This window comes from Kitasatospora sp. NPDC052896, from assembly GCF_044547075.1.
In the GTDB taxonomy this organism is placed as follows: domain Bacteria; phylum Actinomycetota; class Actinomycetes; order Streptomycetales; family Streptomycetaceae; genus Kitasatospora.
The window spans coordinates 814,535-855,406 of the sequence record NZ_JBITZU010000001.1 but is presented as its reverse complement, the minus strand read 5'-3'; the positions used below and the strand labels follow the sequence as shown (position 1 = coordinate 855,406).

The following is a 40,872-nucleotide window of genomic DNA, read 5'->3' as shown; positions in this document are numbered from 1 at the left end:
TTGGCCACCCCGTTTTTGTTGGTTTGTGGGGGCGCGTCGCTGTTTTCCCCGGGGCCGGCCCCCGCGGGGGCGCGGGCCCCCCCCCCCCCCCCCCCCCCCCCCCCCGGCCCCGCCCGGCCGCTCGCCGTCCGCTCCTGTCTTCGCCCCGCTCCCGGCGGCGGCCGGCGGGCCCGCGGATGCAGGCCAGAGCAAGACCCCACCGGGGCCGGGGCGAGCGGCTCCACGGTTTTACCCACCTGCCCGGACCGGGACCCGCACCGAGCACGACCGGGGGGCCACTCGGCCAAATTGCGGTCAGGTCCAAAAGCCCTGACCGAGTCGCAACAGCTTACGACCCCCCGATCATGCTCGGACCCAGACCAGACAGGACACCGGCCAAAACCGCTCCACCGCCCACGTGCACACGTGCCCCAGCGGTGCCCACGGGTCGGCACGGTCCCTGCGACTCTCCCGGCTATGCTCGCGCGGGAGCGTCCCACGGCGCGTGGCTGCGCCGCGCCTCGTGGGGTTTAGTCGACCGTCAGCCCGTCGTATTTACCGCCCCAGCATTTGACGGTGTTGTGCAGATAGGGCTGTCCGCCGCCCGCCCTGCACTGAGAGGGGGTGGTGACGGGTTCCTGTGTGGTGGCGGCGGTGGCGGTGGCGGCGCCTGTGAGGCCGAGCCCGGCGAGGGCTGCCGTGGCGGTGGCGGCGGCGAGTATTCGTCGAATGCGCATTTGGTTCCCCTTTCACGGATTGCCTCGATTGGGGCACTAATCAGCTTGATATTCATCCATATGGGCGGCAAGCCATATTGCGCCATTCGGGTGACGGTGCTGTCGGGTGCGGGGTCGGTGACGCGACCCGTCGGACAGGCGATATGTAGGGCGTTTTGTCAAGCGGTGCAGGGGTGACCCGCCCCCGGCGTGGTGGGCCGCGGGCAAGGGGCCGGGTGGGGTGCGTGTCCTGGTGACGACACGCTGTCAGCCTGATATGCGCGGGCTGGTCACCGCGTGACCGGTTGTGCGTCGGGAGCACGCCGCTCGTCTAGCTAGCTGTCGGGCGTGGTCTATCCCGAACCAGATGCGCACCAGATCGGGCGGACAACGCCGGTAATCTGCGGTCAGATGAAGTCAATTCAGAGCAGCGAGATGGCGACGTTTTCGCAGCTCAGGGCCCGAATTTACGGCCCAGGAGCACTGATTCCCAAGCTTATGGCGCGAGTTCGATTCTCGTCGCCCGCTCAGAAGGAAAGCCCCAGGTCAGCGGCCTGGGGCTTTCTTGTTGTCTAGGTCAATGCTGGCTTGTGGTGGCAGATTCGCGCCAGATGGTCGCGGTGAGGGATGCCGGCTGGCAGGTCGCCGGCCGGCGCGGGCCTCCACGGCTCGGGTGTCTCCGCCGTCGATCGAGGCGGCCAACCAGCCAGCCGGACGAACGGGTCGGGGTCGGGCAACGCGATTTCTGGGACCGGAAGTTCTTGGATCCGGCGGAGGAGCGGCGCGACGTCGGCGGCGCCAGGCCGGGTGGCCTCCTGGTCTCGGGGTGACACGGGGTCCTGGGCCTTCCGGGCCCGCGAGGCCTGCGGCGTCCGGCGGGTGGCGGCCGGTTGTCCGTGGTTGTCACGCAAGACGCTGACGTCGGGTCGGCCCGCTGCACTAGCCTCGAGGCAGAGGCGCGGTGCGATGCGGTGGAGGGACTGGCGGTGGCCGAGCAGGAGCACGGGTTACGGCGACGGGGCGATGGCCACGAGGGCGATACCGTGGTGCCGGGAGCCGATTCGGGGGGCGGGCCGTTCGCACCCCACCTGCACGAACGCGGGTCGGAGATCCGTTCGGCGGCCGATGCGCTGCGGTCCCTCTCCCGGGTGACCGGCGCCGACGGCGCGGAGATCGGGGAGCTGCTGCTCTACGTCGGACCGGCGGGTCTCGGCAAGACCGCCGTGCTCACCGAGGTGCGCCGGCTGGCGAAGCGGGAGGGCTGCACGGTGCTCTTCGCCCGTGGCGGCGAGCAGCAGCGCAACGAGCCCTTCCACGTGGTGCGGCAACTGCTCCAGCCGATCACCGCGGCGCTGGCCGAGGCGGAGCAGCGGCAGGTCTTCGGGCACTGGTACGACATCGTCGGGCCCGCCGTGGGACTGCTCCCGCCGGCTGGACTGCTCGACCCGCAGGGCGTCCGGGACGGCCTCGACTTCGTGCTCACCCAACTCGTCCTGCGCCGGGCGCCGCTGGCCGTGATCGTCGACGACCTGCACTGGGCCGACCTCGAGTCGCTGCGCTGGCTGGCGGCCTTCGCGGTCCGTGCGCGGGAGTTGCCCGTGCTGATGGTCTTCGCGCGCCGTGACGAGGTCCCCGACGATGCCCTGGCCCTCCACCAGGGCATCGCCGCCCGGGCCGGCCGACGGCACGAGCTGCGCCCGCTTCAGCCGGACTCGGTCGCGAGTCTGGTCCGCGCCTCGCTGGGGGACGGGGCCGAGGACGCCTTCTGTCGCCACGTGTGGGCGGTGACCGGGGGCAACCCGTACGAGACCACCGCCCTGCTGGGCGAGGTCCGCGAGCAGCAGCTGGACCCGGTCGAGGAGAACTCCGGGCAGTTGCGCGAACTCGCCTCCGAGGCAAGGGGGATGACCTTCAAGCACTGGCTGGACAAGCTGGGACCGAGCACCCTGCGATTCGCCTGGGCAGCGTCGATGCTCGGCACCGACATCCATCCCGAGCTCGCGGCCGCCATCTGCGCGCAGGGCCCGGGTGCGGCCGCCGAGTCCATCAGGGAGTTGCGCAAGTTCCGCGTCCTGAGCAGTAGTTCGGACGGCCGGCTGGAGTTCGTCCACCCGTTGGTCGCCACCTCGGTCTACCAGTCGATGCCGGCCGGCACCCGCACCGCCATGCACGGCGTGGCCGCCGTCCAGGTCGAGAACGCGGGCCTGGGCCTGCTGGCCGCCTCCCGGCACCTGCTCGAGACCTTCCCGGAGGGCGACGGCGAGATGGTGCGGAAGCTGCGGAAGGCGGCTGCCGAGCACCTGGCCATCGGCGCGCCCGAAGCGGCCCAGCGGTGCCTGCGACGTGCGATGAGCGAGCCGCCGGACGAGGAGGACCGGGCCCAGGTGCTCTACGAGTTGGGCTGCTCGGCCCTGTTGACCAATCCGGCCACCACGGTGAACCAGCTGCGCCTCGCCCTGGACGAGGAGGACGGACTGAGCCCGGACCTCCGGGTGGACGCGACCTTCAGGCTCGCCCAGGCGCTGGCCCACAGCAACCAGCTGGGCGAGGCCGCCAGGGTGTGTGCCGAGGAGGCCACCCGCACCGCTCCGGGCCCCGGCCGGCTGCGCCTGGAGGTCGCGCACTTCATGTTCGCGGTCTTCCAGGGGGAGGACGACGACGGCCCGGGCCGCTCCCGCCGGCTGGAGGAGTTCGGCCGGCGGCTCACCGGGGACAGCAGCCCGAGCAGCGCCGTGTCGGTGTTGCGCTGCTGGGACCTCACCCTGCGCGGAGTGGACTTCACCGAGGCGATCGCCTTGGCGGAGTCCGCCCTGGAGGGAGGCGGGCTCCCGGCGGACCTTGGTTGGACGAACACCATGTGGGGCTTCGAGCTGCCCGGCATCCTCGGCATCTCCTACCTGTACGCCGACCGGATCGAGCGCGCGGAGGCGCTGTTCGGGGAGGCGATCCGGGCCTACGAGCTGGCCGGGTGGAGCGGTGGCCACCTGGGCTTCGCGCACTTCCTGATGGGACTCCTCCGGTTCCGGTGCGGCGACCTCGGCGGGGCGGAGGACTTCCTGCGCCGCGCCCTGCGGATAGCGGAGCGGATCGCCCCGGGCATCCCGTTGCAGTGGGACGCCGTGGGAGTGCTGGCCGACACCCTGCTCGCACGCGGTAAGGCCGACGAGGCCTGGGAACTCGCGGAACGGTACTCGTTCGGCCCGCCGTACCCGTCGGTCATGGTGCTGCCGGACGCCCCGACGCTCCACGGCAGGCTGCTGCTGGCCCGGGGCGACACCGAGGCCGCCGCCGCAGCCCTGGCCGCGGCCGGCGCCACCCTGGACGCGCGGGGCTGGCGCAACACGGTGTGGGCGCCCTGGACCGGGCACCTGGCGCTCGCGGTGGCCGACCGGGAGCCGGACCGGGCCCGGGAGCTCGCCGCGGACGCCGTGCGCCGCGCCGAGGAGTACGGCGCGGACTCCGCGGTCGGCGGCGCCCTGCGACTCTGCGCGGCGGTCCATGACGGACCGCGCGCCGTGACGATGCTCGAGGAGGCCGTACGGCGTCTGGAGCGCTCCCCGGCCGGCTACGAGCACGCCCGCGCCCTGGTCGACCTCGGGGTGGCGCTCGCCGGGACCGACCGGTCGCCCGACGCGGGCGCGTTCCTCCGGCGGGGCCTGGAACTGGCCGCCCGCTGCGGGGCCGACGGCCTGGCGGCCCGGGCGAGTACGGCCCTCTCCGCGCTCCTGTCACCCGGAACGCCCGTGTAGGCGGTGACCTGGGCAGACCCCGCGGGTGCCGGGGCCGGCGGTGGCCGGCTTCCGGGGCGTGAAGGCCCGCCACGTGAGTGACGCACCATCACGTTGCCGGGCGGGAGTGAGCCTTCACGTCGTCATAGGACTCGGCCCGGCGTGACCGCTGGCGGGCACCTGGCCGCGCGGATCACGCCACGACCGCTGCGCCGCAAGCCGGTCTCCACACTCGGGGATCCGGACGCCACGCCGCGCTGCCGCACCGTGGCCTACCGCCCGCCGGCCCGGTAGGTCTTCCTCCAGCGGGCGAGGTGGCGCGCGTCGCCCTGGCCGGAGCCGCTGAGCTGGACCAGTGGCTCCAGGGCGGCGCCGTTGTGCCAGCTGCCGAAGTGGTCGCGGTGGATGGCGATGATGCCGTTCTCCCGGGCGAAGGACTCGGCGGGCCGGGTGAAGCGGGTGGTGGTGACGAAGATCGCGACATCGGCCCCGAAGTGTTGCTTGGCGCCCAGCAGGTCGCGCACCTCGCGGCTGGGGATGGCGGCGGTGGGTGCGTAGCGCTTGCACTGGACCACCATCGTGCGGCCGTCCGGCAGGCGCCCGCGCACGTCGGCCCCGTTGTCGCCGGCGCCGCCCACGCGTCGGACCTCGGAGCAGCCGTCGCGACGGCACAGGGCGGCGACGAGCTCCTCGAACTCGGTGCCGGTCATCCTGTCCACGTCGGCGAGCGTCCGGCGGCCGGCCCGCACCAACTCCTCGGCCCGCCAACTCCGGTCCCGGTCACGCAGGGTCCGGTCGATGCGTCGCAGTCGCCAGCCCAGTAGTCCGACGCCGCCGATCCCGACCGCGGCGAGCAGGTAGGGCCAGATCAGCGACCACACCGCGATGAGCAGGAGCAGAAGCAGGGCGCCGCCGGCCAGGGTCGCCTCCCGCCGCCTGTTCCGCCGCCCGCGTGCGGACGAGCGCCCGCGTGCGGACGAGCGCCCGCGTGCGGACGAGCGGCGTCCACCTCGCTTGGCCATGTGGTCCCCCTCCGGTGTTCCCGGACAGCAGTGTTGGGCATGACGGTGATCCGCGGAAGACCGCCATCGGCCGGGTCGTTGGGGTGGGAACGGGGTCTGGACCGGGAGCGAGCGATAAGATACCTTCGCGAAGGTATCTTATGCCCCCTCAGTGGAGAGGAACGACACCGATGCCCCTTCTGGTCGAGCCCGAGATCGCCGTTCAGCGGCCTCCGTACCTCGTCTTCAGCGACGTCGACGAGACCCTGATCGCCTGCAAGAGCATGTTCGACTTCCTTCGCTTCCAACTCACCAGCAGACACGGGGAGTCGGGAGAGGACCGGTACCTGGAGATGGTCGGGGAGCTGCGCGCCATGGCGGCCGCCGGGGCGCCCCGGGAGGAGGTCAACCGGAGTTACTACCGGCTCTACGCCGGCGAGGAGGTGGCGGAGATCGCCGAGCTCGGGCGGCGGTGGTTCGCCGAGCGGAGCGCTACGCCGGGGTTCTTCATCGGGTCCACGGTCGCCGCGCTGCGCGAGCACCGCGCGGCCGGGGCGGAACTCGTCCTGGTCTCGGGCTCGTTCGACGCCTGCGTGGCGCCGATCGCCGGTCATGTCGGGGCGTCCTACGTGCTGGCCACCGCGCCGGAGGCGGTGGACGGGAGATACACCGGCGAGGTGGTCGAGCCGATGATCGGCTACGGCAAGCGGGCCGGCGTGATGCGGTTGCTGGCCGACCACGCGGCCGTCGACCCGCGGGACTGCTTCGCCTACGGCGACCACCTGTCGGATCTCCCGATGCTGGAGTGCGTGGGGCATCCGCGGGTCGTGGGCGGGGATCCCGAGCTGATCCGGCGCTTGGACCGTCGGGCGGGGGTCGAGCCCGGCTGCGCGGTGGCCTGCTGGTCGATGGGCGCCGGGCAACCGGGTGTGGAGCCGTGCCCGCGGGAGTGCGTCCTGTGAGCGGACCGCCCCGAGTGACCCGCCGATGACCGAATGGCAGGGGTTGGATGATCCAACCCCTGCCATTCGGTGTTCAGTTGATGCCTCGGAAGATGTGTGGTTCGTGGTCGTCGTCCTCCTCACCGGCGAGTCGGGGAGCGGGGCGGTCGCGATCGGTGTTCGTCATGGTTCAGCCCGCCACCGCGAGTTCGCGCTCGAGGGCCCGTAGTCTGGCCGGTCGGGCGTGCCGGGTGGGCGCCCACCTCAGCAGGGCCGAGCCGACCGACATGCCGCCGCCGAATCCCGACATCAGCACGACGTCGTCCTCGGTGAAGGCGCCCTGACGATGGCTCAGGTCGAGCGTGATCGGGATCGAGGCCGAGCCGGTGTTGCCGTAGAGCTCCAGCGCCAGGTGGCAGTCGGCGGAGCCGAGCCCGAGCTCGGGCCAGACCTCGCCGAGCATCACCCCGTTGGCCTGGTGGGGCACGAAGTGGTCCACCTGGTGGCGGAGCAGGCCGGCCTTGCGGAGCAGGGAGTGGACCGCGGCGGGCAGGTTCTCCTGGACGAAGTCGCGCACGCCGCGCCCGTCCATCCGGAAGAAGTGCCCGCCGTCCTCCAGGGTGCCGGCGGAGGCGGGGTGGCGGCTGCCGCCGGCCGGGACGCTGATCAGCCGGTGCTGGTCGCCCCGGGTGATCAGGCTGGTGGCCAGCGTGCCCTGGCCGTTCGGGACCCGGCCGAGGACGACCGCGCCGGCGCCGTCGCCGAAGAGGATGGCGGTCTTGCGGTCGGTGTAGTCCAGGATCCGGGAGTAGACGTCGGCGCCGATGACCAGGGCGTAGGAGTCCTCGGGCTCGCCGCGCAGGATGCGCTCGGCCGCGGTGAGCGCGTAGACGAATCCACTGCACACGGCGTTGACGTCGAACGCGGCCGCGTTGGTCGCGCCGATCAGCGACTGGACGATGCTGGCGGTGGCCGGCTGCGGGTGGTCGGGGGTCGAGGTCGCCAGCACGATGTAGCTGATCCGGTCCGCCGTCAGCCCGGCCTGTTCCAGGGCTCTCTCGGCGGCGGCCGCCGCGAGGTCGGAGGTGGCCTCGTGGGGGGCGGCTCGGCGGCGCTGCCGGATGCCGGTCTTGCGTTCGATCCACTCGGCGGTCACTCCGGCCCGCTGTCCGATCTCGTCGTTGTGCACGACGGTGCTGGGGAGGTAGGAGCCGGTGCTGATGACGCCGATCGAGTACGGGCGGTGCATGGTGGTGCCTCCTTCGAAGGGACGTGTGGGACGCGTGGGAGGTGGGAGAGGGCTTGGGGAGGCGGGTGGAGACGGCTGGGGTGGCGGAGGCCCGGCCGGGTCAGGCGTAGGTGGTGAACTCCTGGAAGCTCGGACCCTGCAGCTTGAGCTGGGCGTGGATGTCCCCGCCGAGCCCGAAGTGGCCGATCGCGCCGCCGTAGTTCTGCTGGTAGCTCATCCACAGCACGATCACGTTGATCACCCGGTTGGCGCCGGGGGAGCCGGCCTCGGGGAACGGGTTGGGCAGCGTCGCGCTGTAGTGCGCCATGCCGTGCTGGTCGGTCATGAAGGCGTTGGGGATGCCCAGCGGTCCGGGCCGGGTGGGGCCGGCGGGGTCGAGGTCGTGCTCGCGCAGCGACATCACGGTGTAGAGGCTGTCGGGGATCAGTCCGGTGAAGGCGAACGAGAAGCCGGCGCTGTGCCGGTCGGGGGAGAGGGAGACCTCCAGCTGGCCGCGGGCCTTCATCCACTGGCTGAGCCGGATCGGCTCGCGCACCTTCAGGCCGTCCTCGAACCTCGCGTCCGCGATCGGGGCCTGGTGCAGGGGGTAGCTCGGACGCTCGACGTTGTGTGCGTCCGGGCGCTGCTCGGGGGCGAAGAGCATGTGGTAGTTGTTGCACGGCAGCGGCAGCGGCAGGGTGTAGAGCGGCATCGCCGCGTCCTCGGGCGGGACGGCGGCCGGCAGCTCGCGGACGATCCGGTACGGGAGGTGCTGGCCGAAGGGCGGCAACGGGCTGTCGGCGGAGACCACGGCGCTGCCCCACTCGGCGACGGTGCCGCCGTCCGGGCCGGGCCGGTTGATCCGGCCGATCACGACGAAGTCGCCGTTCTCGTCCATGATCTCGCTCGGGGGGTAGAGCGGACCCTGGGTGGTGACGCTCAGGTCGTAGGTGCGGTTGGTGATCGTGGTGGGTTCGATGGCGACGGTCATGGCGGTGCTCTCCTTCACCGGGTCTGGGGACCCGCGGGACGCGGGGGTGTACGGCGCCCGCGTCCCGCGGGCCGACTGGGTGTGGACGGGGACTGGGACGGGAATCAGGCGCTGACCCGGGCGTAGAGCCGGGTGTAGAGGCCGCGGTCGCCCCCGGTGATGTACGAGTCGCCGGCCTGACGGACGATCTCCTGGTAGCGCGGAGAGGTGAAGACCGCCGTGTAGTCCTTCGGGTCGCAGGAGAAGCCGGAGACGAACATGACGCCCGGCTCGCTGCTCAGCACCGAGTGGTAGGCCTCGAAGATCTCGACCTCGGGCGAGGTCCGCACCACGTCGAAGATGGTCTCCTCGCGCCAGGCGCGGTAGCCGCGGTAGGCCGGCGGCGGGACCTCGACGTGCCGCATCTGCAGGAAGGGGGTGTTGGGCAGCGGGTCGTTGCCCGGCTTCGGCGCCTCGACGAAGTGCAGCATCTGGCGGCTGAAGTCGCTGACCGCCATCGGGCCGACCACGTCCCACAGCGCCCGCCAGTCCTTGCGCAGCGCGTCCAGCTCGTCGTAGTCGTTCAGCGGCGCCAGCTCCAGCAGGGTGGAGTCCTCCAGGCCCCGGAAGAGGATCCGGCCCTCGATGCCGGAGGCGGCGTGGTGGGCGACCCAGGCCTGGGCGGCGGCGTCGACCTGGTCGGGCTTGACGGACAGCTCGGTGACGGTGATCAGGGCGTTCGACATGGGAGTTCTCCTTCTTGGATGTACGTGCGGTTGGTGTGGTGCGGAGTGCTGGGGGTGGAACGGGTCAGGCGTTGACGAGGGTCCGGGTCTCGGCGTGGACCACGTGGTCCACCGCGTACTGGGCCCGCTTGTGCTCCTTGGGCTCGATGAGCGCGGACTCGAAGGCGGTGTACTCGACGTGGGTCAGCGAGGCGCGGCGGCCCGCCTGGTGCACGCTGATCTCGGCGCTGAACGAGAGCCGGCTGGGATCGGCCAACTCGGCCCTGGTGGTGGTGAATTCGACGGTGGCGTCGAGCGGGAAGAGGAAGTTCTCGAAGCTGGTGTTCATCGTGTCGATGACGTAGTAGTACGAGCGCTCGGGGTGGCTGCTGGCGTAGAACCGCTCGCTGACCGCCAGGAACATCTGGCGCGCGGCCTCGACGGCCACCATGCCCTGGACGTGCTGTCCGGTCTGGTGGTCGAGCAGCAGCTCGTTGTCGTTGTGCACCCGCAGGGTGGCGAGGAAGCGGGCGCTGCCCTCCTGGCGCAGGTCGGCGATCAGCGTGTTCTCGGTCAGTCGCTTGTGCACCTCGCCCTGGGGGGAGAGGTCCGGCACGGCGAACTGGAACTCCAGCCGGCCGTCGAGTCCGAGCCGGGCGGCCTCTTCGCGCACCGCCGCCCACTCGGCGAGGGTGACGCCCTGGGCGGCCCGGACGACGGTCCGCTCGGGCAGGTCGGCGTATCCGCCGAGCAGGAGCTCGCTGATGAAGTCCGAAACGGTGCGGACGCCCTCGTGGACGGCGAATCCGGCGAAGCGGTCGCCGACGAGTAGGACGGTTCGGGGTTGGGTCGACATGGGTCTCTCCTTGGCTGACGGGCCTCCGGACGGAGGCTGGGCGCAGGGCATTGCAGCTGGGTGTTGCAAGCGGGTGGCGGCGAATGGCAGTGGCTCGCATTCGACGCGAAGGCTCGTGGTGCAGGAAGAGCTGTGCGGGAAGAACTGTGCGAAAGAGCAGGTGGCGCGGCCGTTGCCCGGAGTCGGTGTCCCCCGTACTGCGTCGGGCTGGGCCGGTGAGAAGAACGTTAGTCCGGACCCGGCCGGCAGCGCAACCATCTAGTTGGTTTTTCTCAACCACCCAGTTGGTTGCCCCCCGGGCTATCCTCGATCCATGACAGTCACCACCAAGGCCCAGGAGACCCGGGGCAAGCTGCTGGAGGCCGCGCAGGAGGAGTTCTCCGAGCACGGCCTGGCGGGTGCCCGAGTGGATCGCATCGCCGAACGCTCAGGGGTCAACAAGCAACGCATCTATGCCTACTTCGGCAACAAGGAGGCCCTCTTCTCGGCCGTCCTCAGCCGGGTGTACGAGCAGATGGGCGAGCAGGTGCCCATTCCCTCGACCGAGGAGGGGTTGCGCGGATACGTCGGCCAGGTCTTCGACTACCACCGCCGTTACGGCGACCTGGTCCGGCTGCTCGCCTGGGAGGGTCTGCACTACCGCGACCGGCCGATCCCCAGCGAGAAGGAGCGCGAGACCTACTACACCCACAAGACCGCGTCGCTCAGCGTCGCCCTGGGCATCGACGACCCGACCGCCTCCGCCCGGGTGCTGATCGCCCTGATCGGCCTCGCGTCCTGGGCGTTCATCGTGCCGCAGCAGCGTCGGCTGATGCTCGGGCCGGAGCACGACTCGGAGGCCAGCTGGGCCCTGCTGCGCGCCAGCGTGGTCGCCGGCGGCCACGCGGTCATCGACAACGCCCTGCACGGCACCGCCTGACCGAACCCCACCAACTCGCCGCGGACCGCCCGGTGGTGAGCGCAACCCGATGCGCTCGCCACCGGGCGGTCCGCGTTCTCGTGGGGCCACCGGCTGCGCCGGATTGAAAACCAACTAGATGGTTGCGCTGGGCGGGGATCTCCGATAGCGTCAGTGACGTCGAGCCGCGCATCGCCCAAGTCCGGCGAACGCCCCACTTCCCAGGGTTAGTTGCGGCTTCCCTGAACACTCCCTCGGAAGAAACCCGGAGAAGACGATGGCAGTTGACGAGACGTCAGATCAGGTGGTCCTGGTCAGTGGCGCAACTGGCGGAATCGGCAGTGCGATTGTCGAGGAACTGGCCGGCACCGGCGCCACGGTGGTCCTGCTCGGCCGTGATCAGGAGCGCCTGGACCTGACCCGCCGGTCCGTTGCCGAACGGATCGACGCGCCGGGCCGGCTGGTCACCCGCGTCGTGGACATCAACGACGGCGCCGCGGTCGACGCCGCGGTCGCCGGCGTCCTCGCCGAACTGGGCCGGATCGACGCCGTGGTCCACGCGGCGGGCGACGGCCCGGTCGCCGCGCTGGCCGAGGCCACCGACGAGATGTGGCACACCACCCTCAACGGCAAGCTGATGGGCGCGGTCCGGTTGACCCGCGCGGTGGCCGGCCCGATGGCCGCCCGGGGCCACGGCCGGATCGTGCTGGTGGCCGGCGCCTTCCGGACCACGCCCGACCCGCTCTTCCCGATCAACAGCACCGTCAACGCCGGCCTCGCCGCCTTCGCCAAGGCGGTCTCCAAGAACCTCGGACGCTCCGGCATCCGGGTCAACGTGGTGGACCCGGGTGCCGTGGACACCGAGCTGTGGACCCGGACCGCCAAGGAGCTGGCGGACCTCACCGGTGGCACGCCGGCGGACGTCGACGCCCAGGTGGTGGCCGGCACCCCGCTCGGTGCGCTGACCCGGCCCGGCGACGTCGCCGGGCTGGTCGGCTTCCTGCTCTCACCCGCCGCCGCCCAGATCACCGGCGCCGCGATCACCGTCGACGGCGGCGCCTGCCCCGCGCTGTAGTGACCGATCCACCGTGTGCCCCCGCAACCCAAGGAGAAGACCATGCCCATCCTGACCGTCACCACCTGGCCGAACCAGACCGACGAGAAGTGCCAGGAGCTGATCGAGGAACTGACCACGACGGTGCACAAGGTCACCGGAGCACCGTTCGACAAGATCACCGTCTACATCAACGAGATACCGCAGAACCGCTGGGGCGAGGGCGGGGTGCTCGGCACCAACCCCGAGTTCGCCGAACTCAGCCGCCGCCGCACCGCCTGACCCGCCCACTCCTCCTCACCCGAAGGTAGCTCCGATGGCTCTCACCATCTCGCGGAACGCCCCGGCCGCGGCCCGCCCCAAGTCCGCCCCCACCGAATCCCCGTCCACACCGCCCTCCACCGGTCGCTCGTCCTCGACCATCGTGCTGATCGCCGCGCTGCTCAGCTTCTTCATCATCTCGCTGGACGGCTCGGTGGTGAACGTGGCGCTGCCGGCCATCGGGCACAGCCTGCGCGGCGGAATGTCCTCGCTGCAGTGGGTGGTCGACGGCTACACCCTGATGTTCGCGGCCCTGATGCTGTCGGCCGGCGCGTTCTCCGACCGGATCGGTGCCAACCGGGCGTACGCCGTCGGGCTCGGCGCCTTCACCCTCGCCTCGGCGGCCTGTGGGTTCGCCCCCGGTCTCGGCACCCTGATCGGCGCCCGGATGGTGCAGGGCGCGGCCGCGGCCATCATGGTCCCGACCTCGCTGGCGCTGATCCGGCAGACCTACGCCGACGCGGCCAAGCGGGCCCGTGCGGTGGCGATCTGGACGGCCGCGGGTGCCGTCGCCGTCGCGATCGGTCCGGTGGCCGGCGGTGCGCTGACCGCCGGGTTGGGCTGGCGGTCGATCTTCTTCCTGAACCTCCCGGTGGGTGCGGTCGGCCTGGCCCTGCTGGCCCGCATCCCGCAGTCGCCGCGTCGTGAGGCGCCGCTGGACATGCTCGGCCAGCTGTCCGTGATGATCTCGCTGGCGACCCTGACCTACGCCGTGATCGAGAGCGGCCGGCTCGGCTTCGGCTCCCCGACCATCATCGGGATGCTGGTCGTCTCCGCGCTCGCCATGGGCGTCTTCCTGCTCGCCCAGGCTCGCCGGGCGCAGCCGATGGTGCCGCTGGGCCTGTTCCGCAACCGGACCGTGCTGGTCTGCATCGCGGCCGGCTTCGCCCTCAACGCGGTCTTCTACGGTGTGATCTTCCTCTTCGGGCTCTTCTTCCAGCAGGTCCGCGGTGAGTCGCCGGTCAGCGCCGGTGCGATGTTCATCCCGATGTGCGGTCTGATCGCCGTGGTGAACATGGCCAGCGTCAAGCTGGCGGCCAAGACCGGCCCGCGGGTGCCGATGGTGCTGGGTCAGCTGATCATGGGATCCGGTGCGCTGGTGCTGCTCGCGGTGACCGCCGGGGCCCCGGCCTGGGTGCCGGTGCTGCTGCTGGTCCCGATCGGCATCGGAGGCGGCCTGGCCGTTCCGTCGCTGACCGCGGTGCTGCTGGAGAGCGTCCCGGCCGAGTGGGCCGGTACCGCCGCCGCCGTCCTCAACACCTTCCGCCAGGTGGGCGGTTGCCTCGCGGTCGCGGTCTTCGGTGCGCTGATCGCCGACCGGGCGACCTTCCAGCACGGCATGCACGTCAGCCTGGTCGCCTCGGTGATCATGCTGGCGGTGACCGCCGCCGCGACGCTCTTCCTGCTTCCCCGCTCCGGTAGCAGGACCAACGCCTGACGCCTGGTCACCGCTCGCCGTAGGCACGAGACCTGAACCGCCCGATCCCGGGCGGTTCAGGTCTTGTTGTGAGCTGGCTCACACGCATAAAATACCTTCACGAAGGTATTATTGGTCCATGATTCGATGTGCTCCGATGGAGGAATCGCCATGACCGCGCTCCGGGAGAGATCCGCCGAACTGGTCAGGATTCGCGAGCAGGTGCTGGAGGGCCCCACCCCCGAGGCGACCGCTCAGCAGCACGCGCGGGGCCGGCTCACCGCCCGCGAACGCATTCAACTCCTAATTGACGAAGGCTCGTTCACCGAGATCGAGCCGCTCCGCCGGCACCGGGCCAGCGGCTTCGGCCTGGAGACGAAGCGGCCGTACACCGACGGCGTGATCACCGGCTGGGGTCGGGTGCACGGCCGGCCGGTCTTCGTCTACGCGCACGACTTCCGGATCTTCGGCGGCGCGCTGGGCGAGGCCCACGCGCAGAAGATCCACAAGATCATGGACCTGGCGGCCGCCGCCGGCGCCCCGCTGGTCAGCCTGAACGACGGCGCCGGTGCGCGGATCCAGGAGGGCGTCTCGGCGCTGGCCGGCTACGGCGGCATCTTCACCCGCAACGTGCTGGCCTCCGGGGTGATCCCGCAGATCAGCGTGATGCTCGGCCCGTGCGCGGGCGGGGCCGCCTACTCGCCGGCGCTGACCGACTTCGTCTTCATGGTCCGCGACATCTCCCAGATGTTCATCACCGGGCCGGACGTGGTGCAGGCGGTGACCGGCGAACGGGTCAGTCAGAACGGCCTGGGCGGCGCCGACGTGCACGCCACCGTCTCCGGGGTGGCCGCCGGGGCCTACGACAGCGAGCAGGCCTGCCTGCAGGACGTCCGCCACCTGCTCTCGCTGCTGCCCGCCAACAACCGCGAACTTCCGCCGCACGTCGAGCCGTTCGACCGTCCGGACCGGAGCTGCGACGGGCTGCTCGACCTGGTCCCGGGCGAGCCGAACCGCTCGTACGACATGCACCGGGTGATCGAGGAGATCGTCGACGACGGGGAGTTCTTCGAGATCCAGCCGGGGTGGGCCGCCAACGTGGTCTGCGCGCTGGCCCGGCTGGACGGCCACGTAACCGGCATCGTGGCCAACCAACCCGCGGCGATGGCCGGCGTGCTGGACATCCACGCCTCCGAGAAGGCGGCCCGCTTCGTGCAGTTCTGCGACGCGTTCAACATCCCGTTGGTGACCCTGGTGGACGTGCCCGGCTTCCTGCCGGGAGTCGGCCAGGAACACGACGGCATCATCCGGCACGGCGCCAAGCTGCTCTACTCCTACTGCAACGCGACCGTGCCGCGGATCTCGCTGATCCTGCGCAAGGCCTACGGCGGCGCCTACATCGTGATGGACTCCCGCTCGATCGGCGCCGACCTCTCACTGGCCTGGCCGAGCAACGAGATCGCCGTGATGGGCGCGGAGGGCGCGGCCAACGTGATCTTCCGGCGCGAGATCGCGGCGGCCGACGATCCCGACGCCGTCCGGCAGCAGCGGATCAAGGAGTACCAGGCCGAGTTGATGCACCCGTACTACGCGGCCGAGCGCGGGCTGGTCGACGACGTGATCGACCCGGCCGAGACCCGGTCGGTGCTGATCCGCTCGCTGGAGATGCTCCGCGGCAAGCACGCCGAGCTGCCGTCCCGCAAGCACGGGAACCCACCGCTGTGAGCCGACCACCTGTCACCGCCCCGGTGTTGCGCGTGCTGCACGGCAACCCGAGTCCGGCCGAGCTGGCCGCCGTCACCGCGGTGCTGCTCGGCGCCGCCCGTGGCACCCGGCGGACCGCACCGTCCGCCCCGACCCGCACCGTCCAGTGGGACGCCCGCCGGCCCGCCCATCGCATCGCCACCTCCTGGCACACCGACCCGCGTCGCTGATGGACCGCGGCGCCGTTCGAAGGAGCACCATCATGTCCCCGACCGCACGTCCCTCCCACGGCGCTCGCCTGGAGACGTACTCCGTCTCCGAGGTCGAGCGGATCAGCGGCCTGTCCTCCGACGAGCTGCACTGGTACGAGGAGTTCGGCCTGATCGACGACGTCGGCCAGGAGCCGGGCGGGCAGCGCGTCTACTCCGCCGTCAACCTCCGCTGGCTGGAGTTCCTCAACCGGCTGCGCAGCACCGGGATGCCGGTGGAGCAGATGCGCCGGTACGTCGAACTGGCCCGGGCGGGCGACCACACGGTGGCCGAGCGCAGAGCACTGCTGAGCGAGCACCGGCGGCTGGTGCTCGCCCACGTCGAGGAGCTCAACGCCACGGTCAACTACCTGAACTGGCAGATCTCCTTCTACCAGGAGAAGGAGGTGGCGATGGGCGGCCGCTGACTACAGCCGGGGCAGCGCCGCCGCCGCGTAGGCCTCGGCGGCCGTCTCCAGCCGCAGGGCGCCGTGGCCGGCGATGGTGTGCAGGTCCCGCCACAGTCGCTGGAGTTCGCCGGCGCCTTCGCGGACATGGGCACCGCCGGTGCGCAGCAGCCGCTCGACGGCGGTGACCAGCAGGTCCACGGCCACCGCGGCGTCCCGCTGGTTGCGGGCCACCAGCTCCTCGGTGACCGGGTCGGCGTCGGCCCGCCGGGCCGCCTCGGTGACCAGCAGCTGGGCGGCGTCGATCTCGGCTGACGAACGGAGCAGGGTCTCGCGCACCGCCGCGCTCTCCTGGTTCGGCCGGCCGCCGGACTTCCGCGCCGCCCAGACGGACCAGACCCGCAGCGCACGGCGGGCGGCGCCGAGCGCCGGCGCGCAGAACATCAGCCCGCCGGCCAGCTGCGCGGGCGCCTGGTGGCAGCGGGCGGCGTCCGGGTCGGTCGCGCCGGCCAGCAGGTCCGCGAGCAGGAAGGACCGGTGGGCCGGCACCGTGGTGGTCTCGACCAGCACGGTGTTGCTCCCGGTACCGCGCAGTCCGACGCCGTCCCAGCTCGGTCGCACCGTGAGGTCGGCGGCGGGGACGGCCAGGACGCGGGCCCGCCGGCCGTCCTGGCACGGCTCCCAGGCGGCCAGCAGTACCCAGTCGGCGAAGTCCGCGCCGCTGGCGCACTGCCACTCGCCGTGCAGCCGCCAGCCGCCGTCCTCGGTCGGGACGGCGGTGCCGGAGGGCGGCGCGATGGCGGCGGCGATCCGGACGTCCGGCGTGGCTCCCCACAGCTCGCGCCGGCCGTCCGGCGGCAGCTGGGCGGCGAAGCGGCCGTGGGCGGCGAAGAGGGTGGCGCACCAGGCCGCCGAGGCGCAGCCCTCGGCCACGGCGGCGACCCGGGCGACGAGCTCGGCGAAGCCGCCCTCGGCGCCGCCCCAGCGGCGGGGCACGAAGTGTCGGGTGAACCCGGCGGCCACCAGGGCGGCCACGGTCTCCTCGGCCAGTCGTCGGTCGCGCTCGGCGGCCTCGGCGTACCGGGCGGCCAGCTCGGTGGTCCGGCTGATCCGGGCGTCGTCCATGTCAGCTCTCCTTGGCGTGCGTTTCGGGGGGATGTTGCGACGGATGGATCTGTTGAACAGTCAGTTCTGTTTGAATGAAGTGGAGTTGGGCAGCTGTCCAGAGAGTCTAGAAAATTCCTTCATGAAGGTATCTTTGTTGAACAGTTCCTGTCGGTTCTGTTGAGGGAGGCAGTCGATGGTGAAGCAGGCACGGTCCCGGCACACGCACGAACAGATCCTGGACGCGGCCGCCGCCGAGTTCGCCCGGTACGGGTACCCGGTCGCCAACCTGCAACGGGTGGCGGACCGGATCGGGCTGACCAAGGGGGCGCTGTACGGACACTTCGGCTCCAAGGAGCAGCTCGCCGAGGCACTGGTGGGCCGGCTCGACGAGCTGCTGGAGCCGCCGGGGCCGCCGGGTGCCCCGCCGATAGCCGAACTCCGGTCGCTCACCTGTGCGTTGGCCGAGCGGATCGAGGCGGACGTGCGGACCAACGCGGCGCTCCGGTTGGTGGTCGACGAGGCGCAGGCCGCGTCCGAGGAGCCGAAGTTCCTGGTGGAGGTGCACAAGCGCGCGCTCGACCTGCTGAGTCGGGAGGGACTGGACGCGACGTGCCCGCCCGGCCCGGTGGCGGATCTGGCGGTCGCCGTGCTGGTCGGCGCCTACTACACCGCTCCGGCCGCCGACCGGCGCGGACTGGCCGATCGGGTGAGGGGGATGTGGGACGTGTTGACGCCGTCAGTGGATCGTCGACCGTGACCGCTGCGACCAGCCGATGGTCGCGGTCGTGATCACGGTGCTGCCCTGGACGGCGTCGATCCGGAAGCGGCGGGCCCGGTCCTCGTGTGGAGCGCGGTCGGGGAGCGGGCCGCCGGCCCGCCCGTCGTCCCGGACGACGAGGTGGATGGGCTGGTCCAGCTCGCCGAAGGCCAGGCAGTCGGCGGCCAGCGAGGTCAGCACGGCCGGGCGCCCGCCGGCCCGGTGCACCAGCAGGTGGCCGAGCTGGCGGAACCCCTCCAGCACGGCCATCAACGGCACGTGGTCGCCCGGGTGGTCGAACAGGATCGCGTGGTTGAGGTCGAGCTCCAGTCGCCACTCGCCGTTGCGTTCGCCGCGGGCGAGGACGCTGTCCTTGGAGCGCAGCCGCCCGACCGCGCCGGCCGGCAGCCGGTTGACGGTGCGCCGGGTCGGCTCCTCGAAGGAGTGTGCGCGGACCGCCCGGCCGGCGCGTCCACGCAGCAACGAGTACCGCTTGGAGTCCACGGCGACCACCCGCAGACTGCCCCGCCCGCACGGGCGGCCGTCCACGGTCAGCACCACCTGGAGCCGCATCCCGAACCGCTTGGGCGGCCGGTTGGCCTCCCAGCTCCACTGGGCCTGCAGCACCACCGGCACCGGGGCGGCGCCGACCCGCAGGTACTCGGGGTCGGTGATCTCGAAGTCCATGTCGCACCCGACGAAGTGGTGCGACAGCGGGACGGCGTAGTAGCGGTGCGCGAGGTAGACCAGCGACTGCCGGATCGTCTCGGCGAACAGCAGCGGGTCGCTCGTGCCGGCCGGGTCCGGGTGGTACAGGGCGTGGTCGCGCGGCCACTGCGCGGCGACCAGGAACCGGTCGGGGCCGACCCGCAGCGCGTCGGTGAGGAAGACCTCGGCGACCGCGGCGCGGTGCACCAGGTGGCGCGGTATCGGCTGCTGGAAGCTGAGCCCGGGGACGGTCACCGGCACCTCGGCGAGGTCCGCGAGCAATTCTTCGATCGGGTTGGAGTCGGTGGACGGAACCACCGCGTGGCCAAGCATGTTCTTTCCCCCAAAGAGACCGCTCAGACGATGAGATCCAGCGCGCGTCCGCCGTGGCGGGCGCGCGGTGACGCCGAATATACCTTCGGGAAGGTATATTTCATAGGGCAGTAGAGTGCAGCCGCCCTACCGTCGCCACGCGGGTAGCAGCAGTCGGAAGACAGGAACAGAGGAAGTCATGACGAGTGGAAGCGGCCGACCGGCCACCCCGCGGTCACGCGGACGCACCGACCTCAAGCAGGAGCGCGCGGTGCGCACCCGCGGCCAGGTCCTGGACGCGGCGGCCAGCGCGTTCGCGAGGAAGGGCTTCCCCGCCGTCACCATCCTCGACGTCGCCGAACTCATGGGTATGACGAAGGGTGCGGTCTACTTCCACTACCCCAACAAGGAGGCGCTCGCCCTCGCGGTGGCCGACGAGTTCTACCGCCGTCTGGGCGCCACCGGCGACACCGTGCGGGAGCTGGCGCTCTCCCCGCTGGAGGCGGTCTCCGAGCTCCTCACCCGTACCGCCGTCGCCTTCCGCGACGACCCGATGATCCAGGCGGGCGCCCGGCTGCAGATCGAACGCTCCCTCATCGAGGCCGACCTGCCCACCCCCTACGTCGGCTACACCAACCTGGTCGAGTCCTGGCTGACCCAGGCCCGCGACGAGGGGCAGCTCGCCCTCGACACCGACGCCGAGGTGATGGCCCGGGTCCTCATCTCCGCCTTCTTCGGCGCCCAGCACATCTCCTGGGTGCTCAGCGAGCGCGCGGACATCGCGGAGCGGGTGCGGGAGATCCTGGACGTGGTGATCCAGGTCCGCCGGGTCGGGTAGCGCCCGGGGCCGGTCGTGCTGCCGGGGCCCGCGGTAATTCGAGTGCCGTGGGCCGGCGCTCTCCCTAGCATGTCACGCACTTGACGGAGTGACTGGCGCGTGAGCGCCGGAGGGGGAGCGCCCGGTGGCCGAGGTAATCGCGGTGATGAGCCTTGTCGAAGACGCGGTGTCGGCCGCCATGGCCCGCGTCCTGTCGCCTGAGCTGTCCGAGCGGGACCCGCTGGTCCGAGCCTCCGAGCACGCCGACTTCCAGTCGAACGTCGCGATGTCGTTGGCGAAGCAGGTCGGCGTACCGCCACGGGAGTTGGCACAGGTGTTGGAGCGGGAGCTGGTCGGCGGACCGGTCGGCGCGAGCCTGTCGGGGCCGGGGTTCCTCAACCTGACGGTGGCCGACGAGCGGCTCTGGGGGCAGGTCGAGGCCCGGCTGGCGGATCACCGGCTCGGCGTCGGCACGCCGATGTCCGCTTCGCGCACGGTCGTTGACTACTCGGCGCTGAGCATCGCCAAGGAGATGCACGTCGGGCACCTGCGGACCACGGTGATCGGTGACGCGCTGGTCCGGGTGCTGGACTTCCTGGGGGCGGAGGTGGTCCGGCAGAACCATCTCGGCGACTGGGGAACCCAGTTCGGCATGCTGATCCAGTACCTCGACGAGCACCCGGAGGCCGGCTGGCGGGCCGGCCCGGCGGGTGCGGAGGTGTCGGCCGCCGAGGCCTCGAAGTGGATCTCCGTCCTCGACGAGCTGTACCGGGCCGCGCGGCGGGAGTTCGAGCGGGACGCCGGGTTCGCCGAGCGGGCCCGGCTGCGGGTGGTGGCGCTGCAGTCCGGTGACGAGGCCACGCTGGCCCGCTGGCGGGAGCTGGTCGCGGTGTCCGTCCAGGCGTTCCAGCGGATCTACCACCGGCTCGGGGTGCTGCTGACCGAGCAGGACGCGGCCGGCGAGTCGACGTACAACCCGTTCCTCGACGAGGTGGTCGAGGAGCTGGTCGAGGCCGGCATCGCGGTGGAGAGCGACGGCGCGCTGTGCGTCTTCTTCGACGACGTGACCGGTCCGGACGGTGCGCCGGTGCCGCTGATCGTCCGGAAGAAGGACGGCGGCTACGGCTATCCCGCCACCGACCTGGCCGCGCTCCGGCACCGGATCCGGCGGCTCGGCGCGGACCGGATCCTCTACGTCGTCGACGCCCGGCAGACGCTGCACTTCAAGATGGTCTTCGCGACCGCCCGGCGGGCCGGCTGGCTGACCGACCGGGTCGAGGCCGTCCACGTGCCCTTCGGCACGGTGCTGGGCCCCGGCGGCACGCCCTTCAAGACGCGCTCCGGGGAGACCGTCCGGCTGGCCGGGCTGCTGGACGCGGCGGTCGACGGCGTCCGCGAGGTGATGGCCGACAAGCCGCACGACCTGACCGGCGAGGCGCTGGAGGCGGTGATCCAGGCCGCCGGGATCGGCGCGGTGAAGTACGCCGAACTGTCGACCTCACGGGTGAAGAACTACGTCTTCGACGTCGCGCAGATGGTGTCGCTGCACGGCGACACCGGCGTCTACCTGCAGTACGCGCACGCCCGGCTGCGGACCATCCTCTCCAGGGCCCCGCGGGAGGCCCTGGAGAGCGCGATCGACCCCTCGGTGCCGCCGCACCCCGCCGAGCGGGCGCTGATCCTGCTGCTCGACGGCTTCGACGCCACCGTCCGCGAGGTCGCCCGGGAGCTGGAGCCGCACCGGCTGTGCGGATACCTCTTCGCCCTGGCGAAGGCGCTCACCGACTTCTACGGCAGCTGCCCGGTGCTGAAGGCGGAGACGCCGGCCCACCGGGCGAACCGGCTCGCGCTCTGCCGGCTCACCGCCGAGACGCTGGCCCGGGGCCTGGACCTGCTCGGGATCCGGGCACCGGAACGGATGTAGTCATCTGGGCCGGTCCGGGCCGGGGGCGGGTGGTACGGGGGAGGCCCCGGAACCCCACCGGGACTGCCGTGGACTGCTCCTGACGCAATATTCGGTGCCGAGCAGTTGTTCGGTGATCAGGACAGCGTCCGATGGACAGGAAGCGGAGACAGACCATGACGACCACCTCCGAGAGCACGGGCCGGAAGTTCCTCTTCCTGCTGGCGAGCACCCGCGCCGACGGCAACACCGAGGCGCTCGCGAGGCGGGCTGCGGCCGCGCTGCCCGCCGGAGTCGAGCAGCGCTGGCTGCGGCTGAGCGATCTGCCGCTGCCGACCTTCGAGGACATCCGGCACGCCGAGCGGAGCAGCTACCCCGAGCCGACCGGTAACGCCAAGGTGCTGCTCGACGCGACGCTCGACGCGACCGACCTGGTGATCGCCTCGCCGCTGTACTGGTACAACCTGTCGGCCAGCGCCAAGCTCTACCTGGACCACTGGGCCGGCTGGCTGCGGGTCCCCGGCCTGGACTTCAAGGCCCGGATGGCCGGCCGGACCATCTGGGCCGTCACCGCGCTGGCCAGCGAGAACCCGGCGGCGGCCGACCCGCTGGTCGGCGCGGTGCGCTACTCCGGCGAGTACCTGGGCATGGCCTGGGGCGGCGCGCTGCTCGGCCACGCCAACTCGCCCGGGCAGATCCTGGACGACGAGGCCGCCCTGCGGAGCGCGGACGACTTCTTCGTCCCGGCCGCGGTTCGCTGAGGCCGGGCGGGGCCGCTCGGGCGGCGCACCTGCCCACCCGCCCACGCGCACGGCGGTGCGATCCCTGCCCAATTTCTGCGCGGATTCTGCCGCGACGCGAACCACCGGCTGACAAGTAGTACTCCATGACAGTACGAGTCAGCTGGAACGAGGTTGCCGGTGAGGACCACCGCCCGTACCACCATCCTGCTCCTGTCCGGTGTCGCCCTGGCCCTGGCCCTGGTGCCGTCCGGGGTGACCGGGGACCGGTCGGTGAGCGCCTCGGCGCCGGCCGGCGGGCCACCGGCGCCGTCAACCGGCGGCGCGGGCACGCCCGGGCCGGCCTCCGCGTCGCAGCCGCCCTGGGACGGGAAGACCAGGGTGATCGGCGACGGCTCCACCTCCTACACCGGCCCGCAGCCCAACCAGCGGGCGGTGGCGAAGCTGAAGCCGGGGGAGAAGCCGCCGCAGTTCGTGGTGGTCTCCTGGGACGGCGCGCTGGAGGGCGACGACCACATGTTCTCCCACTTCCGCCAGGTGGCCAAGGAGAACAACGCCCAGATGACCTTCTTCCTGAGCGGCATCTACCTGCTGCCGAACTCCAAGCGGGCGCTCTACCACCCGCCGCAGCACGGGGTCGGCGACTCCGCCATCGACTTCCCCACCAACGCCCACATCAAGGACACCCTGGCCCAGTTGAGTCAGGCCTGGGAGGACGGCGACGAGATCGGCACCCACTTCAACGGCCACTTCTGCGGCCAGGGCGGTGGTGGCGACTGGAGCACCGCGGAGTGGGAGAGCGAGACCCAGCAGGCCTACTCCTTCGTCGAGAACTGGAAGACCAACACCGGCTACACCAACCTTCCGCCGCTGCCGTTCGACTACCAGCAGGAGCTGGTCGGCGGCCGGGCGCCCTGCCTGGAGGGGCAGAAGACGCTGATCCCGGCCGAGAAGGCGATGGGGTGGCGGTACGACGCCAGCTCGCCCGGCGACTTCCAGCTCTGGCCGAACAAGATCGACGGGGTGTGGAACTTCCCGCTGCAGGAGATCCCGTACCAGGGGCAGAACTTCCAGGTGCTGTCGATGGACTACAACTTCCTGGCCAACCAGTCCGGCGGCGACAACGTCCAGGGCGACCCGAGCAAGTACGCGGGCTGGCTGAAGACCACCACGGACACCTACCTCAACGGGTTCGAGCGGGTCTACAACGGCAGCCGGGCGCCCTACTTCATCGGCAACCACTTCGAGGACTGGAACGGCGGCATCTACATGCAGGCGGTCGAGAACGTGGTGAAGACCGTCTGCGGCAAACCCGACGTGCGCTGTGTCTCGTTCAAGGAGATGGCCGACTGGCTGGACGCCCAGGACCCCAAGGTGATCGCCCAGTTGCGCAACCTGGACCCGGGGCAGGCCCCGGACTGGTCGACCGTCATCAAGTGAGCGGGGGCGGCTGACCCGGATCGGCTGGGGGGCGTGTCGCCCGCCGTCGCCCGCCCGCCGTCGCCCGTCCGCTGCCCGCCGTCACCCGCCGGCGGGCACGGCCTTCATGTAGCCGTTCCAGACGTCGATCGGGTAGCCCGTGGCCGCCGTCGTCCTCGTCGGGTCGGGCCCGTCCAGCGGCTGCGGGGCCAGTGTGCTGAGGTCCATCCGGAACACCACCACCGCGGTGCTCAACTGTCCGCTGTAGCCGATGAACCAGCCGGCCTTGTCGTCGGTCGTGGTGCCGGTCTTGCCGGCCACCGTCCGGCCGGGCAGCTGGGCGGCCCGGGCGGTCCCGTGCTGCACCGCATCCTGCAGCGCCGCGTCCACCTGGCCGGCCACCTGCGGGCTCAACGCCTGGATCGGGCTGGTCCGTTGCAGCGGTACCGGCCGGCCGTCGCGGGTGACCGAGGAGATCGAGTACGGCTCCTGGTGCACCCCGCCGTCCGCGAACGCGCCGTAGGCGTCGGCCATCCGGATCGCGCTCGGCGTGGAGTTGCCCACCGAGAAGGCCGGTACCTGCGGCCCCAGGCTGTCCGAGAGCAGCCCCAGATCGGTCGCGGTCCGTTGCACCCCGCCCAGCCCGACGTCCAGACCCAGCTGCTCCAGCGGCGAGTTGACCGACTGCTCGATCGCGGTCCGCAGCGGGATGCTGCCGTAGGAGCGGCCGCCGTCGTTGGCCGCCTTGACGATCCGTCCGTCGCGGTCGAAGTAGGGACCCTCGGCGGTCTGCATGGCGAGCTGGTCGTCCCCGTCGTACAGGGTGTCCGGGGTGACCGGACGGCGGACGCCGTCCGGTCCGTGCTGCGCGCCCTGGCCCAGCCCGGCCGCGTAGACGATCGGGGCGAACGCCGAACCCACTTGTATGCTGCCGGAGTTGGCGTTGTCGTACCCCTGTTTGAGGTAGTCCGGGCCGCCGTAGAGGGCGAGGATCCGACCGTCCGTCGCCACCGAGGCGGCGCCCACCCGTAGCTGGTCGGAGCCCGGCTGCCGGGTCGCCGCGTCCTGCACGGCGGCGGTCAGCGCGGTCTCCTTCGGCTTCTCGAAGGTGGTGTGGATCTGGTAGCCGCCGAGGTCGAAGGCGGTGTCCGAGATGTCGCTGTGCGCGGCCAGGTAGGTGCGCGCGGTGTCCACCAGGTAGCCGGTCTGGCCCTGCAGGCTGGCCGGCTCGGGCGTCGCCCGCGGCTCGGGGAAGGTGGTGTACTGGGCCCGCTCGGCGGGCGTGAGCTTGCCGATCTTGACCATCCGGTCCAGGATCCACTGCCAACGGGTCACCGCCCGAGCGTGGTTGGCCGGGCTGATCGACGGGTCGTAGAGGCCGGCGCCCTTGAGCAGCGAGGCCAGGAAGGCGCCCTGGCTGGGGTTCAGCTGCGACGCGTCCACGCCGTAGTACGCCTGGGCGGCCCGCTCGATGCCGTACGCGCCGCGCCCGTACCAGCTGGTGTTGAGGTAGTCGTCCAGGATGTCGGACTTGCTCTTCGCGCGGTCCAGCTTGACGGCGATCAGGATCTCGGTGAACTTCCGCGTCAGCGTCTGCTTCTGCGTCAGGTAGGCGTTCTTCACGTACTGCTGGGTGATGGTCGAACCGCCCTCGGTCTGGCCACCGGTGGCCATGGTCCAGACGGCCCGGGCGATGCCGCGCGGCGAGACCCCGGCGTCGGTGTAGAAGGTCTCGTTCTCGGCGGCCAGCGTCGCCCACTGCACCCCGTCCGGCACCTGGGAGAGCGGCACCTCCTGCCGGTTGACCAGGCCGGTGCGGGCCATCTCGGTGCCGTCCGCCCAGAAGTAGACGTTGTTCTGCTGGGTGGCGAAGGCGTTCAGGTCGGTGGGGATCCGGGTGTTCGCGTAGGCGTAGCCGACCAGACCGGTCAGCCCGCCGAGGCCGAGCAGGGTCAGCAGCAGGAGCTGCCGCCAGGACGGCAGCCAGCGTCGGAGACCCCGCCGGCCGCGCCGCGGGTAGTCCAGGCGCGGCCGACGCGGCGCGGGCGGGCGCCGCGACCCCGTGCGCCGGACCGCTCCGCCCCGTACCTCGGCCGTGTGCCGCTCATGGCGATCGCTGCCAGACATCTGCTCCCCGAGTGCTCGGTCCGATCCACCGATCAGCTGTCCGTCAGGTCGTCGGTCAGTTCGATCAGCTGCTCATCTCCTTCAGACGCGTCGAGTGGCCCCGGAGGTCGCGCCAGGTGGCCGACGAGCCGGTCCCGGGCCGGTCCCGGCCGGGTCGCCACGCCGGCACCGCGCCGTCGCCCCGGCCCGCCCGGCCTCACCCGGCGTCCGCCGGGTGGCCCATGGCGGTGCCGGCCCCCGTATCGATCGAGGGCGGTGCTCGTTGGCAGGTTGACGGCGGTTGACGGCGGTACGGGGCGATCACGGGGAGCCGAGCGATGGAGCGAGACCGGCATGGCGCCGAGCGACGACCGGGCTTCCCGGCTGCGGTGACCGGGCTGGGCCTGGTGACCGCGGCCGGGATCGGGGTGGCCGCGAACTGGGCCCGGGTCCTGGCGGGCGTGCCCACCGCCGCCCGGATCTCCGAACTTGCCGGCCTGCCCTGCGACTTCGGCTGTACCGTGCCGGGCTTCGACGCCGAGGCGCTGCTCGGCGCGGACGCCGCGTGGAGCACCGACCGGTTCGTCCAGCTCGCGCTGGTGGCCGTCCGGCAGGCGCTGGCCGACGCCGGCTGGGACCCGGCCTGCTGGGACGGCACCCGGGTCGGCGTGGTGTTCGGCAACTCCCACGGCGGCAAGCCGCTGTACGAGCGGCAGGTGCGCCGGCTGGCCGAGCGCGGCCCGTCGCTGGTCTCGCCGATGCTGGTGCCGATGACGATGGTCAACATGGTCGCGGGCAGCGTCGCCATCGACTGCCGGGCCGGCGGACCCAGCATGGTGACGGCCACCGCCTGCGCCTCCGGTTGCAACGCGGTCGGCACCGCGCGCGAGTGGCTGCGCACCGGCCGCTGCGACGTGGTGGTGGCCGGCGGGGCGGAGTCGGCGATGTCGCCCGCGCTGGTGGCGAGCATGTGCCGGATGCGGGCGCTGTCCGAGCGCCGGGACGACCCGGCGGGCGCCTGCCGGCCGTTCCACCCCGACCGCGACGGCATGGTCGGCGGCGAGGGCGCCGGCGTGCTGGTGCTGGAACGCGAGGACGACGCCCGGGCCCGCGGTGCCCGGGTCCGCGCCACCATCACCGGCTACGGCGCCGCCACCGACGCCTACCGCACCACCGCCCCGCACCCGGACGGCGCCGGCGCCGAACGGGCGCTGCGCGCGGCGCTGGCCGACGCCGGGCTGCGGCCCACCGACATCGACCACGTCAACACCCACGGCACCGGGACGCGGCTGAGCGACGCGGTGGAATCCGCGATGCTGCACCGGGTGCTGGGCCCCGGGCCGGCGGCCACCTCGACCAAGCCGGTCACCGGGCACACCCTGGGCGCCGCCGGGGCGATCGAGGCCGCGTTCACCGTGCTGGCGGCCGAGCACGGGCGGATCCCGCCGACCGCCAACCTGGACCGCCCGGACCCGGCCATCGCCCTCGACGTGGTCACCGGCCGGGCCCGCCGGACCGCCGTGCGGCACGCCGTGAAGACCTCGCTGGGCTTCGGCGGCCACAACGCCGCGTTGATCGTCTCCGCCTGCTGACGACTCCGGCCCGTCCGCCAGTCCGTCCGCCCGCGTGCCGGGCCGTCGCGGCGCGCGCCGCCGTGCCCCGCACCCGTATGCCACCCACCCCCGAGGACCAGTCATGAACGACACGCACCATCAGACCTACCGGCTGATCACCGGCCAGCTCGCCCGGCACTTCCGGATCGCCCCCGGCCGGCTGAGCCCGCAGACCACCTTCGAGAGCCTGCGGATCGACTCGCTGGCGCTGGCCGAGCTGGAGACCGCGCTGGAGGACGAGCTGGACCGCCCGGTGCGGGCCCCCGACGGCGCGTTGCGGGCGTCGCTCACCCTGGCCGAGGCGACCGCGGTGCTGCACGAGGTCCTCAACCCGCCGGCCGCCGGCCGGTGACCGTCCGCGCCGCCGTCCGTCTCGTCCGGGCGGCCACCCGCGATGCCGTGCGCCGGGCCGAGCCGGTCGCGGTGACCGGGCTCGGACTGCTCACCCCGGCGGGCGTCGGCGCCACGGCCAACTGGGCGCGGCTGCTGGCCGGCACCTCCACCGCGGCCGCCGACCCGCTGCTGGCCGGCCTGCCGGTCGGCTTCTCCTGCGCGGTCCCGGGCTTCGAGGGGGACGCGGCCGGTCCCGACGGTCCGGCCGATTCCGATGGTCCCGCCGATGCCCACGGTCCAGCCGGTCTCGCCGGTCTCGCCGGTCCAGCCGGTCCCGACGGTTTCGACGCCGAGCGCGTGCTCGGCTTCCGCACCGCGCGCCGCACCGACCGCTTCATCCACCTCGCGGTGGCCGCCGCCCGGCAGGCCGTCGCCGACGCCGCGCTCGACCCCGCGGACTGGGACGCCACCCGGGTCGGCGTGGTGCTCGGCGTCGCCGCGAGCAGTCAGCAGCACCTGGACGAGGCCTTCCGGCGGATCCTGGACGGCCGGCACGGCGCGGTCAGCCCGACCATGTTCCCGCGCTCGCTGCCCAACATGGCCGCCGCCGAGATCAGCCTGGACCTGGGCGCCCTCGGCCCGGTCCACACCGTGGCCGCGGCCTGCGCCTCCGGCACCGACGCGCTCGGCCTGGCCCGCCACCTGCTGACCGCCGGCGACTGCGACCTGGTGCTGGCCGGCGGCGCCTGCGCCGCGCGCGACCCGGCCACCGTCGACGGTTTCCACCGGATGCGGGTGCTCTCCACCCGCCACCACGACCCGGCCGGCGCCTCCCGCCCGTTCGACGCCGACCGGGACGGCTTCGTGCTGGGCGAGGGCGCGGCCGTGCTCGTCCTGGAGCGGGCCGGACACGCCCGGGCCCGGCGCGCCCCGGTCCGGGCGCACCTGGCCGGCTACGCCGCCGCCGCCGACGGCCACCACCCCACCACCCCGCACCCGGACGGCGACGGCCTGCTCCGGGCCACCCGCGCCGCGCTCGCCGGGGCGGGCCTGCGGCCGGCCGACATCGGGCTGATCCACGCGCACGGCACCGGCACCCCGCTGGGTGACCTCGCCGAGGCCCGCGCGATCCGCCGCGCCTACCGGGACGCCCCGCCGGTCACCGCGGGCAAGAGCGTCATCGGCCACACCCTCGGCGCGGCCGGCGCGATCCAGGCCGCGCACGCCGTGCTGGCCCTCCAGCACCGGACGGCCCCGCCCACCGCCAACCTCGACCGGCTCGACCCCGCCATCGACCTCGACCTGGTCCACCGGGCCCCGCGCCCGCTGCCCTGTCGCGCGGTCGCCTGCCACGCCAGCGGCTTCGGTGGCCAGAACGCGGTCCTGCTGCTCACGCGATAGCGCCGCGGGCCGCTCAGACCGCCGCCGGCCAGCCCGTCAGCAGGTACGCCCCGTACCAGCCGCCCGCCAGTACCACCGCCCCGGTGAGCGGCCAGGCGACCCACGGCCGGACCCGGCCCAGCGCGACGGCCGCCGGCAGCAGGAAGATCAGCGCCGGCACCAGCAGCCGCGGCTTGCACGAGTAGGAGCCGCTCTGGCCCAGCGCGATCGCCGTCACCAGCAGCCCGTACAGCGCCAGTGGCGGCCACGGCCGGGCCGGCAGCGCCAGCAGGCAGCCGCCGACCGCCGCCAGCACCAGCAGCGCGATGCTCAACTCCACCCAGCCGGTGCCGCCGGAGAGCCGGTCGCCGACGAAGTCCCAGGTCTGGGCGCCCCAGTCGAGCGCGGCGCCCCAGCCGGACCGCTGGATCCGGAACCAGCCGTCCGGCGAGCCGGTCCGCCGGCCCACCCAGAGCAGGTAGCCCGGCGTCGCGGCGCAGCCCGCCAGCGCCGCCGCCACCGGACGCCACCGCCACCGCCGCTCCCCGCGCAGCGCGAGCACCGCCGCCAGCACCAGCGCCGCCCCGACGGCGAGCCCGGCGCACCGGGTCAGCCCGGCCAGCACCCCGCAGACCCCGGCCGCCGCCCAGCACCCCCGGTACGCCGCCAGCAGCGCGCCGGCCGCGCAGGCCAGGAAGACCGCCTCGCTGCCGCCCATCCCGAGCACCACCGCCATCGGCTGAGCGGCCGTCAGCGCCACCATGAACAGCCCGGTCCGCCGGTCGTGGAGCCGGCCGAAGAGCCGGTGGACGAGGACCGCCGCGACGCCCGCGGCCAGCCGGGAGACCAGCAGCGCGGCGTCCGCGAAGTCCAGCCCGGTGAGCAGGTGCGCGGCGCGGACGGCGGCCGGGAACACCGGGAAGAGCGCCAGCCGGCTCCCCGGGCCGGCCAGGCCCGGCGCGTCGTGCGGGAGCCCGGCCGGGTACCCGTGCTCGGCGACCGCCAGGTACAGCCGGCCGTCCCAGCCGAGCAGCAGCCGCCCGAGCGGCGGTGAGCCGGCGTCGCGCAGCACGGCGATCAGGCCCAGCTGCAGCAGGCAGACCGCGCCGAACAGCAGTACGGGTGGGCCGAACTCGCCGGCCCACCGCCGCAGTACCACGATCGCGCCGGGCAGTACGGAGTGCGGGCGGAGTGCGAAGGAGGCCATGGACGCGACGGTACGGGCGCCCGGCCGGCCGCCGGTCCGCACGACACCGACCGCTGGGCCGAAAGAGCAGCTGATCATCTGTTCGACATCGGGTCCTGGTGCCGTGGTCCCGTCGAAAGGCGGACAGCCGTCCGCCGCCCGGCGCGGGTGCGGCGGACGCGCCGGGGACCGCGTCGATGATGACGGCATGCTGGTACCGCCGCCGCACCCCGCGCGCCTCCGCCGAACTCCCCTCCTCGCCCGGGCCGTCGACAGCGGCTGGGCGGCCGCGCTGGCCGTCACCGCGCTCGCCGGGCTGTTGCGCTTCTGGCGGCTGGGCCATCCCCGCGCGGTGCTCTTCGACGAGACGTACTACGCCAAGGACGCCTGGTCGCTGCTCACCTACGGCTACGAGGGCAGCTGGCCGGACGACGCGGACGCCCGCCTGCTGGACCGCCCGCCGCACCTGGGCCTCACCGCCGCGCCGGAGTTCGTCGCGCACCCGCCGGTCGGCAAGTGGCTGATCGCGCTCGGCGAGGCGGCGTTCGGGCCGACCCCGCTGGGCTGGCGGTTCGTACCGGCGCTGCTCGGCACCCTGTCGGTGTTGCTGCTCTGCCGGATCGGACGTCGGCTGCTCGGCTCGACCGCGCTGGGCTGCCTGGCCGGCCTGCTGCTCTGCCTGGACGGGCTGCACTTCGTCCTGAGCCGCACGGCGCTGCTCGACATCGCCCTGATGTTCTGGGTGTTGGCGGCGTTCGGCTGCCTGCTGCTGGACCGGGACGCGCTACGAGCCCGACTGGCGGCGGGGGTTGACGGCGGACCGCGCTGGTGGCGGCTGGCCGCCGGGACCTGCCTGGGCCTGGCCTGCGGGACCAAGTGGAGCGCCGGCTACTCGCTCGTCGCGTTCCTGCTGCTCACCCTGGCCTGGGAGGTCGGTGCTCAACAGCCCTGCGGCAGCGGGCTGTCGGCCATCCGGCGAGCCGCTCCCGGCGCGCTCGCCGCCCTGCTGCCGGCCGCCGCGCTGACCTATCTGGCCTCCTGGAGCGGCTGGTTGGCCACCTCGGGTGGCTGGGACCGGGACTGGGCGGCCCGGCAGGGCCGGGTCGGGCCGCCGCTCGGCTGGATCCCGGCCGCACTGCGCGGTCTCTTCCACTACCACCAGGAGATCTGGGAGTTCAGCGTCCAGCTCACCACCCCGCACCGCTACCAGTCGGAGCCGGCGGACTGGCTGCTGCTCACCCGCCCGGTGTCGTACTTCTACCGGCTCACCGGGCAGGGCGTCGGCGGCTGCCGGGCCGACCAGTGCACCCGCGAGGTGCTCGCGCTGGGCACCCCGCTGCTCTGGTGGGTCGGGCTGGTGGCGCTCGGTTGCCTGGCCCACCGGGTGCTGTGGCGCCGGGACGGGCGGGCGGCGGCGGTGCTCTGTGCGGTGGCGGCGGGGTACCTGCCCTGGTTCCTGTACCGGGGGCGGACGGTCTTCTCGTTCTACTCGGTGGCCTTCGCGCCGTTCCTCTGCCTGGCGGTGGCGATGCTGGTCCAGGCGCCGGCCGGACCGGGCGGCCGGCGGTGGGTCCGGCCGGTGGTCGCGGTGCTGCTGCTGGCCGGCGTGGCCGCCAACTTCGTCTGGTTCCTGCCGCTCTACACCGGCCGGCCGCTGCCGACGGTGGCCTGGCAGCACCGGATCTGGTTCGACAGCTGGGACTGACCCCTCAGCCCAGCGCCGGCACGGCCTGCGGCGGCGTCGGCCCGGCGTACCGGGCGGCCGGCCGGATGATCTTGCTGTCCCCGGCCTGCTCCAGGATGTTGGCGCACCACCCGACGATCCGGGCCGCCCCGAAGGTCGGCGTGAACATCTTCCGGGGCACCCCGCACTGGTCCATCACCACTCCGGCGTAGTACTCGACGTTGGTGAACAGCTCGCGCCCGGGCTTGAGTTCGGCCAGCGTGTCGAGGACCTGCCGCTCGACCTGGACGGCGAGGTCGGCGCAGCCGCCGCCCAGCCGCTCGGCGACCCCGCGCAGCATCCGCGAGCGCGGGTCCTCGGTGCGGTAGACGGGGTGGCCGAAGCCCATGATCCGTTCGCCGCGCAGCACCCGCTCGCGGATCCACGGCTCGGCGCGCTCGGGGGTGCCGATCGCGTCCAGGGTGTCCAGCGCCCGGCTGGGCGCGCCGCCGTGCAGCGGGCCGGAGAGCGCGCCGAGCGCCCCGCTGACGCAGGCCGCGAGGTCGGCGCCGGTGGAGGCGATCACCCGGGCGGTGAAGGTGGAGGCGTTGAAGCCGTGGTCGATGGTGGAGATCAGGTACTGCTCGATCGCCCGGGCGTGCTCGGGGGCGGGCTCCCGGCCGGTCAGCATGTGGAGGTAGTTGGCGGCGTAGCCCAGGTCGTCGCGCGGGTCCACCGGGTCGAGGCCGCGGCCCACCCGGTACAGCGCGGCGATCAGGGTCGGCGCGAGGGCGCTGACGTACAGCGCGTCGGCCCGTCGGCCGGCCGGGTCGGTGTCGTAGAGCGGACGGATTCCGCGCAGTGCGGCAGCCACCGGCAACAGTGCCCGCAGCCCGGCCAGCGGACCGTCCGCCGCCGTGTCGCGGGCCACCGGGGCGAGCAACGGCCGCAGCGCGTCGGGGAGCCGGCGCAGCGGCACGGTCTCCGCGCCGAACGCGGCGCGCTCGGCGGCGTCAGCGGGCAGCGCGCCGTCCAGCATCAGCCGCCAGACGTCCTCGAAGCCGCGGCGCTCGGCCAACTCGATCGCCGAGTACTGGCGGTAGTGGTAGAAGCCCTCGCGGCCGCGGACGTCGCCGATCCGGGTCTCGGTGACGACCACGCCGCTGAGGCCGCGCGGCACGTCGACGGTGGTGATCTCACGGCGTGCGGGCGCGGGCGCGGGTGCAGGGGTGGCGGGGCTCGTCGCGGCAGAACTCGTTGCGTCGGAAGAAGTACTCATACTTGCGAATGTCGTCCACATGCTCAATGCTTGTCAACATTGATCCAGTCAACATGTATCGACGGAGGCGACGACATGCCGAGGCACCCCGAGAGCGGCGAGCCCATGCTGAACACCCGGCAGGCGGCGGCCCGGCTCGGCGTCAAGCCGGAGACGCTCTACGCCTACGTCAGCCGCGGCCTGATCGGCCGGGTCAAGGCGCCGGACGGCAAGGGCAGCCTCTTCCCGGAGGCCGAGGTGGAGGCGCTGGCCGTCCGCGGCACCCGCGGCTCGACCACCCGCCCGGCCCCCGCCGATCCGATCCGCACCGGCCTCACCCTGATCGAGGGCGACCGCCTCAGCTACCGCGGCCGGGACGTCGCGGCGCTGGCCGGCGCGGTCGGCTTCGAGGTCGTCGCCGAGTGGCTCTGGCGTGCCAAGGCGGTGCCGGACGCCCACTTCGACGCCCCGCCCGCCGCCCTCGCGGCCGCCCGCACGGCCGCCGCCGCGCTGCCCGAGCGGGCCCGGCTGGTCGACCGGTTCCAGGCCGCGGTGACCGCCGCCGCCGTCGCCGACCCGCTGCGCTTCGACATCCGCCCCGCCGCCGTGATCGCCACCGCCCGGACCGTGATCGCCACCATGGTCGGCGCCGCCCCCCGCCCCAGCGGCGGCGAGGACCGCCCGCAGGCGTCCGTCGCCGAGCGGCTCTGGCCCCGGCTCACCGACCGCCCGCCGACCGCCGCCGGTCTGCGCGCGCTGGACGCCGCCCTGGTGCTGCTCGCCGACCACGACGTGGCCGCCTCCACCTTCGCCGCCCGGATCGCCGCCTCGACCCGGGCCCATCCGTACGCCGTGGTGACCGCCGGCCTCGCGGTGATGGACGGCCCGCTGCACGGCGGCGTCGGCGCGGCGGTGCACCGGCTGGTCGCGGACGCGGTGGCTGGTGGCGACCCGCTCGGCGTGCTGGCCGAGCGCCTGCGCGGCGAGGCCGGCGAGGGCGGCGTGCCGGGCTTCGGCCACCGGCTCTACCGGACGCACGACCCGCGTGCCGAGGCGCTGCTGCGGCTGCTCACGCCGCTGCCCGACCCCGGCGGGGTGAAGCCGGCCGTCGACGCGCTGGCCGCCGCCGCGCGCGAGCGGCTGGGCAGCTTCCCCAACGTGGACCTCGCGCTGGCCGCGCTGGCCCACCTCACCGGGATGCCGGCGGACGCGGCCGAGGCGGTCTTCGCGGTGGCCCGGACGGCGGGCTGGCTGGCGCACGCGCTGGAGGAGTACCAGGCGCCGGCCCACCGCTTCCGCCCGCAGGGCCTCTACCTGGGACCGGCCCGGGGAGCGGAGTGACCTCCGCCGCCCGGTAGCGTGCCGGCATGACCGACCTGGCAGTGCGCGAGCTACGGATCCTGGTCGCCGCCACCGACCTCGGCCCCGACCGCCCGACCCGCCGGGTCGGCTACGTCACCACCCCCGAACCGGCCCGTACCCTCCCGGTCCGGGCCCTGATCCGGGAACTGCGTGCCGCGGCGCTCAGCTGAGCGGTTCGACCGCCGGCGCGTGCCGGAACGCGTCGCGCGGGTCCCAACGCGTCCTCACCTCCCGCAGGCGCGGGTAGTCGTCCTGGTAGGAGAGCGGGTGCCAGGGCACACCGGAGGTGTTCCGGGCGGGGTCGGCCAGGTCGGCGTCCGGGCGGCCGCCACCGCACCGGCCGCGGCGAGCGGGCCGCGCCGACCGGGCAGCCGACGATCCGGTCTCCCCAAGACAACTCCCCCGTGGCCCAGGGCACTTGGGCCCATCATGGCCGATCGGTCGGCTGGTCACCAGCAGCCGACCGCGGTTACCGCGCCCACTCCGGTGTCCACGTCCCCGCCTCCTCGCGGTCGGACCGCGCGGAGTCGAGGTACTCGCGGAGCGTGGCGAGCGCGGGGTGCGGGTTGTCGCGGTGCCACACCAGTGAGTGCGGGTAGACCGGTGTCGGCTCCCGCAGGGCGATGCGCCGCAGGCCGTGGTCGGCGGGCCAGACGAGACGGGTCTGCTCGCCGACGAAGGTCGCCAGTGACCGGGAGTCGGCGATGGTGTCCAGCAGGGGCTCGGTGCCGAAGTCGGGTCCGGTGATCTCGATGGTGAGCCCGAAGGCGGCGGCGAGGTCGTCGTAGTAGGCGGCCCACTCGGTTCCGGGAACGATGCCGGGCATCCAGATCCGGTGCCCGGCGAGTTCGGCGGGTGTGACCGCGCGGGCGCCGGCGAGCTCGTGGGCCGGTCCGGTGAGCAGCTGGAGGGGCTCGTCGAAGGCCCGGGCGACCCCGATGTCGTCGGGCAGCCGCCGGCCGGGCATGGTGACGGCGCGGAAGGACGCGTCGATCGCGCCGGACCGGATGGCGTCGACGGCCGCGTCGGCGTCGAAGAGGGTCACGACGTCGAGCTCGGCCTCGGGGTGCGCGCGGTGGAAGCCGCGCAGCCGGGCCGCCGGGGCGAGCCGCCGGCCGATCACGTCGACGCGCAGCGCGCGGTGGCCGGGACGGACCGAGGCGAGGGCCCGTTCCTCGGCCCGCAGGAGGTCGCGGGCGTGCGGCAGGAAGGCCTGTCCGTCGATGGTGAGCTGGACCCCGCGCGCGGTGCGGGTGAACAGTCGCACGCCGAGGATCCTCTCCAGCGTGGCGACGCGTTTGGAGACGGCCTGCTGGGTGACCGACAATTCGGCGGCGGCGTCTTGGAACCGCCCCGCGTCCGCGGCGGCGACGAAGGTGCGAACGGCGTCGAGATCCACGCCGGCCAGGGTATCTGCACAACGGATGGTTGTGCCTTCCTGTCGGATCGGTTGTTTGATCTCGCCATCTGCTACTCGCTTTGATGCCGATGGTCAGCGTCTGGTTGTTGGGATCGGCGAGAGGTGCGTTGGGTATGCCGGGGAGACGGGCGCTGGGGCGTCGGTTCGGGTGGCTGTGGGCGGCGTACGCGGTCAGCTCGTACGGCTCGGGGTTCGGGTTCGGCGCGCTGCCCCTGATCGCGGTCCTCGTGCTGCACTCCGGGCCGACCCAGGTGGCGGCGCTGGCCGCCGCGGGGCGGGCCGTGGGAGCCGTGGTCGCGGTGCCGCTCGGTCCGTGGATGGAGTTCCGCCGCAAGCGGCCGGTGATGATGGCGATGGACCTGACCCGGTTCGCGGCGTTGCTGAGCATCCCCGCCGCGTTCGCGCTCGGCCGGCTCGGCTTCGCCCAGCTCCTCGTCGTCTCCGTCGTCGTGGCCGCGGCCGACATCGCCTTCAAGGCGGCCAGCGGCGCGTTCCTGAAGGCGCTCGTGCCGCCGGAGGACCTGCTCGTCGCGAACGGCCGGTTCGAGTCCACGACGTGGACCGCGACCGTGGTCGGGCCGCCGCTCGGCGGGGCCGCGATCGGGCTCTTCGGCCCGGTGACGACCGTGCTGGCCGACGCGGTCAGCTACCTGCTCTCGGCGCTGGGGATCCGGGCCATCGGCGGGACGGAACCGCGTCCCACGCGGACCGGTGCGCCGCGGCTGCGTGCGGGCGATCTGCTCGAAGGCTGGCGCCACATCCTCGCCCACCCCGTGCTGCGCCCGCTGTTCTTCAACTCGATCGTGGTCAACGGCCTGATCATGGCCTCCGAGCCGCTGCTCGCCGTACTCCTGCTGGGCCGCCTCGGCTTCGCGCCCTGGCAGTACGGTCTCGCGTTCGCGGCCCCCTGCGTCGGCGGCCTCGTCGGCTCACGCCTCGCGCGCCCGCTCGCGGCGCGGTTCGGGCAGCACAGGGTGATGCTCGCCGTCGGGGCGCTGCGTGCCTGCTGGCCCGCCGGGCTGGCCTTCGTCCAGCCCGGCGTCCCCGGGATCCTCCTCATCGTCGCCGTCCAACTCGGCCTGGTGACCTGCTGCGGCCTGTTCAACCCGGTGCTGGCCACCTACCGCCTCGACCACACCGACCCCGACAAGGTCGCCCGGACCCTGTCCGCGTGGTCGATCAGCAGCAGCGCCGCCATCGCGACCATGACCGCCCTGTGGGGTGCGCTCGCGGCCGTCACCGGCCCACGCGCCGCCATCGCGATCGCCGGTCTCCTCCTGCTGGCCACCCCGTTGCTGCTGCCCCGACGCGAGCGCGCGCCGCGACCCGAGCCGGAACTGGCCCCGAACCACGCGGTCTAGCGGCCCGCGCGAGCCCTGTCACTGAAAGTGGTGGATTGTCCACGGATCGTGCTTGACGGGCCGTGTCGCGCTGTACTGTGGCCGCCGAAGCGGGTCGCCCCTTCCGGACGGAGGGGCGAGCCCGGGCGGGTGTTAGCGCACCCGGCCGGGCTCTTCACCCGTCGAGTGGGACAAAGGACCACTGACGAATGCTCAGGAATGTTACCGCGCCCGCGCGCGACTTCACCCGGATCGCCAACTCCCTGGTGTGGGACGACGATCTCTCCGACGCGGCCTTCCGGCTCCTCGTCCGGTCGTTGGCGCTCCCGGACGTCCGGGCCCGCGCGACCACCGTCACCAAGCTGGCCGCCGGCCTCTCCGGCGGGCGGATCACGGCGGACCGGGCGCGCCGTCAACTCGGCTGCGCCGGACTGCTGCACAGCACCAAGTGGCGCGACGCGACCGGCCAGGTGCGCACCGAGTCCCTGGTGTCCAGCGTCCCGCTCGGCGCCGAGGAGGCGGACCGCCTCTTCACCGCCCACTTCGACCGTGGCGCGCGACCGGGTGCCGGGAAACCGGACTCCGGCGCCACCGAGCTACGGGCACCCGGCACCGCCCTCCCTACGGGAGGAAGACCGGAGGAGAAGACTTCCCCCCTCCCGGTCCCGGACCTCGGCCCGGACGCCCTGGTCGCGGAGCAGGTGCTGACCTCGCTTCGCCGCACCTCCCCCCAACTCGTCCTCGGCGGACGGGAGGTGCGACGGCTCGTCCCACTGGCCGTCGAGTGGTTGGCCCGTGGCGTGACCCCGGAGGGCCTGCGCCACGCCCTCACCGCCGGCCTGCCCGAACCCGTGAAGTGCCCGGCCGCGCTGGTCAGTTCCCGCCTGCGCGAGAAGCTGCCGGAGGCCGTCCACACCGGCCCGGCCGTCCCGCTGCACGACTGTGCGGGCTGCGGACGTTCCTTCCGCCCGCTCACCGGCGAGGAACGGTGCGGGAGTTGCCGTACCGGAGCCGCCGCCACCAGCCAACCGCCCGGCCGGGACGCCGGCCTGGGCTGGCGGGAGCGGGTGGCCCTCGCCACGGCCACGGCCCTGCCCTCCTAGCGCGTCGACGCCTCTCAGAATCCGGTCAGGGTGGTCTTGCCGATCGCGGTGCCCGACTCCAGGACGCGGTGGGCCTCGCGGAGGTTGGCGGCGTTGATCGGGCCGAGGTCCCGGGTGGCCGTGGTGGTGAGGACACCGGTGTCCACGAGCCGCGCGACCTGGGTGAGGATGTGGTGCTGCACCTGCTGGTCCGGCGTCTGGAACATCGAACGGGTGTACATGAACTCCCAGTGGAAGGAGGCGCTCTTCGCCTTGAGCGCGCCGATGTCCAGGGTGTCGAAGTCGTCGATGGCGACGATCTGACCGAAGGGCTTGAGCACCTCGGCGTAGGCTGGGAGGTTCCGGTCGGTGCCGGCCGTGCCGAAGATGTAGTCCACACCGCCCGGCGCGACCTTGGCGAGCTGCTCCACCAGCGGCTGGTGGTGGTCGACCACGCGGTGGGCGCCCATCCGGTAGGCGTACTCGACGGTCTCCGGGCGGGAGGCCGTGCCGATCACCGTCAGGCTGGTCAGGACCCGCGCCAGCTGGACGGCGATCGCGCCGACGCCGCCGGCGGCCGCGGTGACCAGCACGGCGCCGGTCTTCTCGAGCGCGCCGGTGCGCAGGCCCATCCGCTCGAACAGGCCCTCCCAGGCCGTGAGCGCGGTCAGCGGCAGCGCGGCCGCCTCACCGAAGGAGAGCGAGACGGGCTTCGGGCCGACCAGCCGCTCGTCCACCACGTGGTACTGGGAGTTGGCGCCCGGCCGGTCGAGCGCGCCGGCGTAGAAGACCTCGTCACCGACCTTGAACAGCTCGACCTCCGCACCGACCGCGACCACGGTGCCGGCCGCGTCCCAGCCGAGTACCTTCAGGTCACCCGCGGGGTCGACGTTCTGGCGGACCTTGTAGTCGACGGGGTTGACGGCGATGGCCGCCACCTGGACCAGCAGGTCGCGCGGGCCGGGCTGCGGGACCGGCAGCTCGACGTCCACGAGGCTCTCGAGGTCGTCGATCGGCAGGCTCCTGCGGTAGCCGACGGCGCGCATCGTGGTGTTCTGGCTCTGGTTCGAGTTCTCGCTCATGACAGTCTCCAGCTCTTCGGGGTGTCCGGGTGCGGGGTGTCCGGGTGCGGTGGGGCGTGCCCGTGGCGTTGTCCGGGGCGCCTTGTTACGGGAGGAGTTCCGGGTGGGTCGCAAGATAGCGGTCGGCGGCCTGCAGCGGGGTGAGGCCGTCCGCGTTGATGAGGGTGTCGAGTTCCTCGACGCCGTCGTTCCCCAGGTGGAGCGTGTCGAGCCGGGAGACGGCGTCGGGGTGGATGAGGTCGAGCGCCGCCCGGCGGATGACGGGGCTCGCCGCGTCGACGGTGCCCAGCAGGTGCCTGGGGTCGGCGATGGGCCGCAGCCGGTGGAGGCGGTTGAGGTACTGCGGGCGCCAGAGCGGGATGACGAACCACTCCTCGTCGGCGATGCCCCGCTCGACCCGGGTGATGAAGCCGGACTCGGTGCCGGGGGTGAAGGTGTAGCCGAACCGGTCCAGGCCGTACTCGGTCACCATCCGGGCGGAGAAGCGGCTGATGCCCGCTCCGGGGTTGATGCCGTCGATCGCGAGGGTCATCCGGTCGACCACCTCCGGCCGGGTGAGATCGGCGACCTCACGGACCGCCTCGGCCGGTACGTAGGGTGGCACCGCCCAGACGCAGTACGGGTGGTAGTGCGGTGCGAGCACCTGCACGCGGTCGCGGTACCCGGACAGGTACGTGTCGTGGCTGGAGGGCAGCCAGGCGGAGACGAGCACGTCGACCTCGCCGGCCGCCTGTAGCCGGAACAGTTGTTCGTGCGGTGCCTCGATGCCGTTCACCTGGTGGCCGTGGGCTTCCAGCACGCGGCGGGTGACGGCCGCCGCGGCGCGGTGGAAGGACAGCGCGATGTTGCCCACGGTGATCGCGGGCCCGGGGGAGTGCATGGTCATGGCGCTTCCTGTGGTGGGTACAGGGCGTTGTGCAGGGTCGATATCGCCTGTGCGGTGGCGTCGCGGGCCGCCCGGGTGCCGCGCAACGCGTCGAGGACGACGAAGGCGTGGACGGTGCCCGGGTAGCGGACGGCGGTGACGGGTACGCCGACGGCGCGCAGCTTCGCGGCGTACGCCTCGCCCTCGTCGCGCAGCACGTCGGCTT

Annotated in this window: 37 protein-coding genes and 2 pseudogenes (1 of these 39 running past the window's edge); 23 read left to right on the top strand and 16 right to left on the bottom strand. The window is 72.9% G+C overall.

What is annotated here, in order from left to right; genetic code table 11:
- Positions 1-509: 509 nt before the first annotated feature.
- Positions 510-716, bottom strand: coding sequence for a hypothetical protein (locus tag ACIGXM_RS04055; protein WP_396556544.1), 207 nt, complete (start codon positions 714-716; stop codon positions 510-512).
- A 1,025-nt stretch (positions 717-1,741) separates the two neighbouring features.
- Between ACIGXM_RS04055 and ACIGXM_RS04050 the strand changes: the two genes are divergently transcribed.
- Complete coding sequence (locus ACIGXM_RS04050) at positions 1,742-4,444, top strand: ATP-binding protein (protein WP_396556542.1); 2,703 nt, start codon at positions 1,742-1,744, stop codon at positions 4,442-4,444.
- A gap of 135 nt (positions 4,445-4,579) precedes the next feature.
- Positions 4,580-4,672, top strand: a pseudogene (locus tag ACIGXM_RS04045) (NAD-dependent epimerase); the annotation flags it as partial.
- Positions 4,673-4,695: 23 nt separating this feature from the next.
- Here ACIGXM_RS04045 and ACIGXM_RS04040 read toward each other — a convergent pair.
- Entirely contained in the window at positions 4,696-5,445 is a 750-nt protein-coding gene (locus tag ACIGXM_RS04040) for a restriction endonuclease (protein WP_396556540.1), read from the bottom strand.
- A 170-nt stretch (positions 5,446-5,615) separates the two neighbouring features.
- Here ACIGXM_RS04040 and ACIGXM_RS04035 point away from each other — a divergent pair, with 170 nt between their 5' ends.
- Positions 5,616-6,386: an HAD family hydrolase gene (locus tag ACIGXM_RS04035; RefSeq protein WP_396556538.1), complete on the top strand. Its 771-nt coding sequence runs from the start codon at positions 5,616-5,618 to the stop codon at positions 6,384-6,386.
- Between the two features lie 169 nt (positions 6,387-6,555).
- On the opposite strand, the gene ACIGXM_RS04030 is transcribed toward ACIGXM_RS04035, so the two are convergent.
- The 4 genes from ACIGXM_RS04030 to ACIGXM_RS04015 form a co-directional block, all read right to left on the bottom strand.
- On the bottom strand, positions 6,556-7,614 hold the full coding sequence (locus ACIGXM_RS04030; protein ID WP_396556536.1) for a 3-oxoacyl-ACP synthase III family protein: 1,059 nt from the start codon (positions 7,612-7,614) through the stop codon (positions 6,556-6,558).
- A 100-nt stretch (positions 7,615-7,714) separates the two neighbouring features.
- A complete protein-coding gene (locus tag ACIGXM_RS04025; protein WP_396556534.1) occupies positions 7,715-8,584 on the bottom strand; it encodes a hypothetical protein in 870 nt (289 codons plus the stop codon).
- Positions 8,585-8,688: 104 nt separating this feature from the next.
- Positions 8,689-9,309: a hypothetical protein gene (locus ACIGXM_RS04020; RefSeq protein ID WP_396556532.1), complete on the bottom strand. Its 621-nt coding sequence runs from the start codon at positions 9,307-9,309 to the stop codon at positions 8,689-8,691.
- 64 nt (positions 9,310-9,373) lie between these two features.
- Complete coding sequence (locus ACIGXM_RS04015; protein ID WP_396556530.1) at positions 9,374-10,144, bottom strand: AfsA-related hotdog domain-containing protein; 771 nt, start codon at positions 10,142-10,144, stop codon at positions 9,374-9,376.
- A 313-nt stretch (positions 10,145-10,457) separates the two neighbouring features.
- Here ACIGXM_RS04015 and ACIGXM_RS04010 point away from each other — a divergent pair, with 313 nt between their 5' ends.
- The 7 genes from ACIGXM_RS04010 (at position 10,458) to ACIGXM_RS03980 (ending at position 16,214) form a co-directional block, all read left to right on the top strand.
- A complete protein-coding gene (locus ACIGXM_RS04010; protein ID WP_396556528.1) occupies positions 10,458-11,063 on the top strand; it encodes a TetR/AcrR family transcriptional regulator in 606 nt (201 codons plus the stop codon).
- A 256-nt stretch (positions 11,064-11,319) separates the two neighbouring features.
- A complete protein-coding gene (locus ACIGXM_RS04005) occupies positions 11,320-12,117 on the top strand; it encodes an SDR family oxidoreductase (RefSeq protein WP_396556526.1) in 798 nt (265 codons plus the stop codon).
- A gap of 42 nt (positions 12,118-12,159) precedes the next feature.
- On the top strand, positions 12,160-12,378 hold the full coding sequence (locus ACIGXM_RS04000; protein ID WP_396556524.1) for a 4-oxalocrotonate tautomerase family protein: 219 nt from the start codon (positions 12,160-12,162) through the stop codon (positions 12,376-12,378).
- Positions 12,379-12,412: 34 nt separating this feature from the next.
- Positions 12,413-13,855: an MFS transporter gene (locus ACIGXM_RS03995; RefSeq protein ID WP_396556522.1), complete on the top strand. Its 1,443-nt coding sequence runs from the start codon at positions 12,413-12,415 to the stop codon at positions 13,853-13,855.
- A gap of 150 nt (positions 13,856-14,005) precedes the next feature.
- On the top strand, positions 14,006-15,559 hold the full coding sequence (locus tag ACIGXM_RS03990; protein ID WP_396556520.1) for an acyl-CoA carboxylase subunit beta: 1,554 nt from the start codon (positions 14,006-14,008) through the stop codon (positions 15,557-15,559).
- Positions 15,556-15,768: an acyl-CoA carboxylase subunit epsilon gene (locus tag ACIGXM_RS03985; protein ID WP_396556518.1), complete on the top strand. Its 213-nt coding sequence runs from the start codon at positions 15,556-15,558 to the stop codon at positions 15,766-15,768. Before ACIGXM_RS03990 ends, ACIGXM_RS03985 begins: the two co-directional genes overlap by 4 nt.
- A 32-nt stretch (positions 15,769-15,800) precedes the next feature.
- Positions 15,801-16,214 carry a MerR family transcriptional regulator gene (locus ACIGXM_RS03980; protein WP_396556516.1) on the top strand — a complete coding sequence of 138 codons (414 nt, stop codon included), beginning with the start codon at positions 15,801-15,803 and terminating at the stop codon, positions 16,212-16,214.
- On the opposite strand, the gene ACIGXM_RS03975 is transcribed toward ACIGXM_RS03980, so the two are convergent.
- The gene (locus ACIGXM_RS03975; RefSeq protein ID WP_396556514.1) at positions 16,215-17,318 is read right to left on the bottom strand and encodes an acyl-CoA dehydrogenase family protein; all 1,104 of its coding nucleotides are present in this window, start codon (positions 17,316-17,318) and stop codon (positions 16,215-16,217) included.
- Positions 17,319-17,493: 175 nt separating this feature from the next.
- Here ACIGXM_RS03975 and ACIGXM_RS03970 point away from each other — a divergent pair, with 175 nt between their 5' ends.
- Positions 17,494-18,057: a TetR family transcriptional regulator gene (locus ACIGXM_RS03970; RefSeq protein ID WP_396556512.1), complete on the top strand. Its 564-nt coding sequence runs from the start codon at positions 17,494-17,496 to the stop codon at positions 18,055-18,057.
- Here ACIGXM_RS03970 and ACIGXM_RS03965 read toward each other — a convergent pair.
- Entirely contained in the window at positions 18,037-19,098 is a 1,062-nt protein-coding gene (locus tag ACIGXM_RS03965; protein ID WP_396556510.1) for a ScbA/BarX family gamma-butyrolactone biosynthesis protein, read from the bottom strand. The genes ACIGXM_RS03970 and ACIGXM_RS03965 overlap by 21 nt on opposite strands.
- Positions 19,099-19,276: 178 nt before the next feature.
- Between ACIGXM_RS03965 and ACIGXM_RS03960 the strand changes: the two genes are divergently transcribed.
- From ACIGXM_RS03960 to ACIGXM_RS03945, 4 genes are all read left to right on the top strand, one after another.
- Complete coding sequence (locus ACIGXM_RS03960; protein ID WP_396556508.1) at positions 19,277-19,915, top strand: ScbR family autoregulator-binding transcription factor; 639 nt, start codon at positions 19,277-19,279, stop codon at positions 19,913-19,915.
- 124 nt (positions 19,916-20,039) lie between these two features.
- Complete coding sequence (gene argS, locus ACIGXM_RS03955) at positions 20,040-21,818, top strand: arginine--tRNA ligase (RefSeq protein ID WP_396556506.1); 1,779 nt, start codon at positions 20,040-20,042, stop codon at positions 21,816-21,818.
- 155 nt (positions 21,819-21,973) lie between these two features.
- On the top strand, positions 21,974-22,558 hold the full coding sequence (locus ACIGXM_RS03950; protein ID WP_396556504.1) for a flavodoxin family protein: 585 nt from the start codon (positions 21,974-21,976) through the stop codon (positions 22,556-22,558).
- A 159-nt stretch (positions 22,559-22,717) separates the two neighbouring features.
- A complete protein-coding gene (locus tag ACIGXM_RS03945; protein WP_396556502.1) occupies positions 22,718-23,977 on the top strand; it encodes a hypothetical protein in 1,260 nt (419 codons plus the stop codon).
- A gap of 81 nt (positions 23,978-24,058) precedes the next feature.
- Here ACIGXM_RS03945 and ACIGXM_RS03940 read toward each other — a convergent pair whose 3' ends face one another.
- Entirely contained in the window at positions 24,059-26,083 is a 2,025-nt protein-coding gene (locus tag ACIGXM_RS03940) for a transglycosylase domain-containing protein (RefSeq protein WP_396556501.1), read from the bottom strand.
- 317 nt (positions 26,084-26,400) lie between these two features.
- Here ACIGXM_RS03940 and ACIGXM_RS03935 point away from each other — a divergent pair, with 317 nt between their 5' ends.
- The 3 genes from ACIGXM_RS03935 to ACIGXM_RS03925 all read left to right on the top strand — a co-directional run bounded on the left by ACIGXM_RS03935 (position 26,401) and on the right by ACIGXM_RS03925 (position 29,409).
- Positions 26,401-27,654 carry a beta-ketoacyl-[acyl-carrier-protein] synthase family protein gene (locus ACIGXM_RS03935; RefSeq protein WP_396556499.1) on the top strand — a complete coding sequence of 418 codons (1,254 nt, stop codon included), beginning with the start codon at positions 26,401-26,403 and terminating at the stop codon, positions 27,652-27,654.
- A 103-nt stretch (positions 27,655-27,757) separates the two neighbouring features.
- Positions 27,758-28,027 (top strand): acyl carrier protein, encoded by a 270-nt coding sequence (locus ACIGXM_RS03930; protein ID WP_396556497.1) that lies wholly within the window; start codon positions 27,758-27,760, stop codon positions 28,025-28,027.
- A 47-nt stretch (positions 28,028-28,074) separates the two neighbouring features.
- The gene (locus ACIGXM_RS03925; RefSeq protein ID WP_396557370.1) at positions 28,075-29,409 is read left to right on the top strand and encodes a beta-ketoacyl-[acyl-carrier-protein] synthase family protein; all 1,335 of its coding nucleotides are present in this window, start codon (positions 28,075-28,077) and stop codon (positions 29,407-29,409) included.
- Between the two features lie 13 nt (positions 29,410-29,422).
- Here the strand turns inward: ACIGXM_RS03925 and ACIGXM_RS03920 are convergent, their stop codons facing one another.
- Complete coding sequence (locus tag ACIGXM_RS03920; RefSeq protein ID WP_396556495.1) at positions 29,423-30,595, bottom strand: hypothetical protein; 1,173 nt, start codon at positions 30,593-30,595, stop codon at positions 29,423-29,425.
- Positions 30,596-30,782: 187 nt separating this feature from the next.
- Between ACIGXM_RS03920 and ACIGXM_RS03915 the strand changes: the two genes are divergently transcribed.
- Positions 30,783-32,279: a dolichyl-phosphate-mannose--protein mannosyltransferase gene (locus tag ACIGXM_RS03915; RefSeq protein ID WP_396556493.1), complete on the top strand. Its 1,497-nt coding sequence runs from the start codon at positions 30,783-30,785 to the stop codon at positions 32,277-32,279.
- A 4-nt stretch (positions 32,280-32,283) separates the two neighbouring features.
- On the opposite strand, the gene ACIGXM_RS03910 is transcribed toward ACIGXM_RS03915, so the two are convergent.
- Positions 32,284-33,516: a citrate synthase gene (locus ACIGXM_RS03910; protein ID WP_396556491.1), complete on the bottom strand. Its 1,233-nt coding sequence runs from the start codon at positions 33,514-33,516 to the stop codon at positions 32,284-32,286.
- Between the two features lie 75 nt (positions 33,517-33,591).
- On the opposite strand from ACIGXM_RS03910, the gene ACIGXM_RS03905 reads away from it, so the two are divergent.
- Together ACIGXM_RS03905 and ACIGXM_RS03900 are read left to right on the top strand one after the other, a co-directional pair.
- Positions 33,592-34,836, top strand: a complete 1,245-nt coding sequence (locus tag ACIGXM_RS03905; RefSeq protein ID WP_396556489.1) for a citrate synthase — start codon at positions 33,592-33,594, stop codon at positions 34,834-34,836.
- 62 nt (positions 34,837-34,898) lie between these two features.
- Positions 34,899-35,027: pseudogene (locus ACIGXM_RS03900) on the top strand (LysR family transcriptional regulator); the annotation flags it as partial.
- Here ACIGXM_RS03900 and ACIGXM_RS03895 read toward each other — a convergent pair.
- Complete coding sequence (locus tag ACIGXM_RS03895; protein WP_396556487.1) at positions 35,020-35,310, bottom strand: BBE domain-containing protein; 291 nt, start codon at positions 35,308-35,310, stop codon at positions 35,020-35,022. The pseudogene ACIGXM_RS03900 and the gene ACIGXM_RS03895 sit on opposite strands and share 8 nt — an antisense overlap.
- A 16-nt stretch (positions 35,311-35,326) precedes the next feature.
- Positions 35,327-36,256: a LysR family transcriptional regulator gene (locus ACIGXM_RS03890; RefSeq protein WP_396556485.1), complete on the bottom strand. Its 930-nt coding sequence runs from the start codon at positions 36,254-36,256 to the stop codon at positions 35,327-35,329.
- 134 nt (positions 36,257-36,390) lie between these two features.
- Between ACIGXM_RS03890 and ACIGXM_RS03885 the strand changes: the two genes are divergently transcribed.
- The gene (locus tag ACIGXM_RS03885; RefSeq protein WP_396556483.1) at positions 36,391-37,638 is read left to right on the top strand and encodes an MFS transporter; all 1,248 of its coding nucleotides are present in this window, start codon (positions 36,391-36,393) and stop codon (positions 37,636-37,638) included.
- A gap of 188 nt (positions 37,639-37,826) precedes the next feature.
- The gene (locus ACIGXM_RS03880; protein ID WP_396556481.1) at positions 37,827-38,720 is read left to right on the top strand and encodes a hypothetical protein; all 894 of its coding nucleotides are present in this window, start codon (positions 37,827-37,829) and stop codon (positions 38,718-38,720) included.
- Between the two features lie 14 nt (positions 38,721-38,734).
- Here the strand turns inward: ACIGXM_RS03880 and ACIGXM_RS03875 are convergent, their stop codons facing one another.
- The 3 genes from ACIGXM_RS03875 to ACIGXM_RS03865 all read right to left on the bottom strand — a co-directional run.
- Positions 38,735-39,745 carry a zinc-binding alcohol dehydrogenase family protein gene (locus tag ACIGXM_RS03875; protein WP_396557368.1) on the bottom strand — a complete coding sequence of 337 codons (1,011 nt, stop codon included), beginning with the start codon at positions 39,743-39,745 and terminating at the stop codon, positions 38,735-38,737.
- A 121-nt stretch (positions 39,746-39,866) separates the two neighbouring features.
- Positions 39,867-40,667 carry a glycine betaine ABC transporter substrate-binding protein gene (locus ACIGXM_RS03870; RefSeq protein WP_396556479.1) on the bottom strand — a complete coding sequence of 267 codons (801 nt, stop codon included), beginning with the start codon at positions 40,665-40,667 and terminating at the stop codon, positions 39,867-39,869.
- Positions 40,664-40,872, bottom strand: partial view of an alpha/beta hydrolase gene (locus ACIGXM_RS03865; RefSeq protein ID WP_396556477.1) — the 3' end only. It continues 778 nt past the right edge of the window; only the last 209 of its 987 coding nucleotides appear in the window; its start codon lies beyond the right edge, outside the window; the stop codon is at positions 40,664-40,666. Before ACIGXM_RS03865 ends, ACIGXM_RS03870 begins: the two co-directional genes overlap by 4 nt.

Coding starts and splice junctions, on each gene's coding strand:
- ACIGXM_RS04055 (WP_396556544.1), bottom strand. CDS start 716: ATGCGCATTCGACGAATACTCGCCGCCGCCACCGCCACGGCAGCCCTC.
- ACIGXM_RS04040 (WP_396556540.1), bottom strand. CDS start 5,445: ATGGCCAAGCGAGGTGGACGCCGCTCGTCCGCACGCGGGCGCTCGTCC.
- ACIGXM_RS04035 (WP_396556538.1), top strand. CDS start 5,616: ATGCCCCTTCTGGTCGAGCCCGAGATCGCCGTTCAGCGGCCTCCGTAC.
- ACIGXM_RS04030 (WP_396556536.1), bottom strand. CDS start 7,614: ATGCACCGCCCGTACTCGATCGGCGTCATCAGCACCGGCTCCTACCTC.
- ACIGXM_RS04025 (WP_396556534.1), bottom strand. CDS start 8,584: ATGACCGTCGCCATCGAACCCACCACGATCACCAACCGCACCTACGAC.
- ACIGXM_RS04020 (WP_396556532.1), bottom strand. CDS start 9,309: ATGTCGAACGCCCTGATCACCGTCACCGAGCTGTCCGTCAAGCCCGAC.
- ACIGXM_RS04015 (WP_396556530.1), bottom strand. CDS start 10,144: ATGTCGACCCAACCCCGAACCGTCCTACTCGTCGGCGACCGCTTCGCC.
- ACIGXM_RS04010 (WP_396556528.1), top strand. CDS start 10,458: ATGACAGTCACCACCAAGGCCCAGGAGACCCGGGGCAAGCTGCTGGAG.
- ACIGXM_RS04005 (WP_396556526.1), top strand. CDS start 11,320: ATGGCAGTTGACGAGACGTCAGATCAGGTGGTCCTGGTCAGTGGCGCA.
- ACIGXM_RS04000 (WP_396556524.1), top strand. CDS start 12,160: ATGCCCATCCTGACCGTCACCACCTGGCCGAACCAGACCGACGAGAAG.
- ACIGXM_RS03995 (WP_396556522.1), top strand. CDS start 12,413: ATGGCTCTCACCATCTCGCGGAACGCCCCGGCCGCGGCCCGCCCCAAG.
- ACIGXM_RS03990 (WP_396556520.1), top strand. CDS start 14,006: ATGACCGCGCTCCGGGAGAGATCCGCCGAACTGGTCAGGATTCGCGAG.
- ACIGXM_RS03980 (WP_396556516.1), top strand. CDS start 15,801: ATGTCCCCGACCGCACGTCCCTCCCACGGCGCTCGCCTGGAGACGTAC.
- ACIGXM_RS03975 (WP_396556514.1), bottom strand. CDS start 17,318: ATGGACGACGCCCGGATCAGCCGGACCACCGAGCTGGCCGCCCGGTAC.
- ACIGXM_RS03970 (WP_396556512.1), top strand. CDS start 17,494: ATGGTGAAGCAGGCACGGTCCCGGCACACGCACGAACAGATCCTGGAC.
- ACIGXM_RS03965 (WP_396556510.1), bottom strand. CDS start 19,098: ATGCTTGGCCACGCGGTGGTTCCGTCCACCGACTCCAACCCGATCGAA.
- ACIGXM_RS03960 (WP_396556508.1), top strand. CDS start 19,277: ATGACGAGTGGAAGCGGCCGACCGGCCACCCCGCGGTCACGCGGACGC.
- ACIGXM_RS03950 (WP_396556504.1), top strand. CDS start 21,974: ATGACGACCACCTCCGAGAGCACGGGCCGGAAGTTCCTCTTCCTGCTG.
- ACIGXM_RS03940 (WP_396556501.1), bottom strand. CDS start 26,083: ATGTCTGGCAGCGATCGCCATGAGCGGCACACGGCCGAGGTACGGGGC.
- ACIGXM_RS03935 (WP_396556499.1), top strand. CDS start 26,401: ATGGAGCGAGACCGGCATGGCGCCGAGCGACGACCGGGCTTCCCGGCT.
- ACIGXM_RS03930 (WP_396556497.1), top strand. CDS start 27,758: ATGAACGACACGCACCATCAGACCTACCGGCTGATCACCGGCCAGCTC.
- ACIGXM_RS03920 (WP_396556495.1), bottom strand. CDS start 30,595: ATGGCCTCCTTCGCACTCCGCCCGCACTCCGTACTGCCCGGCGCGATC.
- ACIGXM_RS03915 (WP_396556493.1), top strand. CDS start 30,783: ATGCTGGTACCGCCGCCGCACCCCGCGCGCCTCCGCCGAACTCCCCTC.
- ACIGXM_RS03910 (WP_396556491.1), bottom strand. CDS start 33,516: ATGAGTACTTCTTCCGACGCAACGAGTTCTGCCGCGACGAGCCCCGCC.
- ACIGXM_RS03905 (WP_396556489.1), top strand. CDS start 33,592: ATGCCGAGGCACCCCGAGAGCGGCGAGCCCATGCTGAACACCCGGCAG.
- ACIGXM_RS03885 (WP_396556483.1), top strand. CDS start 36,391: ATGCCGGGGAGACGGGCGCTGGGGCGTCGGTTCGGGTGGCTGTGGGCG.
- ACIGXM_RS03880 (WP_396556481.1), top strand. CDS start 37,827: ATGCTCAGGAATGTTACCGCGCCCGCGCGCGACTTCACCCGGATCGCC.
- ACIGXM_RS03875 (WP_396557368.1), bottom strand. CDS start 39,745: ATGCGCGCCGTCGGCTACCGCAGGAGCCTGCCGATCGACGACCTCGAG.
- ACIGXM_RS03870 (WP_396556479.1), bottom strand. CDS start 40,667: ATGACCATGCACTCCCCCGGGCCCGCGATCACCGTGGGCAACATCGCG.